Below are 57671 nucleotides of genomic sequence, written 5' to 3'. Positions count from 1 at the left end.
CCCTGTCTTTGCGCAGGATGGCAGCGGCCCGATACCTCAGAATGCTCAGGCGCGCAGCTATGGTAGCGGATGGATCTGCGATCTTGGTTATCGGCTGGAAGGCGAAGAATGCCTGGCGTTCGCAATCCCTGACAATGCTTATCCCACCGGGCGCTCCTTTGGGCCGGGCTGGGCGTGCGGTCGTGGGTATGAGCAGGTGAGCGGGACGTCCTGCAATCCCATTCCGGTGCCCGCCAACTCCTTCCTTCGATCTTCAGGCTACGATTGGCAATGTAAACGCGGCTTCCGGCAGGAGCGCGAGGCGTGCGTACCCATCGTTCTTCCCGAGCATGCCTATCTGACACAAGATACCTCGGGGACGGGTTGGGAATGCAATCGCGGTTATTCCTCGAATGCGGGGGCCTGCCTCCCGATCTTCGTGCCGCAGAACGGCTACCGGACGAACGCAAGCTACGGCGCCGCGTGGGCCTGCGAGAGAGGCTTCGTCAAGATCGGCGACCGGTGTGACGCTATTACCCTGCCTGAAAACGCCTTTCTTGATCAGACATCCAATGGACCGGGCTGGAGCTGTGAGCGTGGGTTTGAGCCGCTGAGCGGCGCCTGTATCGTCATTGATCTGCCTAAAAACGCCCATTTCGAGCAATCTGGCAACCGCTGGAGCTGCGATCGGGGATTCCGGCTATCCGAAGGGGTGTGTATCCTTGGAAGATAATAGCAACAGTGCCATGCGCGACCGAGTCTCCGGCATGCGTGTCAGCATAGGGTGTCGTCTGCAATACAGCCTGCCTCAGCCGACACCGATGATCGCGCTGCTAAACGTTCACTACTCACGTTTTAGCGATCTGGAGCGTGCCGATTTTCTCGTGACGTCGCCGAGCGTACCACTCGAAAGCTACCGGGATGGCTTCGGCAACTGGTGTACGCGCCTTTTGGCGCCGGCAGGCGACTTCTGCCTGTCGACGGATGGCATCTTCCGCGACACGGGCCAACCTGATCCCAGCTATCCGGACGCTCATCAGCACACGGTTCAGGATCTGCCATTCGAGACGCTCGTGTTTCTGCAGGGCAGCAGGTATTGCGATACCGACCTACTGTCGGAGGAGGCATGGCGCCTTTTTGAGACCACTGAACCCGGATGGTCTCGCGTTCAGGCGATCTGTGATTTCGTGGAAGGGCATGTCCGCTTCGACTATATGCAGGCGAAGGCGACACGCACCGCATCGCAGACCCTGTCCGAGCGCCAGGGTGTCTGCCGCGACTTTGCCCATCTCGCCATCGCCTTGTGTCGCTGCATGAACATTCCGGCACGCTACTGCACCGGATATCTGAGCGACATCGGTGAACCTCTCCCTCATCCGCCCGGGGATTTTGCCGCGTGGATGGAGGTGTTCCTTGCCGGTGAATGGCACATGTTCGACCCACGGAACAACAAGCCGAAGTATGCGAGAATCCTGATCGCGCGCGGCCGCGATGCCGCCGATGTCCCTCTGACTCAGACGTTCGGCCAGAGCACCTTGACGGAATTCAAGGTCTGGACTGATGAATTGGCCTGACTGACCTTGGCATCCTTTTCGACGCGCCATCGCAAATCGGGGCGCCAGTCCCCATATATGTAGTGCGGATGCCAAGCACCCCGGTGCGACATGGACTAGGAGTTGGTGCCGGCGATTCAAAAGATCGATGACATGTCCTTCAAGGACCTGACCACTGGGGCTGCTGCCGCACTGATGCCAAAGCGCGCGGAGACGGCGAAGAACCCAGTCAGGGAGGACAAGCCCAAGCCCGCCGGCGAGGAATCGCCAGTGAAGTCAAAGACATCTTGAGCTTTACACAGGCTGCGCGCCCCGTCCTCAAAGGGGGGGCGCGGTCCACCCGCAGGAACAAGGGAGAGGATCACGCCGATGGAAAATCTGACGAGCAAGACCGTCGCGGTTTTCGCCGGACCGTTCACCGTTTCAAGCTTTGCCGAGACGCTCCCAGCAGGGGAGTACGAGATCGAAACGGAGTTGGTGTCCCCCCCGGATCAACAGGATCCCGCAGCCTGGAAAGCCTCCGTTCTGGTGAAGCTTCATTCCCGGATCTCGCATCCCGGACTTGCGCGGACTCTGACCGTTTCGCTTGCCGACTTGGACCACGCACGCGCCAAGGACAAGCTGACGGGCAAGGCGTTGTCCGACTTCTTTCTCGAGGAAATGCTGGCAGATCCGATGGTGCGTCTCGTGATGAAGGCTGACGGAGTCTCCGAGGCGCATTTGCGACATCTCTATTCCGAGCGTGGGACGCCTGATCCCGATCTGAATGTGCCGGCGTTGGCGACGACCCCCCAAAGGACGCGGGACGATGCGTCAATCCGGGCCGCCGAAAACGAAGGAATGCCTTCAAGATCGGAAACACTGTCGCGATCGCGCAGCCGCCACTTAGCTAGCGGGACAGATTTGATGACGGACCAGGCCATGGCCAAAGGTGCAATGCCAAACATTGTGACCGTAAGGGCCCGGCGCGACGTTCCGCAGGAACGCCATTGCCTGCGGTGCGAAACCTTGTTCTGGAGCGAAGGTTTCGGAGAGCGGATCTGTCGGCGCTGCAAGGGGTTGAACGCGTGGCGAAACGCCGTGCCCGTCAACCCCGGTTCATCTCGCCGCCGCTGATCCGCATCGACGTGCGTGCCGTCTTCCTCGAACCACACTGGACGCCCATTTTGACCTGCCTCGACATCGTTCACACCACAACCTACCGGTACCGTCAGGCGGTCTCTCTAGGACCGCACAAGTTGATGCTACGTCCCCGCGAAACGCGGGAATTGCGTCTGTTCTCCCACGAGATGTCCATTACACCGACGGCGACCTTAACCTGGGCGCATGATGTGGCCGGCAACGCGATCGCCACCGCCGTCTTTGACGGTCCGACAGATCATCTGGTGATCGAAAGCCGCGCCAGCGTGGAACTGACCGCGCCAGCCTGGCCGGTCTTTGCCATCGCTGCCTCGGCCGCCCAGTACCCCTTTGTCTACGCCGCCGACGAATGGACGGACCTGGGTGCCTTGACGGTACCGCAATACGGCGACGTCGAAGGCCGCCTTGCCAGATGGATCGAGGGCTTTGTCATGGCGCGCCCGACCGACACGCTTTCTCTGCTGAAGGACATCAGCAATGGCGTGTTCACGCAGATTTCCTACCAAAGCCGCGACGACGAAGGCACCCAGTCGCCAATCGAGACACTCGACCGGGGATGGGGCTCGTGCCGCGATTTCGCTGTCCTGCTTGCAGAGGCAGCCCGCCGTCTTGGCCTGGGGGCCCGCATCGTCTCCGGCTATCTGTCCGATCCCGAAACAGGCCTCGTCGGGTCGGCGGGTTCAGGAACTACACATGCCTGGGTCGAAATATTTATCCCCGGTGCTGGTTGGATTGCCTTCGATCCAACAAACCGGAGCGTCGGGTCCGGAAACTTGATACCGCTCGCTGTGGCCCGGAACATTGCGCAGGTCACGCCGGTAGCAGGCACGTTCATCGGAACGAACGTCGATCTGCTATCGATGGAGGTCCTAGTAAGAATGGAGAGTACTTCGGCTCAAAAGAACTCGCTCCTGGCCCAAAGAGGCGGGGCCGACATCGCGCTCGTCTGATGGCGTTTCGGTGTGGGGCTGGCTCGCGGCGTCTGGTTTAAATTACGCAATATCAAAGCTATAAGGGCCGCAGAAGGTTTGGCGTTTGGCCTATTCCCTCCGCCGCATTCAGATGCCAATCCGTCCAGGGGCCTCGATTGGGGCCTTTTTTTCTTTTTGTTTCAAGGGGCATTGGCAGGGCCATCCGCCCTTCGGAAACCGGGCGCTTGACGCAGAAGGGGTCTACGCTCGGCAGGATGGGACGATCTGGCCCGTAAGGCGCGCTGGGTGTCGGAGGAGAATGGCGATGGGGCGGGCTTACTACATCGCAAGTTTCGCCCCGGACGGTCTGCCCCGGCTGATCGAGGTCAAGAAGACGAACGGATGGGAGCGCACGCTCTTACTCATCACCCGCAACGAACTGGCCGGGCCGAGGAGCGCCGGTCGGAATGACGCCTGTTTCGGCTCTGGAATTTTTCACGCGAGCCGAAGGCGTTCGAGCTGCACCCGCCGCTTGATACCCACGTTTCACTGACCGCGACCGCGTTTCGGGCGAGCATTGACTGAGCCTCAGTCGATCACCCGCTCCGGCTGTCCGTGCCACGGCAAGGCCGCGACATAGGTCGGTTTCAACGGGGTCACGGCGGGCACCTCGCGCTTGTTGACCAAGCGCTTGATGACCCCCGGCGCGAGATAGGTGAGCCGCAGCTGTCGGCTGACATGGCGTTTGGCAAGGAACGCGTCCTGACTCACGAGCTTGCAGCCCTGAAATTAGCGGGCCGCGATGATCTGGCGCAAGGTGCGATGGGTATCGGAGGAAGACGGCGATGGTGCGCGCTACGACATCGGCTGCTTCGCTCCGGACAGCTGTCCGCGCCTGATCGAGGTGAAGACGACGAATGGCTAGGAGCGCATGCCTCGCCTTGATGACACCGGACCCGTCGCTTTCGGTCACCAATATCGCCTTGAATTGCGGATTCACGCATATGGGCCGCTTCGCGAAGGTTTAGAGCGACATCTATGGCGAGACACCCTCGCAGATCCTGCGAAAGCGATGACACTGGCCGGGCCGGTCGCGGGGCAAGACAGGCAAATCGGGCGCTGAACATGGAGAGCATGAAGGCCATGGCAAGGAAAGGCGTTATGGCGCGCTCTTGGCGCGGCATGGCCGATAGCCACATTGGCCTAGCTCCAAGCTGGCTCGCATCGGTCTGGCGGCACCTTCCAAGCGCACTTCGTTGGTCTAAAGGTCGCTCTTGGTCACAAGCCGGCTCCCGAATATGAACCGGCCACACATCGCGGCGCACAGGCCCAGTGCCAGCGCTTCGAGGATGCCAATGGACGCTGCCGTCACCAGAATGCCAACGACGATCGCGAACTCCCACAGCGTGTGGCGTTTCCATTCGAGCCAGAGCCAGGAGTACAGCAGATCAAGGCCAAGATAGGCGACAATAGCGGCGAAAAGGCCCTTCGGCAGCACCGCCAACACGTCGGTTCCGAACAGCGCAAGGGAAACACAGATCACCGATGCGCTGATGGCCGCCGCCAGTCCCTTCAGGCCCAGCCGCCAGCCGAGGATGGTCGTGCTGATCGCCGGATACCCGACCAGGCCGCCGGAAATCGAAGATACGGCGTTCAGAACCCCTATTGCCTTGAGGTCGTTGTCGAGATCTACGGACTTGCGTGTAACGTGATGCAGGCCGTGCAGATTCAGCAACCCGCCAAGGATCACCATGCCGGCGACGCTGACGATCATCGGGCTTTCCTGCAGCACAAGCGGCCAGGCAATGTACTCCAACAGGGACGCGTCATATCCCCTCAACAGCCCCTCCCTCGGGAAGGGGCCGAGGAGCAGACCTGCGTTTCGCATATCACTCAACTGCGCCGGCGAGATTGCAAGGACAACATAAAAACCGGCCAGCGTCGTGATGACCGCCACCGGCAACGCGTAGCGGGACCGCACGGTTCTGGAAAGCACCACGTACAGTACCCCGATGGCGATCCAGGGCAGCCAGATGTGCAGTTCCGACGCAGACCAGATTCCGGGGATGTCGCGCAAAGAAATCTTTCGATTCAGCAGCATGCTGATCGCACCAGTTAGCAACAGGTATCCGGTCGCGGCCAGAAATCCGCCCATGACCGATATGGGGAAGTATTCGAACACCCTGCTCAGCCGACAGTAGCCCAGCACCGTTGCGGCGATGGCGGCGCAGAGCCCGGTCAATGCAACCAGCGCCGCGGTCGTGATGAACAGGGCCTCGGGCCCCAAGGTTTGTGCATGTGCGGTAATGTTGACCGCCGATGCGGCGAGCATTACGGCGGTCACGTCCTGCGGGTGGGACACCGTACCGGACACCGAAAACAGCAACCCGCCGCCTGCCGCCATGATCGAAGCGCCGATCAACGTCAGCCCTATGCCGCGGTCGAGAAAGGCGCCCAAATCCCCATTATAGATTATCGCGGCAAAAGAGATCGAGTATATGGCTGCTGTCGTCCCTACCAATACGCAGCCAATAATGAAGTTCAGAGCGTTAAGCATTTTTGGCCTGACATAAATCTTGCAACGCGAGTACCGCTCATTTGGGGAATTGATCAGATGAGGGCGACGCCGATGCGGGCCGGTGGTTTCGGCGTGTCACGTGCCTGGCCTCTTTTCATTGACCAGATACTCGTCGAGTTCCGCGTAAAGCTTGTGGAGCAGGCGCAACAGATCCAGCTTCGCCCGCCGGCTGCCTGCCTTTTCGATGCTGCCAAGAAGCAGCAGGGCGTCTGAGCACAGTTCCTGGAAATCCGAATCCTCGGCCCAGGAGCCGATCAAACCGGTCAACTCTCGCCTGCGGTCCAGCAACGCCGTAACGGATGACGCTTTTTCGTTCACAGGACCTCCGACAACGATGATTTCCGGGGTGAACTTTATCCCGGGCAGCCGATGCCGGTTACGTTGCGGGCCGTGTGATACGGTAGCCGATTCAAGAAAGGTCGAATGAAAACAGGGGATTGAATTTCTGCCCTGGTCCTTGGCGGACGCCATGGGCTGGTGCGCTCCGCAGCGGCTTCAGGCGGGCCAAAGTCCTTGCGTCCGGAAATACGACGTAGGGAAGTTGAAGCTTTCCCCGGCCGAGGTTCGGCCAGAATTCTTTTCTCAATCGAGCCCTCCGGACATGCTATGATGATCACCTGTTCTGAGTGACATCGCTGAATTCACTATGGGGAGGAGGCGCGTATTGATCGAAGCTAGTAAAGAAAATGTCCGCCGGGCCTTGGCTTCGATCCATGCAAGCGACGCGTTCGCTCGCTCAGACCGTCTCAAGGAATTGTTGTCCCACATCGTCGCCAGGACACTTGGTGGTGATTTAGACAAGCTGCTCGGCAAGAACCTGGCCGAGGATGTTTTCGGAATAGACCTTCTGGCGAAAGACGACCTGTCCGCCGTCCGGGTGGAACTCGGGCGTTTGCGGCGGCGGCTGAACCAATACTATGCCTCGGAAGGAAAGTCGGACCCGGTCGTCATCAGCATTCCGAAAGGCGCCTATGTCGCGCAATTCACGCGCCGTGAAGTGCCCGATGGAGAGGCGCATACCCTCCGCGCCGGGATTTCGAAAGTGTTTCACCTTGGCTGGGTGCAGGTTGCGGCAACGGCCGCCTTGGTCGTGCTGGTCGGCGGCACGGTCCTGAGATCGGGTACGGAGTCACCTGCGCTGCCCCGGGTGGTGATCGCCGCGTTCGAAAGCCAGAGTCCCGAGAATGAGCCGCTCGCCTTCGGATTGACGGCGGACCTCGTGAACCGCCTTGCCAAGTTCCAGAACGTCGTGGCCGTGTCCCGCGAAGATGCCGTGACCCGGGACGGGCAGCGGACAGGCCCGGACCTGAAGGCGCCCGCGTCGGGGGCCGATTACCGCCTTTCCGGCTATGTCCTGAACGGAAAGGCCGGACCGAGGCTGGACATCGAGTTGATTTCCTACCCGTCGGGCGCGGTGGTCTGGGTCGACGAATTCGGCCCGCCGGACGATGAGCAGGACCTCTACTCGGCCCAGTTGGATATCGCCGACAAGATCGCCCGGGTGTTGGCCGGACGGCGCGGAAAGATCTCGCGTCTCGAACTATCGGCCACAGAAACCGGCGCAAGCCGGGCGGCATATCGGTGTGTTCTTCGCTACCACAATTACCAGGCCGCCCGATCGGCGGGGGCGCATCGGGAAATCCGGCATTGCATGGAACGCGCCGCGCGCACCACGCCCGGCTACGCCGAAGTCTGGAGCAGCCTGGCGCAGATCTACCTTGATGAATTGAAGAGCGATTTCAATCGGCGGCCCGAGGAATACGACCCGCTGGAGCGCGCCCATGCTGCTGCCCTCAGAGGCGTGGAAGTGGCGCCGGAAAGCTCGACGAGCTATAGCGTGCTCGCCGCTGTCGAGTATTTCCGCCGGGACCTTGACGCCTTCGAAGCGGCCGGGCGCAAGGCAATCGCGATCAACCCCAATGACGCTGACGTGATTTCATACTTCGCCCACTACCTGTCGCTTTCGGGAAAGTGGGAAGAGGGGCAGGCGCTTCAGAAACGCGCAATGGCCATGTCGCCCGGGCATCCGCCGGTCTGGCATTCTTCCTCGGTCCTGGATGCGCTGCGCCGGAAGGACTATCAGACCGCGCTGATCGAGGCGGAGTTGAGCTTTGATCCCGGTTACTATCTTTCGGTTCTCTACGTTGTGGCGGCGAATGCGCATGCGGGAAACCGGGATGCCACGCTGAGCGCGCTGGCAAAGCTCGAAGAATTGCGGCCGAACTTCCGGGCCCAGGTGACGCAGGATCTTTCAAAGAGGTTCTACCCTGTAGAGGTGATCGATGAATTGGTTAAGGGGCTCGAGATCTCCTACAACTTCAGATCCGAGCCGTGATTGATATCACGTGAGATCTGAGGCTCCTGCAGGGTGCAGAGGATTTCTCCGTTCGGACCTTCGTCCGTCATTCGCCTTATGAAGCTTTCGAAGTATCCGCCCTACCCAGGGCGGGCCTGGTCCGATGGATGCGGTCTTTCGGCACAGCACCTGCCACCCCATGAATCCGACACACGCGCCAGCCGCGCGCCGCTGCGGCGTAATTTGGCCGTGGCGGGGCACCTCGCGGCATCTCCTATCCCTTGAGCGAGGCTCACGGGGCTGTTGTCATTTCTGGCCTTCATCCCTGGCTGCAAAAAAAGCGGCCACGCCATGACAGGCGCGGCCACCTTCAGAAATGTGCTTGGTCCCTTACTCGCCTTCCAAACCCTTTGGGTCGGCTTGGTCGGGAGTTCCGGCGTGCGCACCGTTATCCTTCGTGGTCGGATTGGAGCTGACTGCGGCGTGCCCACCGTTCGCAGGGTAGTTTCCAGCCCCATCTCTATCCTGAAAATTCTCCATGACACCCTTGGTGCCGTGAGCCATTCCCACTGTAGGTACCGTAATCAGAAATGCGGCGGCGAGAAGGCCGCCAATTGTAGCTTTCATCTTACTACTCCCAAAAAAACCGGAGAAACTTCCGGGCGGCATTTATAATAACAAAATTTCAGGGCTCTGGATATGTTAGTTGTCACTCGAAAGCGCGGTCACAAGCCCAATCCTTGGCGCGTCAACGACGAGAGTGTCTGCGTCGGCCACCGCCGCGACCACCCGGGTCGAAAGCCCTGAGTAGCCGCTTTTCAGCAGCACCGGCCGCGCAGCTTGGAGCAGTTCGGTCTTGGGGGCCGGCTTGGGGCTGGAATGTGCCGTCATCGTCTGCCTGCTCCACGCTTCCGGGCCGCGGGGCATGAGCGCTGCCATGCGACACTGGGATTGAAATTCGTTCGAACGAATTATTTCAATTTTTAATGAACGCGGTCCGGTCAGTAGGCGCCAGTTCCCCCGCTCGGGACCAAACGACGTTTTGGAAGAGGGATCTTCTCGAAGGGCAGGGCCATCGGCAATCAGGACTTTTTCCGAAGCCCTGCGCACTGTCGGCAAAGGTCGGATTGGCCTCTCGGACGCGTTCAGAAGGCTCGTCCTGAAGTGCTGCCCGTCAGATGTAGGGCGATCTTTGGGGGCGCAGGGTAAGCTCCGTCACGCAGCTTGTGGTTGGCAGCTCGATCGCGGCTGAAATCATGCTCGAAATGTCCTCAAGCTGGATCATTCTTGAGCGGTCCTTGTTGTCATCGGAGACTGCCGGTGTATTGACAAAGCCCGGATGAACCAGTGTGACCCTCACGCCATCTTCGCGCACGTCCTCGAAGAGGGCCTTCGCGAAACCGGCCTGCGCATGCCGCAAGGCGCAATGAATGGCATGGTTCTTCCAGCCCAGCCAGGACGTCGGGCCGCAGATGTAGACGAATGCGCCTTCCGTCTGTCGGATCGTGGGCAGGGTATGTGCGGTAAGCCGGATCGTCGCCCTTAGGACCTGGTCAATGGATGAATCCCAGTCGGCAAAACGATCCGTCGAGACGGGGCCGTAGGTGAACTTGGCAGCGCAATGGACCAGCGCATCCAGGCGTTCGCGCTTCATTGCCCAATCGGCGAGGGCCGCGACCGCGCTCATGTCCCCCATCTCAGCGGCGAACCATTCCCCGGTTCCACCTGCGGCCTGAACGAGTTCAAGTGTTTCCCGAAGTGCATCCTCGCGGCGCCCGTGGGCGAGAATATGCCAGCCTTTCGAAGCAAGCTGGATGGCCACCCCGCGGCCTATACCGCTTGAGGCCCCGGTTATCAGAGCTGTCTTGACCATCCGCGTTTCCCGATGCTTCGGCATAAAGTATACCACAGAACTTTGTCGTTTTTCAGAGGATGTCTGATTGAAAGGCTCCAGCGCCAGCTGTGCGGCACAGTTTCCCGGCGCCCGCAGCATCTCCTCGAGCGTTCAGTTCAATGGGTTGACCTGTGGAGAATTATTCCTAAAGTCATACAAATGAGACAACTTGATCAAGATCGTGCTCTTACTACCAGACGCGGATCCGCGCCGCTCTTCCTGACGGTACACAACCTATTGAAGGCGCGACTCGATGCTGGCGAATGGAAAGTCGGTGACCGTTTTCCCACAATTCAGGTGCTGGGAGCAGAGTTCGGTGTTTCGAGAATCACAATCCGAACTGCGCTCGAGAAGCTTGAGAGGTCAGGTTACATCCGCCGTGAACGGGGGAGCGGAACCACGGTCACGCGGGTGCCGACACAACCACAATGGCTGCTGATCCCCAATGATTGGGAAAGTCTTGTCAGGCATATAGAAGGGCTGGAAACACGGACCGAGGACATAGCCTTCGTTCCGGCCTCTGCCCCACTGGGCGCCGAGGATATGGCGGCGGCCGACTACTGGCAGGCCAAGCGCGCCAACCATCTTCCCGACGGTCGATGCTACAGCATCACGCATCTCTGGCTTGATCGGAGGCTCTACGATCGCGATCCGAAACGATTCCGCACCTCGCCAGTGTTGCCAGCGTTGCTGCATCTCTTCCCGGATCGCGTCGGGGCCGCGAGACAGCGCCTAACGATAACCACGGCGGACATCGATTCCGCAACATGGCTCGACCTTGATGCAGGTGCCCCGGTAGCGCGCATTCACCGTATCGTCCGGGATAACGACGGTGTCGTTCTTTACGCTGCCGATGCGCTCTACCCCGCCGATCAGATGGCGATTGAGACCGACCTGCTGAACGCGCGCCCCTCTGCCGAGGTATCGCAACGACCGCTGAAATAGAGGGCGATCAGCCCCGATAAAGAAAACCAACAAGGAGCAATACGAAATGAGATCCACCTTTTTCGCCGGAATTGCCGCCCTGGCCGCCCTGGCCCTGCCGGCCAGTGCACAGGTTTTCAGCATTGGCACCAATCCGTCCGGGTCTTCGGCCTATGCAGGTGGTTCGGCAATCGCGAAGGTGGTCTCTGACAATTCGGATTTGCCGGTTCGTGTTGCCCCGCAAGGCGGCCCGGTGGTTACTGTTCCGTTGCTGAACGCAGGTGAGCTCGAGTTCTCGATGGCGCTGAGCGTTGTCGTCAAGTTGGCGCAAACCGGCGAGCAGATGTTTCAGAATGCCGGGCCGCAAGAGAATGTGCGCGTGGTCGCGGCGCTAATGCCCTCTCCGATCGGGTTCATGACGCGCCGCGAAGACGGAATTGCATCCCTCGACGACCTCAAGGGGAAGCGTGTCGGATGGGGCTATCCCAAGCAGAAGATCGTCCAGGTGCTGGGCGACGCCTATCTCGCCGCTGCCGGTATTACCGAGGACATGGTCGAGCCGGTTGCGGAACCCAATGCCATGAGCGGTATTCAGGACCTTGTGTCCGGCCGCATCGACGCAACCGTCATGACCGTGCTCTCCGGGGGGGCGCAACAGGCCCACACCCAGACCGGTGGCTTGCGGTGGCTGCCCCTTCCGCAGGATCCGGCGGCGCGCGAGGCAGCGCTTCGTGCAGCCCCCGGAACAGTCGTCATGGAACTTGCCGCAGGGCAGGCTTCGGGCGTCGACGAGGCGATCGAGCTGCTCTCTACACCGCTGGTGCTTCTGACCAACAAGGATGTTCCCGACGAGGTAGTGTACGAGATCGCCCGCATTCTCCATAGCCACAAGGACGCTCTCGTGAAGTCCTACGGCGCACTTGCCGCATTCGATCCCGCCGAGATCGCGGTGGATTTCGGCGTGCCCTATCATCCGGGTGCCGAGGCTTACTACCGCGAGGCCGGTGTCTGGCAGGGCGACTGAAACCGCCACAGAGCGCGCGCAGGGCATTGTCAACGTGAGTTGGCAATGCCCACGCCCGCATGCCGCGGCAACCTTCAGGGAGAAAGAAGTAATGCCGGAAAACCGGACGTTTCGTGGCAAGTTTTTCGGTTCTGTCGCGGCGGTGTCATCTGCACTGGTCCCCTTGAGCGCACTCCTGTGGACGCTGAACCTGTACCGGCCGCTGGGATTGAACCCGTATCCGGAACAATATCTCGCCGTCGTGCTGGGCATCAGTCTCGTTGCCGTGTTCGCCGGTGACAGCGACCGCTCACGTGCGCGGTTCTTTATCGACCTGTTGCTCACAGGTATCTCGCTTGTGACCACGGCCTACGTGGCTGTTGAGTACCCCCGCCTGATCGACCAGCTTTTCGACCGGCGGCTCGATGCGCTGGTGCCCGCGGCGATCCTTATCTTCGTTGTGCTCGAGGCGCTCCGCCGCACGGCAGGCTGGATGCTGACAGGCGTCGCCATCTTCTTCATTGGCTTTGGCTTGTTCGGTCATTTCGTCCCAGGCTCCCTTCAGGGGCGTAAAGTCGATCTTGACCGGATGACTATCTTTCTCGGCCTCGATTCAAACGCGATGCTTGGCCTGCCCCTTCAGGTCGTGTCCTCTGTCGTCGTTCCGTTTCTGCTGTTCGGTACATTGCTCGGCCTCAGCGGCGGCGCGGGATTCTTCACTGACCTCGCGATGGCGCTCATGGGAAGGTTTCGCGGCGGGTCGGCAAAGATCGCGATCCTGGCTTCCAGCCTTTTCGGATCGATTTCGGGCAGCGCAGTGTCGAATGTTGTGTCCACCGGGGTGATGACCATCCCCTTGATGCGGCGCGCCGGCTTCTCTGCCCGGAGCGCCGGAGCCATTGAGGCTGTTGCGTCGACCGGCGGCCAGCTGATGCCGCCGATCATGGGCGCGGCCGCGTTCCTGATGGCCGAGATTGTACAAAGGCCGTACGCAGACATCCTGTGGGCAGCATTGCTTCCCTCGCTCATCTACTACGCGGCGATCTTCATCCAGGCCGATCTGAAGGCCGCGAAACAGGACCTGGAGCCCGTCGCAGTAGAGGATATTCCGCCCCTGGCCGAGACGTTGCGGGCAGGTTGGTACTTTCCGATTCCCTTCGCAGTCCTGCTCTGGCTCATGTTCGCCATGAACGAGGCGCCGCAACGCGCGGCACTGGTGGCAACCGCCGCGCTCTTCGTGCTCTGGACGGTGTTCGGCTATCGCGGAAAGCGACCGTCACCCAGCGCGCTCTGGTCCATCTTTCGTGACACCGGCAGGGATCTGTTGCCGCTTATCATGGTTTCGGCCGCGGCCGGTATCATCATTGGCGTCCTCAATATCTCGGCGTTGGGTTTCGCGCTTTCACTGGCGCTCGTGGACCTCGCGGCAGGTAACTTGCTTTTGCTGCTGGTTCTTGCCGCGATGCTCTGCATCGTGCTCGGCATGGGGTTGCCGACTGTCGGGGTCTACATCCTCCTGGCAACGCTGGTAGCTCCGGCACTTACCGAACTCGGCGTTCCGCTGATATCGGCGCATCTTTTCGTGCTCTATTTCGGCATGATGTCGATGATCACTCCGCCCGTCGCAATTGCGGCTTTCGCGGGTGCGGCCATCGCCAAGAGCAAGCCGGTCCCGACGGCCTTTGAGGCAATGAAGCTGAGTTGGGCAGCCTACCTAGTGCCGTTCCTGTTCGTATATTCACCAGAACTCCTGCTTGAAGGTCCGGCACACATTATCGTCCTGACAGCCGTCACGGCACTGGCGGGAGTCTGGTTGGTCTCAGCCGCGATCATGGGCTACGCCCGTGCGCCGCTCAGAACCGCTGGACGCCTGCTCTATGGGGCCGCTGGACTGGCACTTCTCATCCCGCATAGTGCGTTCGTACATGCCTGGCTCGTCAACCTGATCGGTGGTGCGGTGGTAATCTTCTGTCTCGTGGCAAGGGTGTTGTGGCCGGTTGCGAAAGGCAGCGCGAAGCAGGTGCGGACATGATTGCGCATACCGATGTTGGCGAAGGTCCAGCACTTGTCTTGGTGCATGGCCTGTTCGGCAGCAGTGTATATTGGCAGCCGGTGATCGATGCCTTTCGGAACCAGCGGCGCGTCGTGGTCCCGGATCTCGCAGGCTTCGGCAGAAGCGGAGCGCATACCGTCCCGGCCGACATCCCCTGTCAGGCAAAGCTTGTCCTGGACTTGCTGGATCAACTCGACATCGAGCGTTTCGACCTGGTCGGCTATTCGATGGGCGGCATGGTGGCGCAGCAAATCGCCTTGATGGGGCCCCGGCGGGTCGGGCGACTGATCAACTATGCCACCAAGCCGGTCGCGCAGGATACGGACCGTTTCGAACCCTTTACCGGCACGATCGCGCGCCTACAGGCCGAGCCCCTGATGGTCGTTGCAGAGGCGAATATCCGCAAATGGTTTGCCAAGCCCCCCGAGCCAGCGCAAATCGATTTGTGTCGTCACGCGGCGAACGGAGCAACGTCCGAGAGCGTCACGGCTGCGTTGCGCGCGGTCGAGGGCTGGGACATCCGCGCTGAGCTTGGCGATCTGAAGATGCCCGTTCTGGTCATCTCGGGCGATCGTGATCGGTCGATCTCCGTCTCGACATTGGTCACGCAGTTCACCGCAATCCCCGACGCGCGGCTGTGCATCCTGCCCGGGTGCGGTCACATCGCCCATCTCGAGCAGCCGGATCACTTCTTGCGCATCATTGGCGAGTTTCTCGCCGACGGCTGCGAGGGCGGCAACGACCAAGCGAGCGAGCAAAAGCGAGAATGAACGAAGCCAGAGATTTTCGAACTGAAACGGGGGGCAACGCAAATCCCCCGCACGATCGCGCCATGGGCGTTGAACGCAGAATACCATTGCCAAATTGCGTGAAGAAGAGGTGCCATAATGAACATCGGGATTGATTGCTCGGACCTGGGACCCAGTGCCCATGTTGATACCTTTACGCGTGACAACCTTCCGCCGGCAGAGCTCTGGCCAGAGATGCCTTTGGACGGGTTCGAGTATTCCGAACGGATGAATGTCGGCTATGAGTTGACGGATGGAATGGTCGAGAAAGGCTTCGGAGACCGCGTCGCGCTGATCGGCAATGGGCGAAAGCGCAGCTATCGGGAACTTGCGCAATGGACGAACCAGCTCGCACATGTATTGGTCGAGGACTTCGGGATCAAACCGGGAAACCGAATTCTGATCCGTTCATACAACACCCCCGCAATGGTGGCTTGCTGGCTGGCCGCGACTAAGGCAGGTGCCGTGGTCGTGAACACGATGCCCATGTTGCGCGCGGTGGAACTGCACCCGATCATTGACCACGCAGAGGTGGCGCTTTCACTTTGTGACTTCCGCTTGCTGGACGAACTGCTGACCTGCGCCGCAGATAGCGATCACCTGCAGCGAGTCGTCAGCTTCGACGGCACCAAGAACCTTATGGGTGAACTCGACGAACGAGCGAAGGCCAAGTCAACGACATTCGATGCCGTTCCGACAGGGCGCGATGATGTTGCATTGCTTGGCTTCACGTCCGGCACCACCGGGGCGCCCAAGGCCACGATGCACTTTCATCGCGATCTGCTAATCATCGCCGATGGTTATGCCAAGGACGTGCTGCAGGTTACGCCCGATGATATCTTTGTAGGCTCTCCGCCCCTTGCATTTACATTCGGCCTTGGCGGACTTGCAGTCTTTCCGCTGAGGTTCGGCGCGACGGCAACCTTGCTGGAAAATGCCGGACCGAAAGAAATCATTGGCATCATCGAAGAGTACAAAGCCACTATCTGTTTCACGGCCCCGACTGCATATCGCGCAATGCTGAGCGCACTGGATGTTGGCGCCGATCTATCCTCATTGCGCGTCGCCGTTTCCGCTGGCGAAACCCTGCCCGGACCGGTTTATCAGGAATGGTTGGAAAAGACCGGCACGCCCATCATCGACGGGATCGGTGCAACGGAAATGTTGCACATCTTCATTTCGAACCTTCTGGATGACCACGCGGCCGCGCGAACCGGCAAACCGCTCCGCGGGTATGTGGCGACTATCCAGGACAACGATGGACGCGAGGTCCCCCGAGGCGAGGTTGGCCGCCTTGCGGTCAAGGGCCCGACCGGTTGCCGCTATCTCAACGACGATCGGCAGAAGAACTACGTCCGTGACGGCTGGAACATCACCGGTGACAGCTTCATCCAGGATGACAATGGATACTTCCACTTCGTGGCCCGAAATGACGACATGATCTTGTCCTCGGGTTATAATATCGCCGGACCTGAGGTTGAAGCGGCCCTGCTCTCCCATGAAAACGTCGCTGAATGTGCCGTGATCGGCGCCCCGGACGAGGCCCGCGGTATGATCGTCGAGGCGCATGTGGTTCTGAAAGGTGGGCACAACGGTGACGCCGAAACGGCCAAGGCGTTGCAGGACTTCGTGAAGGCCACTATTGCGCCTTTCAAGTATCCCCGTTCTATCAAATTCTGCGAAAGCCTTCCCAAGACTGCCACCGGCAAGGTCCAGCGCTTCAAACTCAGGAGCGGATCCTGTCAGGGTACACCGGCTTGATCCGGGCAGGGGGGCGGGGCGTTTCGAGGTGCTGGAACCTGAGCCATTTCGCCATATTAAGCAGAGTCGTTAGACTATCGGCCCGGTGGCGATGCTTGGAGAATGGCAAGCCCTGACCGAACCGCGATTTACGTTGTGAGATCTGGCTTTCTGTGCCCCGTATTCGTCTTGAAACGGTCCGAACGATATCTGTTGAGGGGGGCGAGGAGGTCTTTCAGGCAATAAGTCTGGGCCTTTCAGCCGTAATAAATCGCGATTATGCGCCTGGCCGGCCGGTGCCAGTACATTCATAGGCCAAGTCGAAAAACTTTAAAAAGAATTTACTGGATGGCATGCAGGCGCGGACGCTCTCGGGCAATATTGCGGCTTTACTTCGGGCCTTCCAGCCGAGCGCCCGGTCTTCCTAAACGCTTGTCCAAGCCGGATGGACTGCCGCGCGGTGCTCACACTGGAAATAAACGTGGGAAGGGCAAGGGCCCCCGCGCCAAGTCCTCTATGATGCTGGTGCGCCTCTGGCTGTGAATTATGGGCGCACGTGCCATAAGCGCTATCAGCACCTTCCCCGCGAGCGCCCAGGGGTGGCCGATAATGCGCTTCGAGGTCAAAGCGGTCGAGCCGGCCCGAGGCCTGGATGTTCCGCTCGACTCCGGCGGTCGTTGGGGGTTGGAATGGTTCCTGCGCGACGTGGCTGAAATCGTGCAGGACAACAGCCCGTTTGACCCGGATTTGCCAAGCTTGTTCGATCCCGTCGCGCTCGGCCCCGAGGCGGCGCGCGATATCGAACGCGTGCTCAACGATTCCGCCCGACTGCTTGAGACCTGGGGGTTTTCCGCCCCTTTCCTGCGCCCGATCGTTGACACCCCCGATGGCGACCGCGCCTTTCGCGGGTACCTAGTACACAGCCTCGGCGACAAGGCGGGCGAGTTCGACAGTTGCTCCTCACGGGTGATCCTGCTTGATGCCAACGAGATGCTGGACATAAGCCAGCTTACCGACTGCGGCGCGCAAACTCTGGCGCATGAACGGTTCACTCGGTGCAGGAAGCGGCGCCCTTCTTCGTCTGTTCGCCCGCCGGTTCGATCGGGTCCTGGATCGCCGAGGGCACTGCGCAAGCGCTCGGTATGGGAATAGCCAGGCTGGTGTGGAAACCAGTGCTTTCGGAGTTTTACGAGGATCAATGGGGCGGGCGGCTCTACTCGACACCCCCTGACGCAAAGCTAGCAGAACCCGGCGGGGCCCACCGCTTACGGCATGTCGAGCTCTGGCAGGTCGGGTTCCGTTCCGCTTCGCGCATCCGGCCACGTGGGTGCACATGTCGCTTGAAACGGGGAACCGGTACCGCGGCATGATCTCGCCCCCGGAATACCCCGGTGGGGGGATCGACTACACGGTTCAATTGCTGCCGTCGAACAGGAGCGATGCGAAGATGGCGCAACTGCTGATACAGGCCTACGGCGCCTTCGCGACCATCCGCTTCGCGGGGCAGGATAATCCCGTTGGGGCGCGAAGGTGGGCGATACCCTGAACTCGCTTTTCCTGATCCCAACCGACGGCGGAGTGTTGAAAGTGGAGATCCTCTTCAAGGGAAACCGCCAGTGTGACGAGTCCCTGGTCGAGTGTGTCCGCAAGCTGTTTTATCGACAGTATCGCACCGCTCTGAGATGGGGCCGGTTGATGTCGTATCTCACCGGTTCCGGCGGTTGGGGCGAGGGCCAAGCGGTCTGGGGTGATCTGCCGCAAGTCCTCCTTCCAACTGCCGGCTCTCTCGGCCCGGACTTCGCGCGCGACGCCGCCGGGCGCTTTCCCCCGGGGCTTGAGCGGTAAGCAAACCCCTTCGCTGGGGCATATGCCCTATTCTCAATCGGCAGCACCCGCGAGATACCTTCCCCAGCCCGCCGGACCTGAGCGGGCGCGACAGGAGGGAGCATGTGGGATTTTAATGTTGGCCGGGCGTTGGGTCTGATGGCGCGGACCTTTCCTTTCGTCGTGATGCGGATGGCAGTGTATTTCGGAACTACGCTGGCCTACATCCTGGCGACCGGCACGGGGGCGGGCATCGGCTTTGGCATCGGGGCCCTGGGCGACCCCGGCTTTCGGGCGGGCGCGACCCTCTGGGGCGGGGGGCTCGGGCTCGCCCTGTTCGGGGGCGTCATGTACTGGGCCCGGGAATACATCCTCTACATCGTCAAGGCCGGGCACATCGCGGTGCTTGTCGAGCTGCTCGACGGCAAGCCGATCCCCGGGGGGCGTTCACAGATCGAGCATGGGAAATCCGTCGTCAGCGCCCGCTTTTCCGAGGCGAGCACCCTGTTCGCCATCGACCAGCTCATCAAGGGCGTGCTGGCGGCGATCACCGGACTGGTGCGCGGTATCCTGACGATCCTGCCGATCCCGGGCGCGCAGCAGATCAGCGGGATCCTGCGCGCCTTCCTTCGGGTCGCGGTCGGCTTCATTGACGAGGTCATCCTGGCCCATGCCATCAGGACCGGCGCGACCAACCCCTGGGCCTCGGCCAGGGAGGCGCTGGTGCTCTACGGGCAGAACTACAAGGTCATGCTGAAGAATGCCGCCTGGCTGGCGATCATCGTCTATGTCCTGAGCTTCGCCGTGTTCCTTCTTATGCTGGCCCCGGCGGCGCTGATCATGCACCTGATGCCGGGCGCATGGGCCGCGGGCGGGTTCGTCTTCGCACTGTTGTTCGCCTGGTCCTTCAAGGCGGCGCTCCTTGAGCCGTTTGCCGTCACCTGCCTGATGCAGGTCTATTTCAAGACGATCGAAGGCCAGCAGCCCGACCCCGAATGGGAGGCGCGGCTTGAGCAGACGTCGAAGAAATTCCGCGACATCAAGCAACGCGCCCGTGGCGGCGGGGCCGGGCGCGCAGCCGGGGCCGAAACCGCGTGATGGGACCAGGCGAGGGAACCGGGTCATGAGGATCTCCGCCGTCGTGTCGGAGGCCGCTTCCTCTACGCGCGTGTGCCGCGCGAATGACCTTCCCTCAAGGGCCGGCGGGCGGACTTGCCTGCCGGTCCGGGTTGCAATTGAACCGGCCCTGCTTCAGCGGGCGCATCGCTGCCGGGGGCGCCTGGCAAGGGGGAACCGATGAAAAGCCGAGCACAAACACCGTGGCTGAGAACTTGCGCACTGATCTGCGCACTGACCTTTTCGGGTGTCGCCCCCGCGCCGCAGGTGCTGGCGCAGGCGCAAACGAGCGATCTCAACGCCCCATACGAGGATGCCTATGACGTCCAGACCCGGGGCAAGCTGGTCGGCACATGGAGCGGAACGATCAGTGGAAGCTCGATCTCGCAGGGTGACGGGCAGATGTCCGGCCAGGCGGTCTTTGTCGAGCGTGGCTACAAGGGCCGCAATACCTTCGCCATCGCCCTTCACGATCATCGCCATCGCAAGGTGCTGGAGTATTCCGAGGTCCGCATCGGGAACATTCCCTGCGGCCCGGACGGCGGCGCCATACGCGCCGCACACCCGATCGAGCTGCAGGGAGGCGCGGTCGGGCCATATGCGACGACCGGATTCTACAACACCCTGGCCGACACGCGCCGCGATGATTTCTCCGTGTATCGGGACTACGGCGCGACGCTGGACAATCCGGCGAACCTGCGGACCAGGTGGACGGATGACACGTTCAGCCTGAAGCTGTCCGGCACGTTCATCGCGGGTGTCGCACCGACGCGGAACAATACCTTCGATTACGAGCGCCAGCGCGAGGGATGGGTCGACAAGCTCAACCTCGACGTAGAGTTCACGCTGGAGAACGGCCCCGAAACCCGCGCCGCGTTCAGTTCGACCCTGTGCGAAGAGCCGGAATTCTTCGAGGTGGTCAACACCGAACCCTTGACCGGGCGCGAGAATGTGATCCTGGAAGGCGCTGATTTCTTTGTCCAATTCAGCAGGGATGTGGATGAAGGCAGTCTCGATCCCTCTACCGTGACCATGACGACGCGCGATGCGAACAACGGGTTCGTCTTCGTCGACCTCGACCTCCGTCTCGAGGATCCCTCGGGCCTGCCGAATGAAAAGTCCCTGCGGATCGAACCGCGCGAACCTCTGCGCTCGGGCACGATCTACGAGATCTTCGTCACCGGGGGCGAGGACGGTGTGCGGGGTCGCGCGCGGGAGCTGCTGGAGGAGGATCATACCATCTCGATCTCGACTATGGTCGCCCCGGACGAGATGCGCTTCGGTGTCTACCAGGTGACCCGCAACGCGCCCCTCGTCCATGGCAAGCCCGCCGCCGCACGCATCCAGTACGATTGGGAAGCGCTGGAGGATATTCACCCCGATTGGCAGGTTCTGGACTACGCGCTTCTGGCCGAGGTTCGGGACGACCGGGATAAAACGGTGTTCCCCGAGCTTCAGCGCCGCCTGGAACGGACTGACCAGTTCAACGATGAAGACCGCCGGCTTGGCCTGCACACGTTGAACCTGTTCGAGTGGACCCCCTCCGGGCAGAATGCCCCCCGGAATGTCCAGGCCGAGGTCCGGCCCGAAAACCACTATCCCGATGACGTGGACATCGCCCCCGTGACGGTGGAGCTGACGCTGGACTACGCCAGCCAGCACGTCGACCAGGTCACCTTCGACTACTACATCGCCGAACATTCCGAATGGCAGGAAGGCGCCGATCCCCAGATCCTGGGGCAAATCCTGCAAGCCGCGCGCCAGGAGCAGGCGTTCGCCAACCAGATCCTGCCGGTGGCGCGGGTCAGGGGGCGCTACAAGGGAAGCTACAATCTGCAGGATACCATCTGCGGCCTGCCTGGGGCCGGATGGGCGCTGTGCGACGAAGACGGGTTTTCCCTGTGGAGCAACCTCGGGCAGGCGAACCCCGCCAAGCAGGCGGCGGTCTACAACAATTGGAATGCCCTGGTTCGCCTGTTTCACGAGCATGTCGCCGCACAGTCGAACGCGGATATCCTGGTGTCCTATCACCCCCCGAGCCTTGGCGGCGGCGGCATCACCCGCGGAGAGTTCGAGCAATCGGAATCCCTGCGGCGGCCCGGCGATGAACCCCATTGGTTCGGAGAGCCCGATGCCGGCCCCATGGACAGCCTGCATACCGACCGGACGGGCCAGAACATGATCATCATGAGTGCCTTTTCGCCCGCATTTGCGAAGAACCGCCCCGGTGTCTTGTACAGCCCGCTTGTCGCGCATGAATTCGGCCATGTTTACGGCCTGCCGCACACGCCATATGCCAACGATGCCCAGCACAGGCACGAGATCTGCCAAAAGCAGTTCCAGACTGTTGCGCCGGGCATCGACGGGATGCGCATTGCGCTTGATGGAGCGGATGGTTGGCAAAAGTCGAGCGACCTTGGCAACGCACAGACCAGCGCGCCGATGCTGAACCTGATGTTCCCGTGCCTGTATGAACCGCACCGGGACTACTGGATCGATGGAAATCAGTACAACTGGTTGATCGAGCGTATGCCGGCCATGCTGCGCTACAGCCGCGGGCGGCGGGCAGAGGCGCCGGTGTATTCGCGCGTTCAACTCGCGCAACTGTCGGACGCGTTCGACGACGACACCGTTCGGAACGATGGCACCCCGGCGTTGCCCGATGCCCGGTGGATCATGCTCTCAGGCGTTGTCGAGGGGGCCAACGCGATGCTGTTGCCGGCCATCGGCGTTCGCGGCCAGCGCGACCCGCTGGCCGGGGATGGTCCTTACGAGCTGCACGTCGAGGGGGCGGACGGTCATCTGCTGGCCAGCGCCTCCATCGGGCCGCGGCCGGCCGAAACCGGTCCCTGGCCATTCGCGGTGACGGTTCCGGTGTCGGGTGAGCCGGCGCGGATCGTCCTGCGCCGCGAGGCTCAGGTCATCGCGGAACGCCGCGCCGATCCGGCGCTCGGCGCGCCCGAGGTCACCTCTCACGCGCCCGGGGCGAACTATCGCGCGGGCGAAGCCCTGACCTGGGATCAAGGGCAAGCGGGCGGGCTGACCTACAGCCTGCGCTACACGGTAGACGGGCAGCACTGGTCAACGCTCGCGGTGCTGCTGAACGAGCCGCAGTTCACCCCCGACCCGGCGACCCTGATGGCGGGGCCCGCCACCGCTTTCGAAATCATCGCCCGTGACGGCGTGACCGAGCGTGTCACCCGGCTGCCCGTAACGCTCGACGTCCCGCTCGAACCCCTGGGGGTCTGGGCCGACGAGCAGACGGGCGGCGCCAGGGTGGCCTTCAACATTCCGGTCGAGGAAAGCACGCTCGGCGGCATCATGCTTGAAACCGGCGGCAGGGGGGCGCCGGTGAATGTCACGCTCGATCCATCCGGCATGACGCTGAACATTGCCCCGCAAGGCGGGGGCGAGGGCGGCGACTACACGCTCACGGTTCCGACAACGCTGCGCGCGGAAGACGGCAGATCGCTTGGGCAGCAGGTCTCCTTCACCTTCAGCCCGCCGCCTGCTTCGGCCCCCGGATCCGCTTCGGCCTCTGCGAATCCTGACGACCAAAGCGCCCCTGAACCCGTTGGGACAGGCGAAATCACGCTGCAACTGGGGGATGCCCTGACACTCCCCGCGCGCGTTCTGGGCTGTGAAGCGGAAGCGGATGGCCCCCCTCAGCGCCTGCTCATGGATTTCGAGACGACCCCGGGCGACTGGGTGAAGGTTTCCATGACTCGCGACGGCGACACCGCTTTGGCCGTGGAAATGACGCTCGGCAACGGAGTGGTGCTCAAGGGCCCGGCGACCATAGAGGACGGCTGGTCGCCCGGATCGGAAGGCCAGGCACTCACCGCGCACGGCCATGTCGGCGAGGCGGCCACCCTCATAGAGTACTCGTTCACGGGACAATGCCCCCCGATGTGAGAGGCGCGTACTCAAAGGGGGCGGTGCGGGTAGGGTCCTCTTTTGGGAGCGAGAGAGGGCCGGGTTCCTCCGCCGCTTGCCCCAGCCCACGACTCGATTGACATGAATTATGATTCATGTTTCATGTTTGGCAGGGAGAAACCAGGGAGGAGAACCCCATGCTGCGCTTGTTTGCGTTGACGGTTACCGGCGCGTTGATGTCGTCCGTAGCCTCTGCCGAAATCCGGATCGCCCATGTCTATGGCAAGACCGGCCCGCTCGAGGCTTATGCGGCCCAGTCGCACAATGGTCTGAAGCTGGGGCTGGAATACGCCACCGGCGGCACCATGGAGATCGACGGCGAAAAGATCGTCCTGATCGAGAAGGACACCCAGCTGAAGCCGGATATCGGCCGCACCCTCCTGGAAGAGGCTTATGGCGACGATGACGCGCATATCGCCGTTGGTCCGGTGAGTTCCGGCGTGGCGCTGGCCATGCTGCCGGTCGCCGAGGAGTACGAGCGTATCCTGATCGTCGAGCCTGCGGTGGCGGACTCGATCACCGGCGAGAACTGGAATCCCTACATCTTCCGCACGGGGCGCAACTCCTCTCAGGATGCTATCTCCAACGCGGTCGCGCTGGGCGGGGAGGGAGTGGTCGTCGCGACCCTCGCGCAGGATTACGCCTTTGGCCGTGACGGTGTGGCGGCGTTCAAGGAAGCGCTGGAAGCGACCGGCGCGACGATTGCCCACGAAGAATATGTCCCCACCGACACCACGGATTTCACCGCGGCGGCGGAGCGGATCTTCACCGAGATGGCCGATATCGAGGGCGAGAAGAAGCTCTTCATCATCTGGGCCGGGGGTGGAAACCCGATGGGCAAGATCAACGCGATGGAGCCCGAGCGCTTCGGGATCGAGATCGCGACCGGCGGGAACATCCTTGCCGCGCTGAAAGCCCACAAGGAACTGCCGGGCATGGAGGGCGCGACCTACTACTACTATGAAATCCCCCAGAACCCGATCAACGAGTGGCTGGTGAAGACGCATTTCGAGCGTTTTGACAGCCCGCCCGACTTCTTCACCGCGGGCGGTATGGCGGCTGGTCTGGCGATCGTCGAGGCGATCAAGAAGGCCGGCGGCGCAGAGGACACCGAAGCGCTGATCGAGGCGATGGAAGGCATGACCTGGGAAACCCCGAAGGGCACCATGCAGTTCCGCCCCGAGGATCACCAGGCGCTGCAGTCCATGTATCACTTCCGCACCGAGATCCAGGAAGGCAAGGACTACGGTGTGCCGGTTCTCGTGCGCGAGATCGGCATGGATGAAATGAACATCCCGGTTCGTAACCAGTAACACGCAACGCGTGTATCGTACCTTCCAAGCCCCGGGCGGCCGATCCGGCTGCCCGGGGAACAGGGAAAGAACACGATGACCCAGACCCTCCTTGAAACCGACGCGCTGACCGTCCGGTTCGGTGGCCACGTGGCCGTCGACGCGGTGTCGTCCAGCTTCCACGCGGGTGAGCTGACCGCCATCGTCGGCCCGAACGGGGCAGGCAAGACGACCTATTTCAACCTGATCTCGGGGCAGATCACGGCCAGTTCGGGAACCGTGAAGCTGATGGGTGAGGACATCACCCGGCTTGGCGTCGCGGATCGCTGCCGCCGCGGGCTTGGGCGGGCGTTTCAGCTGACCAACCTGTTTCCCAGCCTGACGGTACTGGAAAACGTGCGCCTGGTGATCCAGTCAAAGCAGCACAAGGGCCTCGGCCTGTTTTCGATGGCTGACAGTCACACGGAACTGACCATCGCCGCGATGGCGATCCTGGAGCGTGTCCGACTGGACACCCAGAAGGAGCACCTGGTCTCCGAACTCTCGCACGGGGATCAGCGCAAGTTGGAGGTGGCGCTGCTGATCGGCATGGACCCGATGGTCTACATGTTCGACGAACCCACCGCCGGGATGAGCGTGGACGAAGCCCCCGTGATCCTGGACCTGATCGCCGAGATCAAGGCGGACCGTGAACGCACGGTTCTGCTGGTCGAGCACAAGCTGGACGTGATCCGCAGCCTCGCGGACCGGATCATCGTTCTGCACAACGGCGCGCTGGCCGCCGATGGCCCCCCGGCCGAGGTGATGGCCTCCGCTGTGGTGCAGGAAGCCTACCTCGGCAAGGAGCTGGATCATGTCTGACCCGATCCTGTCACTGAACGGCCTGCACACGGACATCGCGCAATACCACATCCTGCAAGGCGTAGACCTCGTCGTGCCGCGCGGGCAGGTGACCATGCTTCTGGGGCGCAACGGCGTGGGCAAGACCACCACGCTGAAGTCCATCATGGGGCAATGGGCCGCCAAGTCCGGGGAAATCCACTATGACGGGCAGGACATCACGCGCCTTTCCGTTTCCGCAAGGGCGCGCGCGGGCATCGGCTTCGTGCCGGAAGACATGGGTATCTTCCGCGACCTGACGGTCGAGGAAAACATGGTGCTGGGCTGCACCTCCGGCCCGCTCGATCCCAAACGCAAGGACTGGCTGCTGAGCGCGTTTCCGGCGCTGGGCACCTTCTGGCGCAGCGAGGCGGGCAACCTGTCGGGCGGGCAGAAGCAGATGCTGTCGATCGCCCGCGCCATGGCCGAGGATCGCAAGCTCTACCTGATCGACGAGCCGACCAAGGGGCTGGCGCCCGCAATCGTTTCGACCATGGCCCGCGCGCTGCGCGAGTTGAAGGCGCAGGGCGCGTCGATCCTGCTGGTGGAGCAGAACTTCTCGGTCGCGCGGGCCTTGGGCGACAGTGCGGCCGTCATGGACGACGGGCGGGTGATCTGGAATGGCGCCATGTCCGAACTTGCCGAGAACAAGGACCTTCAGGAACGTCTGATGGGCCTGAGCATGGAAGGCGCATTGAGATGACGCTCGCTCCCGACCACAAACCGACCTTCGCCGATCTCACCTTGGGTGAACGGCTGGGCAAGGCGATGCCGGTCCTGTTGGTCCCGATACTCGTCGTGCTGGGGTTCATTGCCATCGGCGTGCCGTCGTCCTGGCTGACGCTGACGGTGTCCGGCCTGGCGATGGGGATGATGATCTTCATCATGGCGTCCGGCCTGACGCTGGTGTTCGGCCTGATGGACGTCATCAACTTTGGGCACGGCGCGTTCATCTCGGTCGGGGCCTTTGTCGGCGTGTCGGTGCTGATCGCGCTGGGCGACTGGACCGGGGCCGCGTCGCTGCTTCTGAACATGTCCGCGATCTCGCTTGCGGTGCTGGCGGCCATGGCCGTAACCGGAGCGCTCGGCTGGGGGTTCGAGCGGGTCATCGTAAAGCCGGTCTACGGCGCGCACCTCAAGCAGATCCTCGTGACTGTCGGCGGGCTGATCGTGATTGAGCAGCTGATCCACGTCATCTGGGGCCCGGACGAGATCTTCATCAACCGCCCCGAGATGCTGAAAGGCGCGGTCACCTTCGCCGGTGCCGCGATGGAGAAATACCGCCTGCTCGCGGTGGGGATCGGCCTTGTGTTGTTCATCGCCATGCGCATGGTCCTGCGCCGCACCAAGATCGGCCTGATCGTGCGCGCCGGGGTGGAAAACGGCCCCATGGTCGAAGCGCTCGGCTACCGCCTGCGCCTGGTCTTTATCGGCGTCTTCGTCGCCGGCTCGGCGCTTGCAGGCCTCGGCGGGGTGATGTGGGGCCTCTACCAGGAGGTCATCACCGCCGGAATGGGCGAGGAGATGATGGTCCTGGTCTTCATCGTCGCGATCATCGGCGGGCTTGGCTCGGTCGAGGGGGCCTTCATCGGCGCGCTGCTGGTGGGCTTGCTGCAGAACTACGTCGCTTTTCTGGAACCGAAGCTGGCGCTGGTGTCGAACATCGCGCTGATGACCGCAATCCTGATGTGGCGGCCGCAAGGCATGCTGCCAGTCGTGAAGGCGAAATGAGATGATCATCAAACTTCTTTCCGGGGATCAGCCGCGCTCTGCCATCCTGACAGGGCTGCTGCTGGTGATCCTGGTCTGCCTGGCCGGTGCGCCGTTCATCTTCGACGGGGTGCGCCCCTTGGATACCGCGGCCCGGATCTGCATCTTCATCCTGCTGGCGGCGAGCTATGACTTGCTTCTGGGCTATGGCGGGATCGTCAGCTTCGCGCACACGATGTTCTTCGGCCTTGGCGCCTATGGTGTCGCACTGGCGTCCACCCATCTTGGCCGGGGCTTCGACGCGTTGCTGGTCGGCTCGTTGAGCGGGGCGCTGGCTGCGGTTGTCCTGGCGCTGCTGATCGGCCTGTTCAGCCTTCGTGTGCGGGCGATCTTCTTCGCCATGATCACCCTGGCGGTGGCGTCCGCGGTAGCGGTGCTGGTGTCCCAATTCTCCAGCCTGACGGGGGGTGAGGATGGCCTGACCTACAAGATCCCGCGCGTCCTGACCTCGGCCAACCGCGTCGGGGAGTTCATGGGCACGCGGATCACCGGCAAGGTCCTGAACTACTACCTCGTGTTCGGTGCATCGCTGGTCCTGTTCCTGCTGTTGCTGCGCATCGTGAACTCGCCCTTCGGCAGGGTGCTTCAGGCGATCCGGGAAAACGACTTCCGCGCCGAGGCCATCGGCTACCGCGTGATCTGGTACCGCACCACCGCCACCTGCCTGTCGGCCGCGGTTGCGGCGCTGGCCGGCAGCCTGTTCGCGATCTGGCTGCGCTACGTCGGGCCCGATACCACGCTGAGCTTCGAGATCATGCTCGACATCCTGTTGATGGTCGTGATCGGCGGCATGGGCACGATGTATGGCGCGGTGATCGGTGCGACGCTGTTCATCCTGGCGCAGACCTACCTGCAGAACCTGATGGGCGGTGCGTCCGAGGCGACGGCTTCGTTGCCGCTGGTCCCCGACCTGCTGAACCCGGATCGCTGGCTGATGTGGCTGGGCATCCTGTTCATCCTCAGCGTCTACTTCTTTCCCACCGGCATCGTTGGCCGCCTGCGTGAGCGTCGCGCATCGTGACGGTTCCAGTTCTCTTCCTTCACGGCTGGGCCATGAACGGGTCGCTGTTCGACGATGCGGCCCGCCGCCTCGGCCCCGCGTTCGAGTGTCACGCGCCCGATCTGCCGGGCCATGGCAGTCGGGCGGGCGAGGAGCCAAGCCTCGACAATTGCGCCGCGGTTGCGCGCCGTTGGATCGAGCGGCTGGACCGGCCCATCCTCGTCGGTTGGTCCATGGGGGCCGCGGTCGCCTGGCGCTACATCTCGCGCCACGGGACGTCGTGCCTGCGCGGGCTGGTCACCATCGACATGAGCCCGAAGATGCTGCCCGACGCGGAGTGGGACCTGGGCATGAGCGGCCAGAGTGCGGCGGCCATCCTTGCGACCTCGGACAAGATCGTGCCGAAGTGGCCGGTCATGGCCGGCGGGATCGCCCACAACATGTACGCCCGCGCCAGCGACCCCGTGGTGAGCCGCGAGGCGATCGAGAACCTGCTGCTGGCGCAGGACCCCGCGCACCTTCGCCCGCTGTGGGATGACCTGACGGCGATGGACGAACGCGCCACGATTGCCGCGATAGACATCCCGTACCTTGTTTGCACGGGGGCGCGGAGTCGGCTCTATAGTCAGGATGTTGCGGGGTGGGTCGCATCCCAGACGGCGCAGGCGCGCGTCGCGTGTTTCGAACAGTCCGGGCATTCGCCCCACCTGGAAGAGCCCGACGCCTTCTGCGACGCCTTCCGCCGCTTCGTCGCGCAGGATGTTGCGGCAACGCCGCTCATGGACCAAGGCGGTCGCCCATGACCAAGCAGACGAACGCCCGGCCCAAGACCAAGCGCGGCATGCAGCGCCGCGCCAAGATCCTTGCCGCTGCCGAGCAGGTGATCGGCGAAAAGGGCTTTAACGCCGCCTCCATCGCGGAAATCACCCGCCTGGCGGACACGGCGCTTGGCACGTTCTACATCTATTTCTCCGGCAAGGATGAGGTGTTCCGCGAGCTGGTGCAGGACATGGGCCATGCCACCCGCTCACAGGCCGCCGAACGGATCGCGGGCGCGGCCAACCGGCTGGAGGCTGAGCGCGTCGGGCTGGAAGCCTACCTGACCGTCGTGCGCGACCGCCCGATGCAATACCGCATCGTCGAGGAAGCCCGTTTCGTCGATCCCGAGGCCTACCGCGACTATTACATCGCGTTCGGCAAGGCCTATGCGGACCAGCTGGATCGCGCGGAAAAGCGGGGCGAGATTTCGCCCGGCGACGCCGAGGTCCGCGCCTGGGCGCTGATGGGGATAGCCAAGACCCTGGGCGAACGCTTCGTCCTGTGGGAGGAGGAGGCGGATATCGAACGCGTCGTCGCCGAAGCGCACAAGTTCATCTGCAAGGGGCTCGCGCCATGACAGGCCTGGTTTCCTGGGATAGCGTCGCCTTGCCGGGGGGCGAGGCGTGTTTTCGCATCACCCTTTCCGCCCCGCGCGCCAATGCGCTTGAGCCGGACCTGCTTGCCGACCTGCACCGGGCGTTCGACGCACTCCCGCAGTCCGGGGCGCAAAAGGCGCTGATCTGCGGCGGGCGGAATTTTTCGACCGGCGGCGACGTGGGGCGCTTCCTCGCGGCGGCATTGGAAGGCCGCGCGGAAGACTACGCGAAGCAGGTGGTTCCCGCCCTCCAGGACTTGGTCGCGCGGATGATCGACATGCCGGTCGTCTTCGCCACGGCCCTGCGCGGGGCCGCGACGGGGGGATCGGCGGGGATGGTGTTCGCCGCCGACCTTGCCGTGGCGGCGCCGGGGAGCTTTGTCCAACCCTACTACGGGGCGATGGGCTTCGCGCCCGATGGCGGCTGGGCCGCTGTGCTGCCCGCTCGTATCGGGGCCGCGCAGGCACAGGGCTGGCTGATGGCGAACCACCGGCACGGGGCGGACGAGTTGCTGCGCCTCGGCCTCGTTCAGGCGATTGACGCAGCGCCGGAGGCCAAGGCCCTCGCCCTGCTGGGCGCGGTCGAGACGGGCACAGCCCTTGTGACAAAGGCGATAATCTGGAACGGCCCCCGGCGGGCCGAGGTCCGCGCCGGGCTCGACGCCGAGACGGCGGCCTTCCTCGACCTGATCGGACGGCCCGAAACCCTGTCGCGCATGAAACAATTTCTTCAACCAGGCGGATGACGGCGATGTTTGACCTGATCCCTGACATGGCGTCGAAGCGGGCGGAACTGTCCCCCGATGCCCTTGCCTTTGACGATACCCTGACCGGCCAGGACTGGAGCTTTAAGCGGATCAACGCCGCGGCGAATGCCGTCGCGGCCGCGTTCCGGGCGCGGGACCTCGGGGAAGGGGACCGCGTCGCCATCCTCTGCCAGAACCGGGCGGAGTTCTTCGTCACGCTGTTCGCAGCCCAGAAAACCGGCGTCATCCTGTGCCCGCTGAACTGGCGGCAACCTGTGAGGGAGCTGGTGGAAACCCTTGATCCGGTTGGCATATCCCTCATGCTGACGGATGCGGCTTTTGCGGATGCGGCCCGGCAAACCGCCGCGGCCCTCGAGGTGCCGGTGCTGACCATCGAGGACGATCTCGCCGCCTGGATCGCGGACGGCGGCCCCGCCCTCAGCGCGCCGGTCCCCGCCGGGCGGCCCTGGTACCTGCTGTTCACCTCAGGAACCACGGGGCTTCCCAAGTCGGTGATCCAGACGGCGCGCATGGCCTGGGCCAATACGGTGAACATCGGGCAGGCGATCGACATCGCCTCCACCGATCGCGCGGTCTGCTACCTGCCGTTGTTCCACACCGCAGGGATCAATCTTTACACGCTGCCGATCTTCCTGACGGGCGGGCGCTCGACCATTCTGCCGAAATTCGAGGCGGAGGTGGTGCTGCGCCTGCTGTCTTCGGGGCAGATCAACCAGTTCTTCGCCGTTCCGGCCGTCTACCAGGAACTGTCGCTGATGGCGGATATCGCTAAGCCGGACTGGGCCGCGATCCGCTGCGGCTGTGGCGGCGCGCCGCTTTCCGAACCGCTGATCCGCTTCTTCGCGGAAAAGGGCGCGCAGGTTCTGAACGGCATGGGCATGACCGAAACCGGCCCCACCGTCTTCCTGATGGACCCCGCGCGTGCGGGGGAAAAGATCGGCTCCGTCGGAAAGCCGCAAAGCCTGGTCGAGGTGCGCCTCGCCGGTGTTGCAGACGGAGTGGACGGGACGGGAGAGTTGCAACTGCGCGGACCTGGCGTCACGCCGGGCTATTTCGGCAGTCCGGATGCGACGAAGAAGACCTTCACCTCGGATGGCTGGCTGAAGACCGGCGATGTCGCGCGGCGCGACGGCGACGGCTATTACTTCATCGTGGACCGCATCAAGGACATGTTCATCTCCGGCGGTGAAAACGTCTATCCGGCCGAGGTCGAGCGTGTCCTGAACGCCCACCCGGCCATCCTGGAAGCCGCCGTCGTCGGCGTGCCGGACAAGAAATGGGGCGAGGTCGGCGCAGCCTTTGTCATGCTGCGCCCGGACCAGGCGCTTAATCCCGAAACCCTGCGCCCCTGGTGCCGCGAGCGGCTGGCCGCCTACAAGGTGCCTGCCCATGTCCACATCGTGACCGACTTTCCGCGCACCGCTGCGGGCAAGATCTGCAAACCGAAGCTGCATGAAGGGATCGAGGATGATTGACCTGCAAGAGCGATGGACCCCGACGCAGGCAGAGTTCGACGCATTCGCCGCCGTCTCCGGTGATGACAACGCGATCCACGTGGACCCCGCCTTCTGCGCCGAAACCACCTTCGGGCGAACCGTCAGCCACGGCATGCTACTCTACGCAAAACTGTGGGGCATGCTGAAGCGCCATGACGCGGACATGACCCAGGTCAGCCAGAACCTGATGTTCCCGAACCCCGCATTCGCCGGTGAGGAGCTGGTCCTGGAGATCTCGGAAGCGGCGCCGGGACGCCTGGGCATGCGTGTCACGCGCGCCGCGGACGGGACGGAATGCCTGCTCGGAGAGGCGGTGATCGCATGCTGAGCGTCGGACAATCGGCGCGGATCGTGCGCAGCTACACCCGTGATGACCTGGCGGCCCATGCCGCGTTGAGCGGGGCCAGTTCCGAAACCGTGCCCGAACCGCTGATCGCGGCCCTGTTCTCCTACCTGCTGGGGGTGGAGTTGCCCGGTGCGGGCACCAATTACCTGAAGCAGGACCTGGCGTTCAAGGCGGCAGCGCCACTCGATACCGCCTTGGAAGCGAAGGTGGAAATCACCCGGCTGCGGCCGAAAAAACACCTCGTTGATCTTTGGGCCAGCTGTCGCACGCCCGACGGCACGGTGATCTGTGAGGGGCGCAGCCTGGTAAAGGCGAAGGATGTGATCGGGGCCTTTCCGGGCTGAGCCTTGCCTGGGGGGCGGGCAGGGGGCTTTGCCCTGTTGATCCTGTCCGCCACAATTCAACAGGGCGCAGGTTTGGTGAAATGCCCCCTGCTTCAAGCGGACGGCAGGTCCAGAAAACTGCCGTCCGATCCGCGAGACCTTTCCGCATTTGCTCGGCAGGCCTTCAGGCGATGCTCAGATCGGGCCTGGCGAAGATTAACCCCTCCACCGGATACGCGATCCCGCAAAGTGTTAGTCCGGCATCGTCAGGACGATCTTTCCGACATGCTCCCCCGCGTCCATGCGTGCATGTGCTTCCCGCACCTCCGATAGTGGGAAGGCGGAGTCGATCACCGGGACTGCCTTGCGGGCAGCGAGCAGGGGCAATACGTGCTTTTCAAGCGCGCTGGCAAGGTCGGCTTTCATGGAAACGGGGCGGGCCCTGAGGGTGGAGCCGATCATGGCCAAGCGTTTGACCAGGAGGGGGCGCAGGTCGAATTCGCCTTTCGAACCGGTCATGAAGGCAATCTGAGCGATGCGTCCGTCTACGGCTGCCGCCTCGAAATTCCGTTGGATGTAGCTAGCGCCGACCATATCGAGGATCACGTCAGCGCCTTGTCCGGTTGTCATTTCCCGGGTCGCGGCGACGAAATCCCCGGTCCTGTATTCGACCACCTGATCCGCCCCAAGGTCGATTGCAGCGCGGGCTTTTTCCGGTGATCCGACGGTCGTGATGACACGCGCACCGAAACACTTGGCCAGTTGCAAGGCCGTCGTTCCAATGCCCGAAGTTCCGCCATGTATCAGGAGGGTTTCGCCGGACTTCAGGCCGGCCCTTTCGAAGACGTTGCTCCAAACGGTGAAATAGGTTTCCGGGAAGGCGGCGGCCTTAACCATCTTGATGCCCACAGGAACTGGCATAGCGTTTTTCTCATCGACCACCGCGGTCTGCGCATAAGCGCCTCCGGCAACCAGAGCCATCACTCTGTCTCCTGGCCGGAAACCCACGATCAGTAGCCCAGAAGCATGGGGCTAGACATGGGTCAGCACCGCTGAGGGTCACCAGTTAAGGTATTCTCCTGTTCCAGGGCGCCGTGAATCCAGTGCAGTCGTCCGGGGAGAGCATGGCAGCGGGTCAAACCGAGCTGTCGGTTTCCTCATGGGCCGTTCACGTCCCCCGCAGCAACGGAGGATTTCTGACGAGACGCTTTGGTGCAATGTTCAATGACAGACCGGCTCCGGACGGCTGGACAACCCTCACCCTTGAACGACCTTGCGCCTGCGATCATGCGCAAGGCAGGCAATCCCAAGTGCGACCCCGAGGAGCAGGGCGCCCTGGATATCCAGCAGCAGCGCCATGGCGGCAACAAGCCGAAGGCCCCTTGCGGCGGGTGGGAGGGGGCGGGCGTCGATGCCGGCAAGCGCGGTGGCGATCAGCCATATCGCCGCGGCGAGCCCCAGGCCCGCGAGCAGGGTGTCCAATGGGCCCTGGGCGAACACGATCAGCAGCGCGGGGTCGTAGACGAAGGCGAAGGGAATGATGAAACCCGCCGCTGAAAGGCGCATGGCCGCAAGGCCGATCCGCGTGGGCGGTGCGCCCACGATCGGCGCGGCGGCAAATGCGGCCAGTGCCACGGGGGGCGTCAGTGCCGAGAAGACGGCGAAATACATAACGAACAGATGCGCCGCCAGCAGCGGCACCCCGAGCCGTTCCAGCGCGGGGCCGACCAAGATGACGATCAGCAGGTAGGCGGGAAGCGTCGGCAGTCCCATGCCCAGCACGATACTGGCGATCATGGTCAGGATTAGCGAGGGCAGCAGGCTGTCACCGCCGAAGGACAGGATGGTCTCGGCGATGCGCGTGCCGAGGCCGGTCAAGTTCAGCACCCCGATCAGGATGCCGATCGCGCCGACCGCCACCATGATGCGCGCGCCCGCAAGCCCGCCATTCGCCAGCCCCGCCAGCAGGCGCTGGGGGTTGCGGCGCAGCTCGGGGCTCAGCAGCAGCCCGAGCACCACCGCTGCGCCGATGGCCGCCACCCCGGCGAGGGCAGGGGAGCGGCCGCTGATCAGCACGGCGAGGATCGTCCCGATCGGCACGATGAACAGCAGGGACTGGCGCATGTCATGGCCGCTCAGCGGCTGTCGCTGGCTGCGGGGAACGGGCGCCATGCCCTGTTTTACCGCCTCCAGCCGCACGCCGAGGAACAGGCTGGCGAAAAAGAACAGCGCGGGCAGCAGCGCGGCAAGGCAGATCGTCAGGTAGCTGACCCCGACAAGCTCCGACATCAGGAAGGCGGCGGCCCCCATCACTGGCGGCAGGAACTGCCCGGCGGCCGAGGCCGAGGCTTCCACGCCCCCGGCAAAGGCGGGGCGGAAGCCCTGGCGCTTCATCAGGCCCATGGTGAAAACTCCGGTGCCCACCACGTTGGCCGTCACGCTGCCCGAGATCGTGCCGAACAGGGCACTGGCGGCCACTGCGCCGTGGCCCGCGCCGCCGCGGAACCCTTCCGTCGAGCGGGTGGCGACGCGCAACATCACCTCGCCCGCGCCGGTGCATTCCAGGACGCTGCCGAACACGATATAGACGAAGACAAGGCTGACCATCACCGCCGCGGCAATGCCGAAGACCCCGTCAAGGCTGTACCAGACCGTCTGCGACACCGACGACAGGCTGTATCCCGCATGGCGGAAGATCCACGGCAGGCTGTCCCCGAACAGCGCGTAGACCACGCAAAGCCCGGCGAGGATCGCCAACGGTGTGCCGATGGCCCGGCGCGTCAGTTCCAGCAGCGAGAGCAACCCAGTGAGAGCCAGCAGCTGGTCCGTGCCCGACAGGATGTAGAGTCCGGACCAGAGTTCCTCGCTGAGGCGCAGGAACCAGAAGATCGCGGCTGAGAACGCGGCCCCGATCACCAGGTCCAGCGCCGCGCCCGCCCACCGTGGCCCGGTTCGCGTCGGTTGCAACAACAGCACGGCGATCCCCGCCGCCCAAAGGACGACCCCGCGCAGCAGGAACTCGCTCAAGCCGCCGAACAGGGTGGTCCACAGGGTCGTGCCCGTGAGCCCAAGTCCCAGGGCCATCGCCGCAAGGTGGCGGGAGCGGTTGATGCTGGTGTTCGGCGCGTCGTTCATGTGGCTATCCGTCTGGTTTTCCGGGCGGGCCGCCCCGCCTAGCGGCGGCGGCGACCGGTTGCTGGCGCAGATGGCCGGTACAGCCAGACGCCGCCTCGGCACAAGGGGCGGCGGGTTGACCGGCAATGGTGCTTCGAAAGCCGGGTGAGGGCACAGGGCCTCCCACCCGGCCGCCGGGACTAACCGGCGGGCTTACCCGCGGGCAGCGTCCGGAATGTCGAGGCCGATTTCTTCGTAGTAGCGCAGCGCGCCGGGATGCAGCGGCATGTTGATCTCTCTCAACCCCGACTCGGGCGTGATCGAGCCGAAGGCCGGGCCCTGGGCGTGCAACTCGTCGATATGCTCCCAGAACGCCTTGGTTGCCTGGTAGACCAGTTCCTCGTCCAGTGCGGCGCGCACGCCGACGCCGATTCAGGCGCCCACGGTCTGCACGTCGCCGCCGCTTTGCAGCCCCTCACCGTAGGCCCCCTCGGGTATCACCTCGCGCGAGCGTCCGGCCTGGGACATCACGGCGGCGACTCCGGGCTTTTCGTAGTCCTCGTCCCGCAGGGACAGAAGCCGCAGGTCGTTGGTCAGCGCAAGCTGCTGGACATAGGCCCCCGGCACCAGCGAGGGGAAGATCAGCACATCGATGCGCCGGTCCTGAAAGCCCTGCTGGGCAGCCTGGAAGCCCATCTTCGCGACGTCGAAATCCTCTTCCGCGACGAAGCCGGTCGCGCCTTCGACAACCGCTTTCGTGAACGCCGTCGAGCCGCCGGAGGGCGGGCCGAGGAAGACGGTCTTGCCTTCGATGTCGTCAAAACTCTCGATCCCGGAGTCGGCATAGACGAGCGCGTGCCAGGCACCGACGGGGAAGTTGAAGATCCCGCGCAGGTTCTGCGCCAGCTCGGGCGCGTTGTCGATCTTGGCGTACATCGCGCTGCCGTTGGCCATGTGGTGGTAAAGCAGCGTCGAGGACATGAAGAAGTCCAGGTCGCCCCGCGCCGCTGCCAGCATGTGCTGCGCGGCAGAGCCCGATGCGTTCACCTGCACTTCCGCGCCATCGACGTGGCGGGTGACGGCCTGCGCGAAGCCGGCGGTGATGGTGTAGATCGTGCCCCCGGGCGCAAGCGTGCCCATCTTGTAGAAGTCCTGGGCCTGCGCCGTCGCGGCGGTGAAACCGATGGCCAGCGTGCCCAGCAGTTTTGCGAAATGTCTCATTCGGTATTTCCTTTCCCTGTGTTGGTCTGACTTTTGTTCTTGGCGCCGGCGGGGACGGGCAGCGACGGGGCGGCATCGCCGCCCCTTGGCGCATCGCTGCGGGTCTTGGGGCATCAGTCGGGGATTACCGCCGTCGCCTCGATCTCGACTTTGGCGCGGTCCTCGACCAGGCCGGCCACCTGGACCAGCGCCATGGCCGGGAAATGGCGCCCGATCTCATCGCGGTAGGCGGCGCCGACATCGCGCAGCGCGGCCAGGTATTCCTGCTTGTCGGTGACGTACCAGGTCAGCCGGACCAGGTGTTCGGGCCCCGCGCCGCCCTCGGCCAGGACCGCGACGATGTTCTTCAGCACCTGGCGGACCTGCCCGGCGAAATCGTCGGTCTGGAACGCGTGGTTCTCGTCCCAGCCGACCAGCCCGCCGGTAAATATCATCTGCCCCCGCGCCAGGATGCCGTTGGAATAGCCTTGCGCCTGTTTCCAGGTCGCGGGGTTCAGTTGTTCATGCATGATGTGCCTCCAGAATGGATCGTATTTGGTCGGGCCAGCGGGCCGGTTTGAAGCTGCGATCGATCCAGACCACGGTGCTGCGGGCTTCCAGGCGGTCCTCCGCCACGACGCGGAACCGCGCACTGCTGGCGCCGACGTGTTCGACGCTCAGCGTCCAGGTCAGACGGTCGCCAAGGCGGGCCGGTTTGTGAAAGTCGATCTCGAAACGCACGCTTGGTATGCCGTTTCCCTCTGCCACGATGCGGGCGAAGGGATAGCCGACCTCTTGCGCGAAGAAGTTCTCGACCATGGAATTCACCATTTCCGCGAAGCGGGGGTAGAAGACGATGCCCGCGGGGTCGCAGTGGCAGAATTCGACGGGGATGATGCGGCTGTAGCTCATCGCGCGCCCGCCTCGAAGTCGGACAGCGCGGCACGGGCGATCACCAGCTTCTGCACGTCGCTGGCCCCTTCGTAGATGCGCAGCGCGCGAATTTCGCGGTATAGGCTTTCCACCGGGGTCCCGGTGCGCACGCCATCGCCGCCGAACAGTTGCACCGCCTGGTCGATGACCTTTTGCGCCGCCTCGGTCGCGTAAAGCTTGGCCATCGCCGCTTCGCGCGTGATGCGGGTCGCGCCCCGGTCCTTGGCCCAGGCCGCGCGGTAGATCAGCAGTGCCGCGGCGTCCACGTCCAGCGCCATGTCGGCGATATGGCCCTGCACCATCTGTAGCTCGGCCATCGGCGCGCCGAAAAGCTGGCGTTCGCTCACCCGCGCCATCGCCTCGTCCAGCGCGCGGCGCGCAAACCCCAGCGCCGCAGCGCCGACCGTGGGGCGGAAATGATCCAGCACGGTCATCGCGACCTTGAACCCCGCCCCGGCGTCGCCGATCAGCGCATCGTCGGACAGTTCCACGCCGTCAAGGCGCAGGTGCGCCAGCGGATGCGGGGCGATCACCTCGATCCGCTCGACAACTTCGAGCCCGGGCGTGTCGGCGGGCATCAGGAAGGCGGACAGCCCCTTCGCGCCCGGCGCTTCGCCGGTGCGCGCGAAGACGACGTAGACGTCGGCGATGCCGCCGTTGGAGATATATGTTTTCTCGCCGTCCAGCACCCAGCCGTCATCCGTGCGCCGCGCGGTGGTGGTGCTGCGCGCCACGTCCGAGCCGGAGCCCGGTTCGGTCAGTGCAAAGGCAGAAATCGCGGTGCCCTCGCGGGTCCGCTCAAGCCAGGCGCGCTGCTCGGGCGTACCGAACAGGGTCACGGCACCCATGCCCAGCCCCTGCATCGCAAAGGCAAAATCCGCCAGCCCGTCGTGGCGGGCCAGCGTTTCGCGGATCAGGCACAGGCTGCGGATGTCGAGGCTTTCGCCGCCCGAATGGCGCAGCCAGCCTGCCGCGCCAAGCTTCGCCACCAGGGTGCGGCAGGCCGCATCCACGTCATGATGGTCGATCCGGGGCGCGTCGGTCTGCATCCATGCCTCGAGCGCATCCGCAAGGTCGCGGTGGCGCTGTTCGAAGAAGGGCCAATCCAGAAAGCTGCGGTCCATCGTGTCTGCCTTTCGATGCTTGGGGCCGGGCGGGTCAGTTGCCCTCGAACACCGGCGTCTGCTTCTTGACGAAGGCGTGGTAGGCGCGCTCGAAATCGCGCGTCTTCATGCAGATCGCCTGGGCCTGCGCCTCGGACTCGATGGCCTGGTCCAGCCCCATGTTCCATTCCTGGTACAGCTGCGTCTTGGTGATGCCATGGGCCCAGGTCGGGCCGGCGGCGATCTGGCGCGCCAGGTCCATCGCGGCGGTTTCGGCATCGTCATGCAGGCTGTTCCAGAAGCCCCACTGCGCGCCTTCCTCGGCCCGCAGCATACGGCCGGAGTACAGCAGTTCCGCCGCGCGGCCCTGGCCAATGATCCGGGGCAGGATCGCGCAGGCGCCCATGTCGCAGCCCGCAAGGCCGACGCGGGTGAACAGGAACGCCGCCTTGGCCGAGGGGCTGGCAAGGCGGATGTCGCTGGCCATGGCCATGATCGCGCCCGCGCCGACGCAGATCCCCTCGACCGCGGCAATGATCGGCTTGTTGCAGTGAAGCATCGCGCTGACCAGTTCGCCGGTCATCCGGGTGAAGGCCAGCAGCTCCGGCATGTCCATGCCCACCAGCGGGCCGATGATCTCATGCACATCGCCGCCCGAGCAGAAGTTGCCGCCATTACTGGCCAGCACCACGGCATCCACATCGTCCGCATGGGCCAGGTCGCGGAAGGCGCGGCCCAGTTCGGCGTAGCTTTCAAAGGTCAGCGGGTTCTTGCGCTCGGGGCGATTCAGGCGGACCACGGCGATGCGATCCTTGACCTCCCAGAGGAAGTGCTCGGGGTTCAGTTCGGCCATCTGGATCGGTTTCATTCGGTTCTCCTTGCGCGCGACAGGATCTCGCGCATCGTCTCAAGATCGTCCTTGTCGAGGTTGGACAGGATCGCGTCGACCTCGGCCTCGTGGCCGGCGGCCATGGATTCAAAGGCTTTCAGCCCCTTGGGGGTCAGGCGCACGCGGATGCGGCGGCGGTCGCCGTCCTCGGCCTCGCGCTTGGCGAACCCGTCCTTCTCCAGCCGGTCCATCACGGCCGTCGCGTTCCCGTTGGACACCAGCAGCATCCGCGACAGTTCCGACATCGTCACCCCGTCGCGCCGCCGCCAGAGCGCGGCCATCACGTCAAAGCGCGGCAGGGTGGTGTTGTGCTCGACACGCAGGTAATCGCGCAGCCGGTTTTCAGCGGCGCGGGTCACGCCCAGCAGCCGAATCCACGTCTTGAGACGGCGTTTGCTCAGATCGCTCATGCGCTTTCCCCTCCATCCAGCAGGATTGCCTGCCCGTTGACACTGGCCGCCCCGTCCGAGGCGAGCCACAGCGCGGTGGCGGTGACTTCGGCCGGCGTGACCAGGCGGCGCTGCGGCTTCTTTGCCGTCAGCGACGCGATCGCATCCTCTTCGGAGCGTCCGGTCTGTTCCATGATGTTCGCCACGCTTCGGGCGGTCATCTCGGTGTCGAGGAAGCCGGGGCAGATCGCGTTGACGGTGATGCCCTTGCGCGCGACTTCCAGCGCGAGCGAGCGGACAAGCCCCATCACCCCGTGTTTGCTGGCGGCATAGGGGGCGGCATAGGCCGCGCCGCGGATCCCCGCTATGGAGGAGACGGCGATCAGCCGCCCGCCGTCCGTCATCTGCTCCAGCGCCTGCTGGAAGGTCAGGAAAGTGCCGGTCAGGTTGGTCGCGATCATCGCCTGCCAATGCTCGGGCGTCACCTTGCCGAAGGGCGCGGCATCGGCCACGCCAGCGTTGGCGATGACGATGCGGCAGGGGCCGGCGGTCTCGAAAGCCGCGCGAACCTGTTCGGGATCGGAGATATCGCAGGCCAGGGCGCGGACGCCCGGCCCGGCGATCTGGTCCAGCTTGTCCCGGGTGCGGCCCGTGATGACGACCTCGTGGCCGTTGGCGGCGAAGGCGCGCGACATGTCGGCCCCGGTGCCGCTGCCGCCGCCGGTGATCAGGACGCGGCTCATGGCGGGCTTCCCGCGATGCAGGTCAGGGTGGCGCGGGTCATGCGCGGATCTCCTCGGCCTGGCGCTCGGCCAGGCGGCGGGCCTGGTCGCGGCCCGCCAGGTAGGGCAGGGGCCATTCGGTCGCCGTGTCGCCAAGAGCCACCGCGGCGTGGAGCGTCCAGTAGGGATCGGCCAGGTGTGGGCGGGCGAGGCAAACCAGGTCGGCGCGGCCGGCCATCAGGATCGAGTTGACGTGATCGGGTTCGTAGATGTTGCCCACCGCCATCGTAGCGATCCCCGCCTCGTTGCGGATCCGGTCGGAAAACGGCGTCTGGAACATCCGGCCGTAGACCGGTTTCCCGGCCACCGTGGTCTGCCCGGCGGACACGTCGATGATATCGGCTCCCGCTTCGCGGAACATCGCGGCGATCTGCACCGCTTCCTCGGGGGTGACGCCATCGTCGCCGACCCAGTCGTTGGCGCTGATCCGTACGGACATCGGCTTGCCCTCGGGCCATGCCGCGCGCATCGCGCGGAACACCTCGAGCGGCCAGCGCATCCGGTTGTCCAGCGATCCGCCGAAATCATCCCCCCGCTGGTTCGACACCGGAGAGATGAAGCTGGACACAAGGTAGCCATGGGCTGCGTGCAACTCGACCATGTCAAACCCCGCACGAGCGGCCATTTCCGTTGCAGCGACGAACTGGCGGCGTACCTCGTCCATCTGCGCGCGGGTCATTTCCTCGGGGACGGCATTGCCATCGGCCCAGGGAATGGCCGAGGCGGACAGGATCGGCCAGTTGCCGTCCTCCAGCGGTTTGTCCATGCCCTCCCAGCCGATACGGGTGGAGCCCTTTCGCCCGGAATGGCCGATCTGGCAGCAGATCTTCGCGTCGGTTTCGTCATGGACGAAATCAACCACTTCGCGCCAGGCGGTTTCATGGGCGGGGGAGTAAAGGCCGGGGCACCCCGGCGTGATGCGCCCTTCGGGCGAAATACAGGTCATTTCGGTGTAGACAAGGCCCGCGCCGCCCTTGGCGCGTTCGCCGTAATGAACCAGGTGCCAGTTGGTGGGGGTGCCGTCCACCGCCTTGTACTGCGCCATGGGCGAGACGACGATCCGGTTCTTCAGCGCCATGTCGCCCAGACGGAACGGCGCGAACATCGGCGCGCGGCCCGGTTGGCCGCCGGCCTGTTCCTGGAACCAGTCCTCGGCGCGGGCCACCCAGTCGGGGTCGCGCAGGCGCAGGTTTTCGTGGCTGATCCGCTGACTACGGGTCAGCAGGGAATAGGTGAACTGGATCGGGTGCAGATCGAAGTACCGCTCCACGTCCTCGAACCATTCCAGGCTGTTGCGCGCCGCTGATTGCAGGCGCAGCACTTCCAGGCGGCGTTCCTCCTGGTAGCGTTCGAAGGCGCGTTCCTGCGTCGGTTCGGAATGCAGGTAGTTGGCCAGGGCGATGGCGCTGTCAAAGGCCAGGCGCGTGCCCGACCCGATGGAGAAGTGCCCCGTCGCCGCCGCGTCGCCCATCAGCACGACATTGCCGTTGTACCACTGGTCACAGATCACGCGGGGGAAGTTCATCCACACGGCCGAGCCGCGCAGATGCGCCGCGTTGGACATCAGCTCGTGCCCGCCAAGGTGATCGGAGAAGGCGTCGCGGCAGCTCTCGACGATCTCTTCCTTGCTCATGTGCTCGAAGCCGAAATCGTCCCAGGTTTGCTGGCTGCATTCCACGATGAAGGTCGCCGTCTCGTCGTCGAACTGGTAGACATGCGCCCACAGCCAGCCATGCTCGGTCTTTTCGAAGATAAAGGTAAAGGCGTCGTTGAATTTCTGCTTCGTGCCCAGCCAGATGAACTTGCACAGGCGGGTGTCGATATCGGGCTTGAAGACATCGGCGTATTCGGTGCGCACCCGGCTGTTCAGCCCGTCCGAGGCGACGACCAGGTCGTAATCGTTGCGATAGGTTTCGGCGTCGGCGAACTCGGTTTCGAAGCGCATCTCTATGCCCAGTTCGCGGGCGCGTTCCTGGAGCAGGATCAGCATCTTCTTGCGCCCGATCCCGGCGAACCCGTGGCCGCCCGAAACGTCGCGATGCCCGTCGCGCACCACCGCGATGTCGTCCCAGTAGATGAAGCTGTCGCGGATCGCGTCGGTGGACACCGGGTCGTTGCGCTGCATGCGGTCCAGCGCGTCATCCGACAGCACCACGCCCCAGCCGAAGGTGTCGTTGGCGCGGTTGCGCTCCAGCACGGTGATCTCGTGCGCGGGGTCGCGCAGCTTCATTGAAATCGCGAAATACAGGCCGGCGGGGCCACCCCCAAGGCAAAGAATCTTCATGCGCACCTCCCAATTTCCGACTCGTTCGTTCCTTGACTATGACCTGACAGAAAAACATTTCAAGCTCAAATAATTTAAACTTGAAATGTACAGCGGATTGAGGCTTGATGACCTTGCGAATCCCGTCGCTGCCAGTCCGCTTCCCGCGGCGGGCAGGGGATTTCCCGCAACGAGAAAGGGCTGAAACATGCGCCAGGGTGAACGGTGACGGTAACTCCGAACCATATCGGCTTTACCGTGCGAAAGCTCGACCGCAGCATCGAGATGCTGCGCGATTGCTTCGGGTTCACCCTTGTCGAGCGCGGCCCGCGGCCCGCCGGCATGGCGCAGCGCCTGACCGGCGTCAGCGGCGCCGAGGTGGAGATCGCTTTCCTGCGAACGCCCGGCCTTCTGATCGAACTGCTCAGCTTTCAGCAGCCCGAAAACGCCGGCCCGCCAAGGCCGAACCAACCCGGTGCGGTGCACCTGGCGCTGGACCTTGACGACATCGACGTGGCCCTTGAGCGCGCGGCGCACTACGGCCTCTGCCCGCTGGGCGAGGTTGTTGACATTCCCGCCGGGCCCAACAAAGGGCGGCGCGTCGTCTACCTCCAGGATGCCGACGGGCTGACACTCGAACTCATCGAAAGGGCCGTGGCGTCATGAACGATCCGGTCCGCGCACATCCGGCGGCCCCCATTGGGCCGTCTACCAAGGGAGATACTTCATGCGTGTGACATTTCTGGGATCCTCCGCGGCGCTGGCCGATCCTGACAGGGCGCAATCGGCGGTTCTGATCACCCTCGACAGCGGCAGGAAATACCTGTTCGACTGCGGCGAAGGGGCGACCCGGCAGATGATGCGCGCCAACGTCAACCCGGCAGAGGTGGGGACCGTGTTCCTGACCCACCTGCACCTGGATCACATCATCGGGCTGCCGTATCACATCCTGATGGGGTGGATCTTCAGCCGCCCCGACGCGCCCGAGGTTTATGGCCCCAAGGGCACCGCGGATTTCGTCAAGCACAGCTTCGAAGGCGGTGCGTATGACGTGGATATCCGCGCCCGCGGCGCCTACCCGATGCGCCAGAAGAACATCGAGGCGGTGCGGCCCAAGGTTTCCGAAAAGGGTGCGGGCGTCTGGTACGACGACGGTGAGTTGAAGGTCACCGCCTTCCCCGTCAATCACATCCCCGAGGAAATCTGCGAATGCTATGGCTTCAGGATCGAGGCGGAGGGCAAGGTCGTCGCCATCACGTCGGACACCGCGCCCTGCCCGAATATCGCGGTGCTGGGCAAGGACGCGGATCTGCTGATCCATGAATGCACCTTCCCGCAAAGCTTCATCGACTACCGCGCCAGCACCGGCGTGGGCACGTTCAACCACACGACCCCGACACAGGTGGGCGAGGTGGCGGCCGAGTGCGGCGCGAAAGCCCTGGTTGCCACCCATTTCGGCCATTTCGACACCGTCAGCCCGGCCATGAAGCAGGCCGCCGGGGCGCATATGCCGGTGGACCTGTGCGGGCCGCACCTGCTGGACGAAGTCGCCGACGACATTCGCAAGACCTATTCCGGACCGCTTTATCTCGCGCATGACCTGATGCGCATCGACCTGTAAACCAAGGGAGGCTACCAATGAAAAAACAAACACTGGCACTCACCACCGCAATGGCCCTGACGATGTCAGGCGCGATGGCGCAGGACATCACGCTCAGGATCTCGCACTGGATTCCGGCGACGCACCCGATCGCGTCCGAAGGCCTGGTGTCCTGGACCAACGCCATCACCGAGCAGTCGGGCGGCGCGATCCAGTTCCAGATCTTCCCTTCCGCCCAGCTTGGCAAGGCCGAGGATCACTACGACATGGCCCGTGACGGCGTGGTGGACATCGCCTGGCTGAACCCCGGCTTCAATCCGGGCCGCTTTTCGATCTTCGCCGGCATCCAGGTGCCCCTGACCGTTGCCGACGGGATGACCGGAATCGGCGCGCTGAACGACTGGTACGGCCCGCTGTCCGAGCAGGAAATGGGCGACGTGCACTTCTGCCTGGCGCATATGCTGGCGCCGATCACCTTCCACACCACCGACAAGCCGGTGGCGACACCTTCGGACCTGTCGGGGATGAAGATCCGCCCGTCCTCGGCGATGGAAGCGTCCTTCATCCGCCAAGCCGGCGGCAGCGCCGTGCCCGGCGCGAACCCCGAAGCGCGCGAAATGCTGAGCCGTGGCCTGATTGACGGCACCACCGGCACGGTGGATGCGCAGTTCCAGTTCGGCGTCATGGACGCGGTGACCTATCACACCGATGTACCGTTTTCCGCCGTGTCCTTCGCGCTGGTCATGAACAAGGACCGCTACGAGGGGCTGCCCGACGACGCCCGCGCCGCGATCGACAACAACTGCGGCAAGGAGGGCGCGCTGGCGCACTTCGCCTCGCCCCAGGAGTACGAGCTGGCGGCGATGGAGCGCCTGCGCGCCCTTGAGGATCACGAGGTGGTCGAGGTCGGCCCCGAGGCGCTGGCCGAATGGATCGCCGGGGCCGAGCCTGTCCGCGAGGCCTGGCGCCAGGAACTGTCCGACAAGGGCATCGACCCCGCCCCGATCGAGGCGTCCCTGCGCGAGACCCTGTCCGCTGCCGGCGCCCTTCTGGAGTGACGGCGAACTGAGCGCATAGTGGCGGGGGAGGACGAAGCCATGCAGAAACTGATCAGGTTGATGGAGCAGGCCGGCGCACTCGCGCTGATGGCCATCGTGCTCCTGATGGCCACGACCACGATAACCCGCTACCTGTTCAACTGGCCACTGCCGGATGTCGACGCGGTATCGCGGATGTTGCTGGCAGTGGTCGCGTTCTGGGGGCTGGCGTCCGCTTGCCTCTACCGCGAGCATATCAAGCTGGACCTGCTGACCTCCGTTCTGCCCCGCCGCATCCGCGCCGCCGTTCTTTGGATCAGCGACGTGATCCTGATGGGCGCGCTGGGCCTGATGGCCTGGATGACCGCACACCGCATCCTCGACCTCAGGGACAGCGGCGAAAAGACCTATGACCTCGGGATCGTGCTCTGGCCGTTCTACCTGATGGCCTACGTCGGACTGGTCGCCGCGGCGGCGGTCTGCATCACCAACGTGCTCGGCCTGACGGGCAAGAGCGCGCCGCGCAGCGAAGCGGATGACGCGATCGAGCGCGCGCGCTCCGAAGATACCACTAACAAGCAGGAGTCCGACGACAATGGGCTATGAAGCCGCCATCACGGGATTTCTTGCCGTTTTCGCGCTGATCGCGATCCGCGTGCCGGTAGGCGTCGCGCTGGGCATCGTCGGGGTCGGGGGCTACGCGGTGCTGGTCGGGCTGAAGCCCGCGCTCAGCCTGCTGACGCTGACGCCGCTGCGCACGGCCTCGGACATCAATTTCGCGGTGGTGCCGCTGTTCATCGTCATGGGCATCCTGGCGCGGAACTCCGGTATCTCGGCCGAACTGTTCGCGGCCTTCCGTACCTGGTTCTCCTCGGTCCGGGGCGGGCTGGGGCTGGCGACCATCGGGTCCTGCGCGGGGTTTTCCGCGGTCTGCGGCTCATCCGTCGCGACGGCCGCGACCATGGCCAAGATCGCCATTCCCGAGATGATCAAGTCGGGCTACCAGCCGCGCCTTGCGGCGGGGGCCGTGGCGGCGGGTGGCACGCTGGGCATTCTGATTCCGCCCTCGGTGCCGCTGATGATCTACGGCATCATCTCGGAAACCGATATCGGTATGCTGTTCATGGCCGGTTTCCTGCCCGGCATCCTGGCCACCGCGCTTTACATGCTGGTGATCCGCCTGATCGCCTGGCGCCACCCCGAGGCTGTTCCGATGGGCTCACCCAGCAGCTGGGCCGAGCGGATCGCCTCGCTCAGCGGGCTGTGGTCGGCGATGATCATCTTCACGGTGGTGATCGGGGGCATCTATGGCGGGCTGTTCACCGTGGTCGAGGCGGCCGGCGTGGGCGCGGCGGCGACGTTGTTCACCGCCGTGCTGCAACGCCGGCTGAACTTCCGCGGCGTGATGGACAGTTTCGCCGAGGCGGTGCGCACCACCGGCGCGCTGTTCACCATGCTGATCGGCGCGATGCTGTTTTCCACCTTCCTGACCATCACCCAGGCACCGCAATCGCTGGTCGGCTGGCTGGGCGGGCTGGACATGCCGCCCTATGCCATCCTGCTGATGCTGATGCTGATGTACTTCGTGCTCGGCTGGTTCCTGGACGCCATCGCGATGATCCTGATCACGGTGCCGGTGGTGTTCCCGGTGATCGTGGGCCTTGGCTTCGACCCGATCTGGTTCGGCGTGCTGCTGGTGATCGCCTGTGAGATGGGGATGCTGACGCCGCCCTACGGGATCAACGTCTTCGTCATCAACGCGGTGATCCCGTCGATCTCCATCCCGCAGATCTTTCGCGGGGTGCTGCCTTTCATCGCCATCGACATCCTGCGCCTTGCGCTGATCATCCTGTTTCCCTGGATCGCACTGGTCGTGCCCCAGATGATGCGCTGAGGAGGCCAGAATGACCAATCCCATCCATGCGGACGACATCAAGGGCCGGGTGGCCGTGATCACCGGCTCCGGCCAGGGGATCGGCCGCCACTTCGCCGAAGTGCTGGCCGCGGAAGGCGCCGCCGTCGTCATCGCCGAGCGCAACGCCGCGAAGGCCGAGGAAACGGCCCGCGCGCTGCGCAACGAAGGCGCGCGCGCAATCGCCGTGGCGACCGACATTGCCGAGCAGGCCTCGGTCGAGGCGATGCGCGATGCGGTGCTGGCCGAGTTCGGGCGCATCGATATCCTTGTGAACAACGCCGCGCGCATGGCCGACCTGGAGCGCAGGCCGTTCTGGGAAGTACCGGTGGACGAGTTCGACAACGTCCTCGACATCAACATCGGCGGCACGTTCCGCGTGTCCCGCGCGGTGGTGCCGGGGATGATCGACCAGGGTTGGGGGCGGATCGTGAACCTGTCCTCCTCCACTATCCTGATGGGGCACCCGCTGTACCTGCACTACGTCGCCAGCAAGTCGGCGATCGACGGCATGACCCGCGCCATGGCCCGCGAGCTGAGCGATACCGGCGTCACCGTGAACGCGCTGCTGCCCGGGCAGATCGTCACCGGGGATGGCAACATCGGGCAAACCGACGACGCCGTGGCGCGGGTGCGCGCGCGGCAATTCGTGAAACGCTCCGGCCAGGTGGGGGACGTGTCCGGCCTGCTGGTCTGGCTGGCGTCTTCTGCATCCGACTTCGTCACCGGCCAGTCGCTGGTGGTCGATGGCGGCTTCGCGCTGGGCTGACAGGGAGGAAAAGCAATGGCGGAACGCTCTTTCAAGGCCGAGGTGGAACACCTGCGCAAGGGGACCGGTGATACGTTCACCGGCGAAGGCATCCTCGCGATCACCAAGGCACTGCTGGAAAACGGCGTCGGCTATGTCGGCGGCTACCAGGGCGCGCCGATCAGCCACTTGATGGATGTGCTGGCCGACGCCGAGGAACTGCTGGGCGAACTCGGCGTGCGCTTCGAGGCGAACGCGAACGAGGCTGCCGCCGCCGCCATGCTGGCCGCCAGCGTGCATTACCCGATCCGGGGCGCGGTGACCTTCAAGGGCTCGGTCGGGGTGAACGTCGCATCGGACGCGCTGGCGAACCTGTCCAGTTCGGGCGTCACGGGCGGCGCGCTGGTCATCGTGGGCGAGGATTACGGCGAAGGCTCCTCCATCATGCAGGAGCGCACCCACGCCTTCGCGATGAAATCGCAGTTCTGGCTGTTGGATCCACGGCCCAACCTGCCCTCCATCGTCAAGGCGGTCGGCGACGGATTCGAGTTGTCCGAGGCGTCCAACACCCCGGTCATGATGATGGTGCGCATCCGGGGCTGCCATGTCACCGGCTCGTTCGAGACGCGCGACAACCGCCGCCCGGAACTGACGGTGCGCGACGCCCTGTCCAACCCGGTCAGCGACTTCAACCGGGTCGTGCTGCCGCCCATGTCCTTCCGCCACGAACAGGACAAGGTGGAAAAACGCTGGCCCGCCGCCGAGAAATTCATCGTCGAGCGTGGCTTGAACGAGCAGTTCGGCCCCCGCGAAGCCCCGGTCGGCATCGTTTGCCAGGGCGGCATGTACAACGGCGTGATCCGCGCCTTGCAACGCCTTGGCCTGGCCAACCTGCACGGCGACAGCCAGGTGCCGGTCTACGTGCTGAACGTCACCTATCCGCTGGTGGCGTCCGAATGCCTGGACTTCTGCGCCGGCAAGGACGCCGTCCTGGTGGTGGAGGAAGGCCAGCCGGAGTTCATCGAACAGCAACTCGGTTCCTACCTCTACCGGGCCGGGGCGCAGGTCGCCCTGCATGGCAAGGACATGCTGCCGATGGCCGGGGACTACACCGGGCAGATCATGCTCGACGGCGTTACCGCCTTCCTGCGCAAATCCGCGCCGGACATGCTTGAGGGGCGTCACCTAGCCCCCAACCGGGTGGAGCCGGAAATCCCCGACCTGACCAGCACCGTGCCGATCCGCCCGCCGGGGTTCTGCACCGGCTGCCCGGAACGTCCGATTTTCGCCGCGATGAAGATGGTGCAGGAACAGACTGGCAAGCTGCAGATCACCGCCGATATCGGCTGCCACCTGTTCGCCGCCATGCCGCCGTTCGAAATCGGTGGCTCGACCATGGGCTACGGGCTTGGTCCCGCCTCCAACGCCGCCTTCGACGGCGGGGGCGAGCGGCGCGCGATCTCGGTCCTCGGGGACGGGGGATTCTGGCACAACGGCTTGTCCTCCTCCATCGGGAACATGGTGTTCAACAAGTCCGACAGCGTCGCGCTGATCGTGGACAACTACTACTCGGCGGCCACCGGCGGGCAGGACATTCCGTCCTCGCGCGCGGAAAACGCGACGAAGTCCACCCAGAACCCGATCACCGACGCGCTGAAAGGGGCAGGGGTGAAATGGGTCCGCCAGATCGATCACACCTATGACGTGGGCAAGATGCGCGACACCCTGCACGAGGCGCTGACCACGGATGAGCCGGGGCCGAAAGTGATCGTCGCCTCCTCGGAGTGCATGCTGAACCGTCAGCGCCGCGAGAAGCCCCAGCGCGCCAAGGCCATCAAGGCGGGCCGCCGGGTGGAGGTGCCGCGCTTCGGCGTGGACGAGGAGGTCTGCACCGGCGATCACGCCTGTATCCGCCTGTCGGGCTGCCCGTCCCTGTCGCTGAAGCGGCTGGACGATCCGCTGCGCGACGATCCCGTCGCCGCGATCGACCAGACCTGTGTCGGCTGCGGCAACTGCGGCGAGGTGGCCGACGCCGCCGTCCTGTGCCCCAGCTTCTACCGCGCCGAGGTGGTGCACAATCCCGGCCGCTGGGAAAAGCGCCGCGCCGCTTGGGCGAAGGCCATCATTGGCTGGCTGATGACCCGGCGCGACGCCCGCCGGCTGCAATTCGGAGACACCGCATGACCATCGCCCAGAACTTTCCCGCAACCCCCGGCGCAGACGTGGATGGTGTGCTGAAGGTGGCGATCCTGGCGGTCGGCGGCCAGGGCGGCGGCGTGCTGACCAGCTGGATCGAGGCGGTCGCGCGCAGCCAGGGCTACGTGGCGCAGGCGACCTCGGTCGCCGGTGTGGCGCAGCGCACCGGGGCCACGATCTACTATATCGAGATGTGCCCCGTCACCGACCGCCCCCCGGTCCTGTCGCTGGCCCCCGCGCCGGGCGACGTGGACGTGATGGTCGCCGCCGAGATGATGGAGGCCGGGCGCGCCATCATGCGCGGCTTCGTCACCCCTGACCGCACGGTCCTGATCGCCTCGACACACCGCGCGCTGGCGGTCAGCGAAAAGACCATTCCAGGCGACGGTATCGCCAATTCCGAAGAAGTACGCGCCGCTGCCGAGCTGGCCGCGCGCCAGGTGATCATGGCCGATTTCGAGGATGTGGCCGTCCGCTCAGGCTCGGTCATCTCGGCCAGCCTGTTCGGCGCGCTCGCCGGCTCTGGCGCGCTGCCGTTCCCTCGGGACGCCTACGAAGACGCCATCCGCGCCGCGGGCAAGGGGGTGGATGCATCGCTGCGCGCCTTCGCCGCCGCCTATGACGTTGCCCAGGGCGGTGCGCTGCCGACAGCCCCGAAAGACAGCGCCAAGCCGCGCGACGAGGCCACGACGGGCCCCGCGAAGCAGCTGGCGGCGTGGAGCGCGCTCGAAGGTCGCGTTGCCGCCTTGCCGCCCGAGGTGGCCGAACTTGCCGACCCGGGGCTGCGCAAGGTCGTGGATTTCATGGATACGGACTACGGGGCCGAGTACCTCGACCGGGTCGAGCGGCTGGTGGCGCGTGACGACGGCGCGCAGGACTGGCGGCTGGGGCGCGCGGCGGCCAAGCACATCGCCAACGCCATGACCTATGACGACATCATCCGCGTCGCCGACGCGAAGACGCGGGCGCACCGTTTCCAGCGCATCCATGACGAAATGGGCATGGGTGAGGACAAGCTGTTGCAACTGACGGAATACTTCCACCCCCGCGCCGAAGAGGTGGTCAGCCTGTTCCCCGCGCGCCTTGGCGGGCGTCTGCGCGCCAGTGAAAAATGGATGCGACGGCTGGACCGCTGGTTCGGGCGCGGGCGGCGGCTGCGCTCCAACGGGCTACGCTCGTTCCTGATGCTCTACTGGCTGGGCGGGCTGCGCCGGTATCGCCGCCGCACCTTGCGCCACGCGGACGAGGTGGCGCACCTGGCGCGCTGGCTGGACACGGTCGAGGGCTGGCTGGCCAGTGACTACGACATGGCGGTGGAGGCGCTGAACGCCCGCCGCCTGATCAAGGGCTATTCCGACACCCACGCGCGCGGCCTGTCGAAGTTCGACCGGGTGCTCGCGGCGATGGAGCTGGTGCGCGGCCGCCCCGACGCGGCCGACTGGGCCAGCCGCCTGCGCAACGCCGCACTGACCGATGAGCACGGCAAGGAACTCGACGGCGCGATCGAAACCATCCGGAGCTTCGCCTGACCATGGCGGTGCGCGCGGACATCTTTCTGTCATGAGCACGGGCGTCGATATCGACGTTGTCGTCGCCGGAGGCGGTGCCGTGGGCCTTGCCATCGCGGCAGCCCTTGCCGCGTCGGGCCGCGAGGTGATGGTGATCGAGGCGGGTGAACGCTGCGGGGACGAAACCAGCGGGCGCAACAACCAGGTGGTGCACGCGGGCTTCCTTTATCCGCCCGCCAGCCTGAAGGCGCGGCTGTGCCGCGATGGCCACCGGCGGCTGATGGACTTCGCGCGCCAGCGCGGCATTCCCCACCGCAGCGCGCCCAAGCTGATGCCTGCCGCCGACCCCGCCGGGCGTGCAATGCTGGAGCAATTCCTAGAACAGGGCCGCGCCGTTGGCGTAACCGGGTTAGAGATCCTGGACAAATGCGCCCTGGCTGCACTGGAGCCGCAGATGCGCGCCGAGGCGGCGCTGCTGTCGCCCGGCACCGGCATCATCGACGCCGCCGCCCTTGTCGCCGCGCTGGAAGGTGAGGTGCAGTCCGCCGGGGGCCTATTGGTGCTGCGCAGCCGGATCACGGGCGGGGCGCCCGTCGACAGGGGTACCACCCTCAGCATCGCGGACGAGGAGGGCGCGGAAAGCGCACTGACCTGCGCGTTGTTCATCAATTCCGCCGGGCTTGGCGCGGCGGGTATCGCGGCCGCCATGTCCGGCTTCCCCAATACGGCGCGCCCCGCCATCCACCTGGCGCGGGGCCAGTTCCTGTCTCATCGCGGCGCGGTGCCGTTCTCGCACCTGGTGGTGCCGGTGGAACCGGCGCTCTCGGCCGGCGGCTCGCTGACCCATGACACCGGCGGGCAGGCGCGCTTCGGCCCAGACCTGTCGTTCCTGCCGGGGCGGGACTACGCCCCCGACGCCGCCGTCTCGGACCGCGCGGTCGACGCGATCCGCAGCTGGTGGGCCGACCTCGACCCGGGCCGGCTGGACGTGGATTACGTCGGCATCCGCCCCCGCGTGACCGGGCCGGGGCTGCCGCCGGGCGACTGGCTGATCGCCGGTCCCGAACGCCACGGCCTGCCGGGCCAGTATCACCTTTTCGGCATCGACACTCCGGGCCTGACCGCCTGCCTGTCCCTTGCCGAGCACATCGTCGCACTCTCCGGGAAATCCGGAAACCCAGAAGGAAAGGTTCTGCCATGACCGAGATCACGATCACCGCGAAGGATGGCGGCAAGTTCACGGCCTACCTGGCTCGCCCGGCCAGCACGCCCGCGCCCGCGCTGGTGCTGGTCCAGTATATCTGCGGCGTGAACCAGGTGATGCGCCGGATCGCAGACCAGTTCGCGGCCTTGGGCTACCTCGTGGCGGTGCCCGACCTCTACTGGCGCCAGGATCCCGGGGTCCAGCTGATCCAGAACCCCGCCAGCCCCACGAAGGAGGAAATGCAGCGCGCGCTTGAACTGAACGACGGCCTTGACGACGACCTGGCCGTATCCGACCTGACCGCCACCGCCGAGACGCTGCGCGGCCACGCCGATTGCAACGGCACGCTCGGCGCGCTTGGCTATTGCCTCGGCGGGCGGCTCGTCGTGCCGATGGCCGCCCGCACCCCGCTGGACTGTGCCGTCAGCTACTACGGTGTGAACCTCGACACCTACCTCGATGAGGCCGAGACGATCACCGCGCCGCTGCTGATGCATGTGGCGGGCGAGGACGCGATGGTTCCCGCGCCGCTGCGCGAGGCGATCCAGCAGCGGATCGGCGGCCTGCCCAATGCCTCCGTCACCATTCATCCCGGCGTCAACCACGCTTTCGCCCTGCCCAGCGGGCCGAACTACAACGCCGAGGCGGCGATCCGCGCGAACAGCGAAAGCCACGCTTTCCTGGCGCGTCACCTGTCGCCTGTGGCGCAAGGCTGAGAGGGGCGAGCCATGGTGGAAAAACACACGGAGGTCCTGATCATCGGCGGCGGCGTCGTTGGCATGTCGGCCTCGATGATCCTGCGGCACATGGGCGTGGACTCGCTGCTCTACACTTACTACCCCGGCACCTCGCCGCATCCGAAGTCGCATATCCTCAACCAGCGCTCGATGGAGATCTTCGACGAGTTTGGCCTCGCCGAGAAGATCTATGCCGTGTCCACCCCCGCGCCCAGCATGCGCGCGGCGGGCTGGTACGCGGGCCTGAAGGGTGAGCACCCCTGCGCCGGGCGCGAAATCGGCCGTGTCGAGGCTTGGGGCGCGGGCTGCGAGGACCCGGACTACGACCTGGCCAGCCCCTGCCGCCCCGGCAACTACCCGCAGATGTACCTTGAACCGATCATTAGCGACCACGCCCGCGAAATGTCGCCCGAGGGGCTGCATTTCTACCACGAATACCTCGACCACACCCAGGACGAGGACGGCGTGACCGCCCGCATCCGGGACCGCGAAACCGACCGCGTGTTCGAGGTGCGCGCGAAATACATGATCGCCGCGGACGGTGGCAAGACGGTCGGCGCGCAGCTCGGCATCGAGCGCAAGGGCCAGGACCCGGTGGCGCGGATGGTCTCCATCCATTTCGCCGCCGACCTGTCGCAGATCGCCCATGGCGAGGATGTTCTGACGCGCTTCTTCATCAACCCCGATGTCGGCGGCAGCTGGACCAGCGGCGTGATGATCCCCGAAGGACCCACACGCTGGGGCAGGGATTCCGAGGAATGGGTCCTGCACATGCGCAACCCCGACCAGAGCGATGCGCCCCTGGACACCGACGCGGTGCTGGCGCGGATGCAGCAGCTTCTGGGGCTTGGCCCGGATGAGGTCGACGTGATCCATGTCAGCGAGTGGGCGATCCTGGGCCTGCTGGCGGATTCCTATTCCAGGGGGCGCGTCTTCCTTGCAGGGGACTCGTGCAAGGTGCATCCGCCCACCGGCGGGCTCGGCATGAACTCGGGCGTGCAGGACGTCTACAACCTGTGCTGGAAGCTGAAGCTGTCGCTTTCGGGCCAGGCGGGCGGCGAGTTGCTCGCGACCTATGAACAGGAACGCCGCCCGGTGGCGGAGGCGAACGTCAAGGCGGCGCTGGCCAACGCGGCGAACCATTTCAAGATCGACGCGGCGCTGGGCCTGTCCGACGAGAACTCGCGCGAGCAGAACTGGGCGAACATGGCCAGGCTCTGGGATGCGGACCCCGCCCATGACGGGCTGCGCGAACAGGTCTACAAGGCGGTGCAGGTGCAGCGGCTGGGCTTTCGCCACCACAACATCGAATACGGCTATACCTATCGTGACGGGGCGCTGATCCCCGACGGGATGCCGCCACATGAGCCGCTGCACGATATCCTGGTCTACGAACCCTCCACCCGGCCGGGGCACCCGCTACCCCATGCCTGGATCTCGCGCAATGGCGCGCGGCTCTCGTTGCCGGCACTGGTGTCGGGCGGGCACTTTCTGGTGATCGCGGGCGAGGAGGGGCGCGACTGGGCCACCGCGGCGAAGGCGCTGGCGGAAAGCACCGGCCTGCCGATCCGCGCCTTCACCCTGGGCTTGCTGGAGGGCGACTACCTGGACCTGCGCGGGGTATGGACCCGGCTGCGGCGCACCGGGCGGCACGGCGTCGTTGTGGTGCGCCCGGACCGCTACGTCGCCTTCCACTGCGACACGCGGCCAACCGATCCCCGCGCCCGCCTGGACGAAGTGTTCGCACGGATCACGGGAAAGCCCGGCGCTCGCGCCTGATCGTGCCGGAAATCGCAACGAACTAGGGGAGGGCGCGATGCGCTACAGAAACATTCTTTGTACCTATGCCGGGGATTCCCCCCGGCCGGTCGGCCTGACCCATGCGGCGCGGATCGCCGCCGAGAATGATGGCTGGCTCACCGCCGTGCTGCGCCATGGGACGCCGCGGCTCGAAACCTGCTACGCGACGCGGCTGCCCGCCTCGGTCATCTCGGCGTTGCACGAGGCGGACGACCAGCTGATCGCCCAGGCGCGGGAGCGGTTCCAGAAGGTCGTCGCGGAAAGTGGCCTGAGCGATCGCGCCACCTTTGTGGAGCTGGACGCGGAACAGGGCGAGTCCCTGTCGGATTTCGTGCGCACCTTCGATCTGATCGTCTGCACCTTGGGCGCGGAACGCCCGAACGAGGCGCACCTGGCGGCGCGCCCCGACACCATCGCGCTGAACAGCGGTCGCCCGGTGCTGGTGGTGCCGAACGAAAGCGACGGCGCGGCGCGCCCCGATCACGTGCTGATCGCCTGGGACGGCAAGCGTGCCGCGGCCCGCGCGGTGGGGGATGTGCTGCCCATGCTGGACGCCGGATCCCGCGTTAGCCTGCTGACCGTGGGGCGCAAGGAACAGGGCCGGAACGACCCGCTGGCCGGCGTCCTCCAATGGCTCACCCGGCACGGCATCGCGGTGGAAACGATCCACGAAGAGGGGGACCGCCGCTCCGTGCCGGAGATCATCCTGGAAACCGCCGTCGCGCGTGGCGCGGGGCTGGTCGCCATGGGCGCGTTCGAGCATTCGCGACTGTCCCAGGAAATCTGGGGCGGCGTGACCTCGGGGATGCTTCAGTCGGCCTCTCGCCCGATCCTGATGTCCCATTGATGTCCGGGGCGGCACCACACCTGGCGCGTCTGCGCCCGGTCTGGCTGAGACAGGTCAGCCGGCGGGGACTCCGCCGCGACATCCTGGCCGGGCTGACCGGGGCGACCGTAGTTCTGCCCCAGGGCATCGCCTTCGCCGCGATTGCCGGTCTGCCGCCCGCCTACGGCTTCTATACCGCCATGGTGCCCGCCGTGGTGGCGGCGTTCGCGGGGTCGTCCTTTCACGCGGTCACCGGGCCGACCACCGCGATCTCGCTGATGGTCTTCGGGGCGTTGTCGGCGCATTACGTGCCCGAAAGCGGCGTCTATATCGCCGCCGCCATCGCGCTGGCGCTGATGGTGGGGGTACTGCAACTGTCCTTCGCGCTGGCCCGGATGGGCGGGCTGA

Annotated in this window: 53 protein-coding genes and 3 pseudogenes (2 of these 56 running past the window's edge); 41 read left to right on the top strand and 15 right to left on the bottom strand. The window is 64.5% G+C overall.

Features of this window, described 5'->3' with window-relative positions:
- The 5 genes and pseudogenes from DJ029_RS21795 to DJ029_RS22165 all read left to right on the top strand — a co-directional run.
- Positions 1-712, top strand: partial view of a hypothetical protein gene (locus tag DJ029_RS21795; protein WP_157966421.1) — the 3' portion only. The gene continues 188 nt to the left of window position 1, outside the view; the window shows 712 of its 900 coding nt (coding positions 189-900); its start codon lies off the left edge, out of view; the stop codon is at positions 710-712.
- A gap of 34 nt (positions 713-746) precedes the next feature.
- Complete coding sequence (locus DJ029_RS17145) at positions 747-1553, top strand: transglutaminase-like domain-containing protein (protein WP_112323760.1); 807 nt, start codon at positions 747-749, stop codon at positions 1551-1553.
- 348 nt (positions 1554-1901) lie between these two features.
- On the top strand, positions 1902-2648 hold the full coding sequence (locus DJ029_RS22170) for a hypothetical protein (protein WP_232823119.1): 747 nt from the start codon (positions 1902-1904) through the stop codon (positions 2646-2648).
- Complete coding sequence (locus tag DJ029_RS17135; protein ID WP_232823118.1) at positions 2600-3622, top strand: transglutaminase family protein; 1023 nt, start codon at positions 2600-2602, stop codon at positions 3620-3622. Before DJ029_RS22170 ends, DJ029_RS17135 begins: the two co-directional genes overlap by 49 nt.
- 213 nt (positions 3623-3835) lie before the next feature.
- Positions 3836-4168, top strand: a pseudogene (locus DJ029_RS22165) (protein NO VEIN domain-containing protein); the annotation flags it as partial.
- Positions 4169-4171: 3 nt separating this feature from the next.
- Here DJ029_RS22165 and DJ029_RS17125 read toward each other — a convergent pair.
- Positions 4172-4354, bottom strand: a complete 183-nt coding sequence (locus tag DJ029_RS17125; RefSeq protein WP_232823124.1) for a hypothetical protein — start codon at positions 4352-4354, stop codon at positions 4172-4174.
- Between DJ029_RS17125 and DJ029_RS17120 the strand changes: the two are divergent.
- A pseudogene (locus DJ029_RS17120) lies at positions 4331-4505 on the top strand (protein NO VEIN domain-containing protein); the annotation flags it as partial. The gene DJ029_RS17125 and the pseudogene DJ029_RS17120 sit on opposite strands and share 24 nt — an antisense overlap.
- A gap of 339 nt (positions 4506-4844) precedes the next feature.
- On the opposite strand, the gene DJ029_RS17115 reads toward DJ029_RS17120, so the two are convergent.
- Together DJ029_RS17115 and DJ029_RS21790 are read right to left on the bottom strand one after the other, a co-directional pair.
- Entirely contained in the window at positions 4845-6140 is a 1296-nt protein-coding gene (locus tag DJ029_RS17115) for a SulP family inorganic anion transporter (protein ID WP_112323721.1), read from the bottom strand.
- A gap of 96 nt (positions 6141-6236) precedes the next feature.
- Positions 6237-6632, bottom strand: coding sequence for a hypothetical protein (locus tag DJ029_RS21790; RefSeq protein ID WP_157966420.1), 396 nt, complete (start codon positions 6630-6632; stop codon positions 6237-6239).
- 286 nt (positions 6633-6918) lie between these two features.
- On the opposite strand from DJ029_RS21790, the gene DJ029_RS17105 reads away from it, so the two are divergent.
- Complete coding sequence (locus tag DJ029_RS17105) at positions 6919-8496, top strand: tetratricopeptide repeat protein (protein WP_112323719.1); 1578 nt, start codon at positions 6919-6921, stop codon at positions 8494-8496.
- A 663-nt stretch (positions 8497-9159) separates the two neighbouring features.
- Here DJ029_RS17105 and DJ029_RS17100 read toward each other — a convergent pair.
- Positions 9160-9348 carry a hypothetical protein gene (locus DJ029_RS17100; protein ID WP_157966419.1) on the bottom strand — a complete coding sequence of 63 codons (189 nt, stop codon included), beginning with the start codon at positions 9346-9348 and terminating at the stop codon, positions 9160-9162.
- 283 nt (positions 9349-9631) lie between these two features.
- Positions 9632-10450, bottom strand: a complete 819-nt coding sequence (locus DJ029_RS17095; protein ID WP_112323717.1) for an SDR family NAD(P)-dependent oxidoreductase — start codon at positions 10448-10450, stop codon at positions 9632-9634.
- Positions 10451-10510: 60 nt separating this feature from the next.
- On the opposite strand from DJ029_RS17095, the gene DJ029_RS21785 reads away from it, so the two are divergent.
- The 21 genes from DJ029_RS21785 (at position 10511) to DJ029_RS16985 (ending at position 33043) form a co-directional block, all read left to right on the top strand.
- Positions 10511-11296, top strand: a complete 786-nt coding sequence (locus DJ029_RS21785) for a GntR family transcriptional regulator (protein ID WP_198671180.1) — start codon at positions 10511-10513, stop codon at positions 11294-11296.
- A gap of 46 nt (positions 11297-11342) precedes the next feature.
- The gene (locus DJ029_RS17080; RefSeq protein ID WP_112323716.1) at positions 11343-12299 is read left to right on the top strand and encodes a TAXI family TRAP transporter solute-binding subunit; all 957 of its coding nucleotides are present in this window, start codon (positions 11343-11345) and stop codon (positions 12297-12299) included.
- 91 nt (positions 12300-12390) lie between these two features.
- Positions 12391-14310 (top strand): TRAP transporter permease, encoded by a 1920-nt coding sequence (locus tag DJ029_RS17075; RefSeq protein WP_112323715.1) that lies wholly within the window; start codon positions 12391-12393, stop codon positions 14308-14310.
- Positions 14307-15101: an alpha/beta fold hydrolase gene (locus DJ029_RS17070; protein ID WP_112323714.1), complete on the top strand. Its 795-nt coding sequence runs from the start codon at positions 14307-14309 to the stop codon at positions 15099-15101. The genes DJ029_RS17075 and DJ029_RS17070 overlap by 4 nt, the downstream gene beginning before the upstream one ends.
- A 117-nt stretch (positions 15102-15218) precedes the next feature.
- Complete coding sequence (locus DJ029_RS17065) at positions 15219-16880, top strand: AMP-binding protein (RefSeq protein WP_112323713.1); 1662 nt, start codon at positions 15219-15221, stop codon at positions 16878-16880.
- 588 nt (positions 16881-17468) lie between these two features.
- A complete protein-coding gene (locus DJ029_RS17060) occupies positions 17469-18011 on the top strand; it encodes a hypothetical protein (RefSeq protein ID WP_112323712.1) in 543 nt (180 codons plus the stop codon).
- Between the two features lie 181 nt (positions 18012-18192).
- Positions 18193-18405 (top strand): hypothetical protein, encoded by a 213-nt coding sequence (locus tag DJ029_RS17055; RefSeq protein WP_157966416.1) that lies wholly within the window; start codon positions 18193-18195, stop codon positions 18403-18405.
- Positions 18390-18704, top strand: a complete 315-nt coding sequence (locus DJ029_RS17050; protein WP_112323710.1) for a hypothetical protein — start codon at positions 18390-18392, stop codon at positions 18702-18704. The genes DJ029_RS17055 and DJ029_RS17050 overlap by 16 nt, the downstream gene beginning before the upstream one ends.
- 102 nt (positions 18705-18806) lie before the next feature.
- Entirely contained in the window at positions 18807-19781 is a 975-nt protein-coding gene (locus DJ029_RS17045; protein WP_112323709.1) for a hypothetical protein, read from the top strand.
- 198 nt (positions 19782-19979) lie between these two features.
- On the top strand, positions 19980-23714 hold the full coding sequence (locus DJ029_RS17040) for an Ig-like domain-containing domain (protein WP_157966415.1): 3735 nt from the start codon (positions 19980-19982) through the stop codon (positions 23712-23714).
- 158 nt (positions 23715-23872) lie between these two features.
- A complete protein-coding gene (locus DJ029_RS17035; RefSeq protein ID WP_112323707.1) occupies positions 23873-25048 on the top strand; it encodes a substrate-binding domain-containing protein in 1176 nt (391 codons plus the stop codon).
- A gap of 75 nt (positions 25049-25123) precedes the next feature.
- Positions 25124-25888: an ABC transporter ATP-binding protein gene (locus DJ029_RS17030; RefSeq protein ID WP_112323706.1), complete on the top strand. Its 765-nt coding sequence runs from the start codon at positions 25124-25126 to the stop codon at positions 25886-25888.
- Entirely contained in the window at positions 25881-26609 is a 729-nt protein-coding gene (locus DJ029_RS17025; RefSeq protein WP_112323705.1) for an ABC transporter ATP-binding protein, read from the top strand. Before DJ029_RS17030 ends, DJ029_RS17025 begins: the two co-directional genes overlap by 8 nt.
- On the top strand, positions 26606-27637 hold the full coding sequence (locus DJ029_RS17020) for a branched-chain amino acid ABC transporter permease (protein ID WP_112323704.1): 1032 nt from the start codon (positions 26606-26608) through the stop codon (positions 27635-27637). Before DJ029_RS17025 ends, DJ029_RS17020 begins: the two co-directional genes overlap by 4 nt.
- A 1-nt stretch (position 27638) precedes the next feature.
- A complete protein-coding gene (locus DJ029_RS17015; RefSeq protein ID WP_112323703.1) occupies positions 27639-28697 on the top strand; it encodes a branched-chain amino acid ABC transporter permease in 1059 nt (352 codons plus the stop codon).
- Positions 28694-29479 (top strand): alpha/beta fold hydrolase, encoded by a 786-nt coding sequence (locus tag DJ029_RS17010; RefSeq protein ID WP_258165097.1) that lies wholly within the window; start codon positions 28694-28696, stop codon positions 29477-29479. The genes DJ029_RS17015 and DJ029_RS17010 overlap by 4 nt, the downstream gene beginning before the upstream one ends.
- The gene (locus DJ029_RS17005; protein ID WP_112323701.1) at positions 29476-30072 is read left to right on the top strand and encodes a TetR/AcrR family transcriptional regulator; all 597 of its coding nucleotides are present in this window, start codon (positions 29476-29478) and stop codon (positions 30070-30072) included. The genes DJ029_RS17010 and DJ029_RS17005 overlap by 4 nt, the downstream gene beginning before the upstream one ends.
- Positions 30069-30836: an enoyl-CoA hydratase/isomerase family protein gene (locus DJ029_RS17000; protein WP_112323700.1), complete on the top strand. Its 768-nt coding sequence runs from the start codon at positions 30069-30071 to the stop codon at positions 30834-30836. Before DJ029_RS17005 ends, DJ029_RS17000 begins: the two co-directional genes overlap by 4 nt.
- Before the next feature lie 5 nt (positions 30837-30841).
- Complete coding sequence (locus DJ029_RS16995) at positions 30842-32332, top strand: AMP-binding protein (protein WP_112323757.1); 1491 nt, start codon at positions 30842-30844, stop codon at positions 32330-32332.
- Complete coding sequence (locus DJ029_RS16990) at positions 32325-32681, top strand: MaoC family dehydratase (RefSeq protein WP_112323699.1); 357 nt, start codon at positions 32325-32327, stop codon at positions 32679-32681. Before DJ029_RS16995 ends, DJ029_RS16990 begins: the two co-directional genes overlap by 8 nt.
- On the top strand, positions 32675-33043 hold the full coding sequence (locus DJ029_RS16985; protein WP_112323698.1) for a hotdog family protein: 369 nt from the start codon (positions 32675-32677) through the stop codon (positions 33041-33043). The genes DJ029_RS16990 and DJ029_RS16985 overlap by 7 nt, the downstream gene beginning before the upstream one ends.
- 231 nt (positions 33044-33274) lie before the next feature.
- On the opposite strand, the gene DJ029_RS16980 is transcribed toward DJ029_RS16985, so the two are convergent.
- The 10 genes and pseudogenes from DJ029_RS16980 to DJ029_RS16930 form a co-directional block, all read right to left on the bottom strand.
- Complete coding sequence (locus DJ029_RS16980) at positions 33275-34030, bottom strand: NAD(P)H-quinone oxidoreductase (protein ID WP_258165096.1); 756 nt, start codon at positions 34028-34030, stop codon at positions 33275-33277.
- A 249-nt stretch (positions 34031-34279) separates the two neighbouring features.
- Positions 34280-36157, bottom strand: coding sequence for a TRAP transporter permease (locus tag DJ029_RS16975; protein ID WP_112323696.1), 1878 nt, complete (start codon positions 36155-36157; stop codon positions 34280-34282).
- Between the two features lie 192 nt (positions 36158-36349).
- Positions 36350-37357: pseudogene (locus DJ029_RS16965) on the bottom strand (TAXI family TRAP transporter solute-binding subunit).
- A 113-nt stretch (positions 37358-37470) separates the two neighbouring features.
- The gene (locus DJ029_RS16960) at positions 37471-37866 is read right to left on the bottom strand and encodes a RidA family protein (protein WP_112323693.1); all 396 of its coding nucleotides are present in this window, start codon (positions 37864-37866) and stop codon (positions 37471-37473) included.
- Positions 37859-38248, bottom strand: coding sequence for an acyl-CoA thioesterase (locus DJ029_RS16955; protein WP_112323692.1), 390 nt, complete (start codon positions 38246-38248; stop codon positions 37859-37861). Before DJ029_RS16955 ends, DJ029_RS16960 begins: the two co-directional genes overlap by 8 nt.
- Positions 38245-39393: an acyl-CoA dehydrogenase family protein gene (locus tag DJ029_RS16950; RefSeq protein WP_112323691.1), complete on the bottom strand. Its 1149-nt coding sequence runs from the start codon at positions 39391-39393 to the stop codon at positions 38245-38247. The genes DJ029_RS16955 and DJ029_RS16950 overlap by 4 nt, the downstream gene beginning before the upstream one ends.
- Before the next feature lie 34 nt (positions 39394-39427).
- A complete protein-coding gene (locus DJ029_RS16945) occupies positions 39428-40240 on the bottom strand; it encodes an enoyl-CoA hydratase family protein (RefSeq protein WP_112323690.1) in 813 nt (270 codons plus the stop codon).
- Positions 40237-40671, bottom strand: a complete 435-nt coding sequence (locus DJ029_RS16940; protein ID WP_112323689.1) for a MarR family winged helix-turn-helix transcriptional regulator — start codon at positions 40669-40671, stop codon at positions 40237-40239. The genes DJ029_RS16945 and DJ029_RS16940 overlap by 4 nt, the downstream gene beginning before the upstream one ends.
- The gene (locus tag DJ029_RS16935) at positions 40668-41393 is read right to left on the bottom strand and encodes an SDR family NAD(P)-dependent oxidoreductase (RefSeq protein ID WP_112323688.1); all 726 of its coding nucleotides are present in this window, start codon (positions 41391-41393) and stop codon (positions 40668-40670) included. Before DJ029_RS16935 ends, DJ029_RS16940 begins: the two co-directional genes overlap by 4 nt.
- Before the next feature lie 37 nt (positions 41394-41430).
- Positions 41431-43716 (bottom strand): bifunctional salicylyl-CoA 5-hydroxylase/oxidoreductase, encoded by a 2286-nt coding sequence (locus DJ029_RS16930; protein ID WP_112323687.1) that lies wholly within the window; start codon positions 43714-43716, stop codon positions 41431-41433.
- Positions 43717-43920: 204 nt separating this feature from the next.
- On the opposite strand from DJ029_RS16930, the gene DJ029_RS16925 reads away from it, so the two are divergent.
- The 13 genes from DJ029_RS16925 to DJ029_RS16865 form a co-directional block, all read left to right on the top strand.
- On the top strand, positions 43921-44361 hold the full coding sequence (locus DJ029_RS16925) for a VOC family protein (RefSeq protein WP_112323686.1): 441 nt from the start codon (positions 43921-43923) through the stop codon (positions 44359-44361).
- 61 nt (positions 44362-44422) lie between these two features.
- Complete coding sequence (locus DJ029_RS16920; protein WP_112323685.1) at positions 44423-45316, top strand: MBL fold metallo-hydrolase; 894 nt, start codon at positions 44423-44425, stop codon at positions 45314-45316.
- Between the two features lie 17 nt (positions 45317-45333).
- Entirely contained in the window at positions 45334-46353 is a 1020-nt protein-coding gene (locus DJ029_RS16915; RefSeq protein WP_112323684.1) for a TRAP transporter substrate-binding protein, read from the top strand.
- A 39-nt stretch (positions 46354-46392) separates the two neighbouring features.
- Positions 46393-46938 carry a TRAP transporter small permease gene (locus DJ029_RS16910; protein ID WP_157966412.1) on the top strand — a complete coding sequence of 182 codons (546 nt, stop codon included), beginning with the start codon at positions 46393-46395 and terminating at the stop codon, positions 46936-46938.
- Positions 46928-48226: a TRAP transporter large permease gene (locus DJ029_RS16905; protein WP_112323682.1), complete on the top strand. Its 1299-nt coding sequence runs from the start codon at positions 46928-46930 to the stop codon at positions 48224-48226. The genes DJ029_RS16910 and DJ029_RS16905 overlap by 11 nt, the downstream gene beginning before the upstream one ends.
- Positions 48227-48236: 10 nt before the next feature.
- Positions 48237-49013: an SDR family NAD(P)-dependent oxidoreductase gene (locus DJ029_RS16900; RefSeq protein WP_112323681.1), complete on the top strand. Its 777-nt coding sequence runs from the start codon at positions 48237-48239 to the stop codon at positions 49011-49013.
- Positions 49014-49028: 15 nt separating this feature from the next.
- A complete protein-coding gene (locus tag DJ029_RS16895) occupies positions 49029-51176 on the top strand; it encodes a thiamine pyrophosphate-dependent enzyme (RefSeq protein ID WP_112323680.1) in 2148 nt (715 codons plus the stop codon).
- On the top strand, positions 51173-52717 hold the full coding sequence (locus DJ029_RS16890) for an indolepyruvate oxidoreductase subunit beta family protein (protein ID WP_112323679.1): 1545 nt from the start codon (positions 51173-51175) through the stop codon (positions 52715-52717). Before DJ029_RS16895 ends, DJ029_RS16890 begins: the two co-directional genes overlap by 4 nt.
- A 31-nt stretch (positions 52718-52748) precedes the next feature.
- Positions 52749-53897 (top strand): NAD(P)/FAD-dependent oxidoreductase, encoded by a 1149-nt coding sequence (locus DJ029_RS16885; protein WP_157966411.1) that lies wholly within the window; start codon positions 52749-52751, stop codon positions 53895-53897.
- Positions 53894-54616, top strand: a complete 723-nt coding sequence (locus tag DJ029_RS16880; protein ID WP_112323677.1) for a dienelactone hydrolase family protein — start codon at positions 53894-53896, stop codon at positions 54614-54616. The genes DJ029_RS16885 and DJ029_RS16880 overlap by 4 nt, the downstream gene beginning before the upstream one ends.
- Positions 54617-54628: 12 nt before the next feature.
- Positions 54629-56416, top strand: a complete 1788-nt coding sequence (locus tag DJ029_RS16875) for an FAD-dependent monooxygenase (protein WP_112323676.1) — start codon at positions 54629-54631, stop codon at positions 56414-56416.
- Between the two features lie 37 nt (positions 56417-56453).
- Positions 56454-57284, top strand: a complete 831-nt coding sequence (locus DJ029_RS16870) for a universal stress protein (protein WP_112323675.1) — start codon at positions 56454-56456, stop codon at positions 57282-57284.
- Positions 57284-57671, top strand: the start of a protein-coding gene (locus DJ029_RS16865; protein ID WP_112323674.1) for a SulP family inorganic anion transporter. 1439 nt of this gene lie beyond the right edge of the window; the window shows 388 of its 1827 coding nt (coding positions 1-388); it begins with the start codon at positions 57284-57286; the stop codon falls past the right edge of the window. The genes DJ029_RS16870 and DJ029_RS16865 overlap by 1 nt, the downstream gene beginning before the upstream one ends.

The sequence above is a fragment of the Oceanibium sediminis genome (assembly GCF_003265325.1).
Classification (GTDB): Bacteria; Pseudomonadota; Alphaproteobacteria; order Rhodobacterales; family Rhodobacteraceae; genus Halovulum; species Halovulum sediminis.
Note: the sequence above shows the minus strand (reverse complement) of the source record. Positions and strands in the feature narration are given on the sequence as shown.

Coding starts and splice junctions, on each gene's coding strand:
- DJ029_RS22170 (WP_232823119.1), top strand. CDS start 1,902: ATGGAAAATCTGACGAGCAAGACCGTCGCGGTTTTCGCCGGACCGTTC.
- DJ029_RS16910 (WP_157966412.1), top strand. CDS start 46,393: ATGCAGAAACTGATCAGGTTGATGGAGCAGGCCGGCGCACTCGCGCTG.
- DJ029_RS16935 (WP_112323688.1), bottom strand. CDS start 41,393: ATGAGCCGCGTCCTGATCACCGGCGGCGGCAGCGGCACCGGGGCCGAC.
- DJ029_RS16875 (WP_112323676.1), top strand. CDS start 54,629: ATGGTGGAAAAACACACGGAGGTCCTGATCATCGGCGGCGGCGTCGTT.
- DJ029_RS16960 (WP_112323693.1), bottom strand. CDS start 37,866: ATGCATGAACAACTGAACCCCGCGACCTGGAAACAGGCGCAAGGCTAT.
- DJ029_RS16885 (WP_157966411.1), top strand. CDS start 52,749: ATGAGCACGGGCGTCGATATCGACGTTGTCGTCGCCGGAGGCGGTGCC.
- DJ029_RS16955 (WP_112323692.1), bottom strand. CDS start 38,248: ATGAGCTACAGCCGCATCATCCCCGTCGAATTCTGCCACTGCGACCCC.
- DJ029_RS17045 (WP_112323709.1), top strand. CDS start 18,807: ATGTGGGATTTTAATGTTGGCCGGGCGTTGGGTCTGATGGCGCGGACC.
- DJ029_RS17070 (WP_112323714.1), top strand. CDS start 14,307: ATGATTGCGCATACCGATGTTGGCGAAGGTCCAGCACTTGTCTTGGTG.
- DJ029_RS16915 (WP_112323684.1), top strand. CDS start 45,334: ATGAAAAAACAAACACTGGCACTCACCACCGCAATGGCCCTGACGATG.
- DJ029_RS16985 (WP_112323698.1), top strand. CDS start 32,675: ATGCTGAGCGTCGGACAATCGGCGCGGATCGTGCGCAGCTACACCCGT.
- DJ029_RS16895 (WP_112323680.1), top strand. CDS start 49,029: ATGGCGGAACGCTCTTTCAAGGCCGAGGTGGAACACCTGCGCAAGGGG.
- DJ029_RS21790 (WP_157966420.1), bottom strand. CDS start 6,632: ATGGCGTCCGCCAAGGACCAGGGCAGAAATTCAATCCCCTGTTTTCAT.
- DJ029_RS17020 (WP_112323704.1), top strand. CDS start 26,606: ATGACGCTCGCTCCCGACCACAAACCGACCTTCGCCGATCTCACCTTG.
- DJ029_RS21785 (WP_198671180.1), top strand. CDS start 10,511: ATGAGACAACTTGATCAAGATCGTGCTCTTACTACCAGACGCGGATCC.
- DJ029_RS16880 (WP_112323677.1), top strand. CDS start 53,894: ATGACCGAGATCACGATCACCGCGAAGGATGGCGGCAAGTTCACGGCC.
- DJ029_RS17025 (WP_112323705.1), top strand. CDS start 25,881: ATGTCTGACCCGATCCTGTCACTGAACGGCCTGCACACGGACATCGCG.
- DJ029_RS17040 (WP_157966415.1), top strand. CDS start 19,980: ATGAAAAGCCGAGCACAAACACCGTGGCTGAGAACTTGCGCACTGATC.
- DJ029_RS17035 (WP_112323707.1), top strand. CDS start 23,873: ATGCTGCGCTTGTTTGCGTTGACGGTTACCGGCGCGTTGATGTCGTCC.
- DJ029_RS17080 (WP_112323716.1), top strand. CDS start 11,343: ATGAGATCCACCTTTTTCGCCGGAATTGCCGCCCTGGCCGCCCTGGCC.
- DJ029_RS17065 (WP_112323713.1), top strand. CDS start 15,219: ATGAACATCGGGATTGATTGCTCGGACCTGGGACCCAGTGCCCATGTT.
- DJ029_RS16975 (WP_112323696.1), bottom strand. CDS start 36,157: ATGAACGACGCGCCGAACACCAGCATCAACCGCTCCCGCCACCTTGCG.
- DJ029_RS17095 (WP_112323717.1), bottom strand. CDS start 10,450: ATGCTGCGGGCGCCGGGAAACTGTGCCGCACAGCTGGCGCTGGAGCCT.
- DJ029_RS16990 (WP_112323699.1), top strand. CDS start 32,325: ATGATTGACCTGCAAGAGCGATGGACCCCGACGCAGGCAGAGTTCGAC.
- DJ029_RS17100 (WP_157966419.1), bottom strand. CDS start 9,348: ATGACGGCACATTCCAGCCCCAAGCCGGCCCCCAAGACCGAACTGCTC.
- DJ029_RS17060 (WP_112323712.1), top strand. CDS start 17,469: ATGCGCTTCGAGGTCAAAGCGGTCGAGCCGGCCCGAGGCCTGGATGTT.
- DJ029_RS16945 (WP_112323690.1), bottom strand. CDS start 40,240: ATGAAACCGATCCAGATGGCCGAACTGAACCCCGAGCACTTCCTCTGG.
- DJ029_RS16995 (WP_112323757.1), top strand. CDS start 30,842: ATGTTTGACCTGATCCCTGACATGGCGTCGAAGCGGGCGGAACTGTCC.
- DJ029_RS17015 (WP_112323703.1), top strand. CDS start 27,639: ATGATCATCAAACTTCTTTCCGGGGATCAGCCGCGCTCTGCCATCCTG.
- DJ029_RS17115 (WP_112323721.1), bottom strand. CDS start 6,140: ATGCTTAACGCTCTGAACTTCATTATTGGCTGCGTATTGGTAGGGACG.
- DJ029_RS16940 (WP_112323689.1), bottom strand. CDS start 40,671: ATGAGCGATCTGAGCAAACGCCGTCTCAAGACGTGGATTCGGCTGCTG.
- DJ029_RS16900 (WP_112323681.1), top strand. CDS start 48,237: ATGACCAATCCCATCCATGCGGACGACATCAAGGGCCGGGTGGCCGTG.
- DJ029_RS16930 (WP_112323687.1), bottom strand. CDS start 43,716: ATGAAGATTCTTTGCCTTGGGGGTGGCCCCGCCGGCCTGTATTTCGCG.
- DJ029_RS17055 (WP_157966416.1), top strand. CDS start 18,193: ATGTCGCTTGAAACGGGGAACCGGTACCGCGGCATGATCTCGCCCCCG.
- DJ029_RS17075 (WP_112323715.1), top strand. CDS start 12,391: ATGCCGGAAAACCGGACGTTTCGTGGCAAGTTTTTCGGTTCTGTCGCG.
- DJ029_RS17145 (WP_112323760.1), top strand. CDS start 747: ATGCGTGTCAGCATAGGGTGTCGTCTGCAATACAGCCTGCCTCAGCCG.
- DJ029_RS17000 (WP_112323700.1), top strand. CDS start 30,069: ATGACAGGCCTGGTTTCCTGGGATAGCGTCGCCTTGCCGGGGGGCGAG.
- DJ029_RS16920 (WP_112323685.1), top strand. CDS start 44,423: ATGCGTGTGACATTTCTGGGATCCTCCGCGGCGCTGGCCGATCCTGAC.
- DJ029_RS16890 (WP_112323679.1), top strand. CDS start 51,173: ATGACCATCGCCCAGAACTTTCCCGCAACCCCCGGCGCAGACGTGGAT.
- DJ029_RS16950 (WP_112323691.1), bottom strand. CDS start 39,393: ATGGACCGCAGCTTTCTGGATTGGCCCTTCTTCGAACAGCGCCACCGC.
- DJ029_RS16905 (WP_112323682.1), top strand. CDS start 46,928: ATGGGCTATGAAGCCGCCATCACGGGATTTCTTGCCGTTTTCGCGCTG.
- DJ029_RS17030 (WP_112323706.1), top strand. CDS start 25,124: ATGACCCAGACCCTCCTTGAAACCGACGCGCTGACCGTCCGGTTCGGT.
- DJ029_RS17005 (WP_112323701.1), top strand. CDS start 29,476: ATGACCAAGCAGACGAACGCCCGGCCCAAGACCAAGCGCGGCATGCAG.
- DJ029_RS16870 (WP_112323675.1), top strand. CDS start 56,454: ATGCGCTACAGAAACATTCTTTGTACCTATGCCGGGGATTCCCCCCGG.